Source organism: Caballeronia pedi, from assembly GCF_001544915.2.
GTDB lineage: Bacteria > Pseudomonadota > Gammaproteobacteria > Burkholderiales > Burkholderiaceae > Caballeronia > Caballeronia pedi.
In genome coordinates this window covers 1-49207 of sequence record NZ_FCOE02000050.1, presented here as the reverse complement: position 1 = coordinate 49207, position 49207 = coordinate 1, and the positions used below count along the sequence as shown (strand labels likewise).

Annotated in this window: 66 protein-coding genes and 1 pseudogene; 46 read left to right on the top strand and 21 right to left on the bottom strand. The window is 60.2% G+C overall.

From position 1 onward, the window contains the following. Positions 1-60: 60 nt before the first annotated feature. The 4 genes from AWB80_RS37985 (at position 61) to AWB80_RS37970 (ending at position 2461) form a co-directional block, all read left to right on the top strand. The gene (locus AWB80_RS37985; RefSeq protein WP_061179772.1) at positions 61-348 is read left to right on the top strand and encodes a hypothetical protein; all 288 of its coding nucleotides are present in this window, start codon (positions 61-63) and stop codon (positions 346-348) included. Positions 349-357: 9 nt separating this feature from the next. Further along, the gene (locus AWB80_RS37980; RefSeq protein ID WP_061179771.1) at positions 358-624 is read left to right on the top strand and encodes a hypothetical protein; all 267 of its coding nucleotides are present in this window, start codon (positions 358-360) and stop codon (positions 622-624) included. A gap of 80 nt (positions 625-704) precedes the next feature. Next, entirely contained in the window at positions 705-1814 is a 1110-nt protein-coding gene (locus AWB80_RS37975; RefSeq protein ID WP_061179770.1) for a hypothetical protein, read from the top strand. Beyond that, positions 1811-2461 (top strand): hypothetical protein, encoded by a 651-nt coding sequence (locus AWB80_RS37970; RefSeq protein ID WP_061179769.1) that lies wholly within the window; start codon positions 1811-1813, stop codon positions 2459-2461. Before AWB80_RS37975 ends, AWB80_RS37970 begins: the two co-directional genes overlap by 4 nt. On the opposite strand, the gene AWB80_RS37965 is transcribed toward AWB80_RS37970, so the two are convergent. Further along, positions 2454-3212, bottom strand: a complete 759-nt coding sequence (locus AWB80_RS37965) for a hypothetical protein (protein WP_143328225.1) — start codon at positions 3210-3212, stop codon at positions 2454-2456. The genes AWB80_RS37970 and AWB80_RS37965 overlap by 8 nt on opposite strands. 161 nt (positions 3213-3373) lie before the next feature. On the opposite strand from AWB80_RS37965, the gene AWB80_RS37960 reads away from it, so the two are divergent. The 9 genes from AWB80_RS37960 to AWB80_RS37925 all read left to right on the top strand — a co-directional run bounded on the left by AWB80_RS37960 (position 3374) and on the right by AWB80_RS37925 (position 12478). Continuing rightward, positions 3374-4207 carry a hypothetical protein gene (locus tag AWB80_RS37960; RefSeq protein ID WP_061179767.1) on the top strand — a complete coding sequence of 278 codons (834 nt, stop codon included), beginning with the start codon at positions 3374-3376 and terminating at the stop codon, positions 4205-4207. Positions 4208-4218: 11 nt separating this feature from the next. Next, positions 4219-4455, top strand: coding sequence for a hypothetical protein (locus AWB80_RS37955; RefSeq protein ID WP_061179766.1), 237 nt, complete (start codon positions 4219-4221; stop codon positions 4453-4455). Positions 4456-4464: 9 nt separating this feature from the next. Further along, on the top strand, positions 4465-6180 hold the full coding sequence (locus tag AWB80_RS37950; RefSeq protein ID WP_087131923.1) for a hypothetical protein: 1716 nt from the start codon (positions 4465-4467) through the stop codon (positions 6178-6180). Between the two features lie 13 nt (positions 6181-6193). Further along, complete coding sequence (locus AWB80_RS37945; protein WP_061179764.1) at positions 6194-6619, top strand: hypothetical protein; 426 nt, start codon at positions 6194-6196, stop codon at positions 6617-6619. A gap of 79 nt (positions 6620-6698) precedes the next feature. Continuing rightward, positions 6699-7109, top strand: a complete 411-nt coding sequence (locus AWB80_RS37940; protein ID WP_061179763.1) for a hypothetical protein — start codon at positions 6699-6701, stop codon at positions 7107-7109. After that, on the top strand, positions 7048-7290 hold the full coding sequence (locus tag AWB80_RS43680; RefSeq protein ID WP_143328224.1) for a hypothetical protein: 243 nt from the start codon (positions 7048-7050) through the stop codon (positions 7288-7290). The genes AWB80_RS37940 and AWB80_RS43680 overlap by 62 nt, the downstream gene beginning before the upstream one ends. An 81-nt stretch (positions 7291-7371) precedes the next feature. After that, positions 7372-10152, top strand: a complete 2781-nt coding sequence (locus AWB80_RS37935; RefSeq protein ID WP_061179762.1) for a glucosaminidase domain-containing protein — start codon at positions 7372-7374, stop codon at positions 10150-10152. Further along, positions 10149-11633, top strand: a complete 1485-nt coding sequence (locus AWB80_RS37930) for a hypothetical protein (RefSeq protein ID WP_061179761.1) — start codon at positions 10149-10151, stop codon at positions 11631-11633. The genes AWB80_RS37935 and AWB80_RS37930 overlap by 4 nt, the downstream gene beginning before the upstream one ends. A gap of 62 nt (positions 11634-11695) precedes the next feature. Beyond that, positions 11696-12478, top strand: a complete 783-nt coding sequence (locus tag AWB80_RS37925) for a hypothetical protein (protein WP_061179760.1) — start codon at positions 11696-11698, stop codon at positions 12476-12478. On the opposite strand, the gene AWB80_RS37920 is transcribed toward AWB80_RS37925, so the two are convergent. After that, positions 12475-12795: a hypothetical protein gene (locus AWB80_RS37920; RefSeq protein WP_061179759.1), complete on the bottom strand. Its 321-nt coding sequence runs from the start codon at positions 12793-12795 to the stop codon at positions 12475-12477. The two genes, AWB80_RS37925 and AWB80_RS37920, sit on opposite strands and share 4 nt — an antisense overlap. Positions 12796-12867: 72 nt before the next feature. On the opposite strand from AWB80_RS37920, the gene AWB80_RS37915 reads away from it, so the two are divergent. Genes AWB80_RS37915 through AWB80_RS37860 form a run of 12 tightly spaced genes read left to right on the top strand, consistent with a single transcriptional unit; the run spans position 12868 to position 22094 of the window. Continuing rightward, positions 12868-14019, top strand: coding sequence for a hypothetical protein (locus AWB80_RS37915; RefSeq protein WP_143328222.1), 1152 nt, complete (start codon positions 12868-12870; stop codon positions 14017-14019). Continuing rightward, on the top strand, positions 14016-14627 hold the full coding sequence (locus AWB80_RS37910) for a DUF2634 domain-containing protein (RefSeq protein ID WP_061179757.1): 612 nt from the start codon (positions 14016-14018) through the stop codon (positions 14625-14627). The genes AWB80_RS37915 and AWB80_RS37910 overlap by 4 nt, the downstream gene beginning before the upstream one ends. Positions 14628-14641: 14 nt before the next feature. Further along, the gene (locus AWB80_RS37905) at positions 14642-15757 is read left to right on the top strand and encodes a baseplate J/gp47 family protein (protein WP_061179756.1); all 1116 of its coding nucleotides are present in this window, start codon (positions 14642-14644) and stop codon (positions 15755-15757) included. Positions 15758-15759: 2 nt separating this feature from the next. Then, positions 15760-16866, top strand: coding sequence for a hypothetical protein (locus AWB80_RS37900; RefSeq protein ID WP_061179755.1), 1107 nt, complete (start codon positions 15760-15762; stop codon positions 16864-16866). Positions 16867-16912: 46 nt separating this feature from the next. Further along, complete coding sequence (locus tag AWB80_RS37895; RefSeq protein ID WP_061179754.1) at positions 16913-17359, top strand: hypothetical protein; 447 nt, start codon at positions 16913-16915, stop codon at positions 17357-17359. 11 nt (positions 17360-17370) lie between these two features. Then, positions 17371-19038, top strand: a complete 1668-nt coding sequence (locus tag AWB80_RS37890; RefSeq protein ID WP_061179753.1) for a pyocin knob domain-containing protein — start codon at positions 17371-17373, stop codon at positions 19036-19038. Between the two features lie 3 nt (positions 19039-19041). Further along, positions 19042-19593 (top strand): DUF4376 domain-containing protein, encoded by a 552-nt coding sequence (locus tag AWB80_RS37885; protein ID WP_061179752.1) that lies wholly within the window; start codon positions 19042-19044, stop codon positions 19591-19593. Further along, positions 19590-20081: a hypothetical protein gene (locus tag AWB80_RS37880; RefSeq protein WP_143328221.1), complete on the top strand. Its 492-nt coding sequence runs from the start codon at positions 19590-19592 to the stop codon at positions 20079-20081. Before AWB80_RS37885 ends, AWB80_RS37880 begins: the two co-directional genes overlap by 4 nt. Positions 20082-20129: 48 nt before the next feature. Beyond that, positions 20130-20561 carry a hypothetical protein gene (locus AWB80_RS37875; protein ID WP_061179750.1) on the top strand — a complete coding sequence of 144 codons (432 nt, stop codon included), beginning with the start codon at positions 20130-20132 and terminating at the stop codon, positions 20559-20561. Beyond that, a complete protein-coding gene (locus AWB80_RS37870) occupies positions 20558-21217 on the top strand; it encodes a glycoside hydrolase family 19 protein (protein ID WP_061179749.1) in 660 nt (219 codons plus the stop codon). Before AWB80_RS37875 ends, AWB80_RS37870 begins: the two co-directional genes overlap by 4 nt. Position 21218: 1 nt before the next feature. Continuing rightward, positions 21219-21473, top strand: coding sequence for a hypothetical protein (locus AWB80_RS37865; protein WP_061179748.1), 255 nt, complete (start codon positions 21219-21221; stop codon positions 21471-21473). A 9-nt stretch (positions 21474-21482) separates the two neighbouring features. Beyond that, complete coding sequence (locus tag AWB80_RS37860) at positions 21483-22094, top strand: hypothetical protein (protein ID WP_143328220.1); 612 nt, start codon at positions 21483-21485, stop codon at positions 22092-22094. Positions 22095-22134: 40 nt separating this feature from the next. Here AWB80_RS37860 and AWB80_RS43675 read toward each other — a convergent pair whose 3' ends face one another. From AWB80_RS43675 to AWB80_RS37830, 8 genes and pseudogenes are all read right to left on the bottom strand, one after another. Beyond that, positions 22135-22317, bottom strand: coding sequence for a hypothetical protein (locus AWB80_RS43675; RefSeq protein WP_143328219.1), 183 nt, complete (start codon positions 22315-22317; stop codon positions 22135-22137). Positions 22318-22394: 77 nt separating this feature from the next. After that, positions 22395-22934 carry a site-specific integrase gene (locus tag AWB80_RS45150; protein ID WP_244206960.1) on the bottom strand — a complete coding sequence of 180 codons (540 nt, stop codon included), beginning with the start codon at positions 22932-22934 and terminating at the stop codon, positions 22395-22397. 435 nt (positions 22935-23369) lie between these two features. After that, positions 23370-23585 (bottom strand): annotated as a pseudogene (locus AWB80_RS45675) (Arm DNA-binding domain-containing protein); the annotation flags it as partial. Positions 23586-23679: 94 nt separating this feature from the next. Next, positions 23680-24126 (bottom strand): nucleoside triphosphate pyrophosphohydrolase family protein, encoded by a 447-nt coding sequence (locus AWB80_RS37850; RefSeq protein ID WP_143328218.1) that lies wholly within the window; start codon positions 24124-24126, stop codon positions 23680-23682. A gap of 20 nt (positions 24127-24146) precedes the next feature. Further along, on the bottom strand, positions 24147-25244 hold the full coding sequence (locus AWB80_RS37845) for an ATP-dependent DNA helicase (protein WP_061179744.1): 1098 nt from the start codon (positions 25242-25244) through the stop codon (positions 24147-24149). Between the two features lie 58 nt (positions 25245-25302). Then, on the bottom strand, positions 25303-26394 hold the full coding sequence (locus AWB80_RS37840; protein ID WP_061179743.1) for a hypothetical protein: 1092 nt from the start codon (positions 26392-26394) through the stop codon (positions 25303-25305). Positions 26395-26457: 63 nt separating this feature from the next. Next, positions 26458-27747 (bottom strand): AAA family ATPase, encoded by a 1290-nt coding sequence (locus AWB80_RS37835; protein ID WP_061179742.1) that lies wholly within the window; start codon positions 27745-27747, stop codon positions 26458-26460. A 39-nt stretch (positions 27748-27786) separates the two neighbouring features. After that, positions 27787-28620, bottom strand: a complete 834-nt coding sequence (locus AWB80_RS37830; protein ID WP_061179741.1) for a PD-(D/E)XK nuclease-like domain-containing protein — start codon at positions 28618-28620, stop codon at positions 27787-27789. Positions 28621-28798: 178 nt separating this feature from the next. On the opposite strand from AWB80_RS37830, the gene AWB80_RS37825 reads away from it, so the two are divergent. From AWB80_RS37825 to AWB80_RS37785, 9 genes are all read left to right on the top strand, one after another. Next, complete coding sequence (locus AWB80_RS37825) at positions 28799-29068, top strand: hypothetical protein (RefSeq protein ID WP_061179740.1); 270 nt, start codon at positions 28799-28801, stop codon at positions 29066-29068. Positions 29069-29142: 74 nt separating this feature from the next. After that, entirely contained in the window at positions 29143-30837 is a 1695-nt protein-coding gene (locus AWB80_RS37820) for a DEAD/DEAH box helicase (protein WP_087131920.1), read from the top strand. A gap of 26 nt (positions 30838-30863) precedes the next feature. Further along, positions 30864-31334 carry a single-stranded DNA-binding protein gene (gene ssb, locus AWB80_RS37815; RefSeq protein WP_061179738.1) on the top strand — a complete coding sequence of 157 codons (471 nt, stop codon included), beginning with the start codon at positions 30864-30866 and terminating at the stop codon, positions 31332-31334. A gap of 48 nt (positions 31335-31382) precedes the next feature. Continuing rightward, on the top strand, positions 31383-31886 hold the full coding sequence (locus tag AWB80_RS37810) for a dATP/dGTP diphosphohydrolase domain-containing protein (RefSeq protein ID WP_061179737.1): 504 nt from the start codon (positions 31383-31385) through the stop codon (positions 31884-31886). A 2-nt stretch (positions 31887-31888) separates the two neighbouring features. Then, positions 31889-32326, top strand: coding sequence for a hypothetical protein (locus tag AWB80_RS37805; RefSeq protein WP_061179736.1), 438 nt, complete (start codon positions 31889-31891; stop codon positions 32324-32326). 269 nt (positions 32327-32595) lie between these two features. Continuing rightward, a complete protein-coding gene (locus tag AWB80_RS37800; protein ID WP_061179735.1) occupies positions 32596-35439 on the top strand; it encodes a toprim domain-containing protein in 2844 nt (947 codons plus the stop codon). Between the two features lie 2 nt (positions 35440-35441). Next, the gene (locus AWB80_RS37795) at positions 35442-36866 is read left to right on the top strand and encodes a DNA cytosine methyltransferase (protein WP_425266931.1); all 1425 of its coding nucleotides are present in this window, start codon (positions 35442-35444) and stop codon (positions 36864-36866) included. 23 nt (positions 36867-36889) lie between these two features. Then, complete coding sequence (locus tag AWB80_RS37790; protein WP_143328217.1) at positions 36890-37198, top strand: hypothetical protein; 309 nt, start codon at positions 36890-36892, stop codon at positions 37196-37198. Then, positions 37195-37563 carry a hypothetical protein gene (locus tag AWB80_RS37785; RefSeq protein ID WP_061179733.1) on the top strand — a complete coding sequence of 123 codons (369 nt, stop codon included), beginning with the start codon at positions 37195-37197 and terminating at the stop codon, positions 37561-37563. Before AWB80_RS37790 ends, AWB80_RS37785 begins: the two co-directional genes overlap by 4 nt. On the opposite strand, the gene AWB80_RS37780 is transcribed toward AWB80_RS37785, so the two are convergent. From AWB80_RS37780 to AWB80_RS43665, 11 genes are all read right to left on the bottom strand, one after another. Next, on the bottom strand, positions 37560-37766 hold the full coding sequence (locus AWB80_RS37780; protein ID WP_061179732.1) for a hypothetical protein: 207 nt from the start codon (positions 37764-37766) through the stop codon (positions 37560-37562). The two genes, AWB80_RS37785 and AWB80_RS37780, sit on opposite strands and share 4 nt — an antisense overlap. Position 37767: 1 nt before the next feature. Beyond that, positions 37768-39087 (bottom strand): helix-turn-helix domain-containing protein, encoded by a 1320-nt coding sequence (locus AWB80_RS37775; protein WP_143328216.1) that lies wholly within the window; start codon positions 39085-39087, stop codon positions 37768-37770. Positions 39088-39130: 43 nt separating this feature from the next. Beyond that, positions 39131-39361: a MerR family transcriptional regulator gene (locus AWB80_RS44705; RefSeq protein WP_061179730.1), complete on the bottom strand. Its 231-nt coding sequence runs from the start codon at positions 39359-39361 to the stop codon at positions 39131-39133. Continuing rightward, entirely contained in the window at positions 39319-39720 is a 402-nt protein-coding gene (locus AWB80_RS37765) for a hypothetical protein (protein ID WP_061179729.1), read from the bottom strand. Before AWB80_RS37765 ends, AWB80_RS44705 begins: the two co-directional genes overlap by 43 nt. Further along, a complete protein-coding gene (locus AWB80_RS37760; protein WP_061179728.1) occupies positions 39713-40273 on the bottom strand; it encodes a phiTE_072 family protein in 561 nt (186 codons plus the stop codon). Before AWB80_RS37760 ends, AWB80_RS37765 begins: the two co-directional genes overlap by 8 nt. Further along, the gene (locus AWB80_RS45365) at positions 40270-40404 is read right to left on the bottom strand and encodes a hypothetical protein (RefSeq protein WP_279628688.1); all 135 of its coding nucleotides are present in this window, start codon (positions 40402-40404) and stop codon (positions 40270-40272) included. The genes AWB80_RS37760 and AWB80_RS45365 overlap by 4 nt, the downstream gene beginning before the upstream one ends. A gap of 64 nt (positions 40405-40468) precedes the next feature. Then, a complete protein-coding gene (locus tag AWB80_RS45360) occupies positions 40469-40603 on the bottom strand; it encodes a hypothetical protein (RefSeq protein ID WP_279628687.1) in 135 nt (44 codons plus the stop codon). A 124-nt stretch (positions 40604-40727) separates the two neighbouring features. Further along, the gene (locus tag AWB80_RS37755; RefSeq protein WP_061179727.1) at positions 40728-41078 is read right to left on the bottom strand and encodes a hypothetical protein; all 351 of its coding nucleotides are present in this window, start codon (positions 41076-41078) and stop codon (positions 40728-40730) included. Then, positions 41075-41290 carry a hypothetical protein gene (locus AWB80_RS37750; protein WP_061179726.1) on the bottom strand — a complete coding sequence of 72 codons (216 nt, stop codon included), beginning with the start codon at positions 41288-41290 and terminating at the stop codon, positions 41075-41077. The genes AWB80_RS37755 and AWB80_RS37750 overlap by 4 nt, the downstream gene beginning before the upstream one ends. Then, positions 41287-41541, bottom strand: coding sequence for a hypothetical protein (locus AWB80_RS37745; protein ID WP_061179725.1), 255 nt, complete (start codon positions 41539-41541; stop codon positions 41287-41289). The genes AWB80_RS37750 and AWB80_RS37745 overlap by 4 nt, the downstream gene beginning before the upstream one ends. Next, complete coding sequence (locus AWB80_RS43665; RefSeq protein ID WP_143328215.1) at positions 41538-41942, bottom strand: hypothetical protein; 405 nt, start codon at positions 41940-41942, stop codon at positions 41538-41540. Before AWB80_RS43665 ends, AWB80_RS37745 begins: the two co-directional genes overlap by 4 nt. A gap of 258 nt (positions 41943-42200) precedes the next feature. On the opposite strand from AWB80_RS43665, the gene AWB80_RS37735 reads away from it, so the two are divergent. The 12 genes from AWB80_RS37735 (at position 42201) to AWB80_RS37680 (ending at position 49061) form a co-directional block, all read left to right on the top strand. Continuing rightward, positions 42201-42710 carry a hypothetical protein gene (locus AWB80_RS37735; protein WP_061179723.1) on the top strand — a complete coding sequence of 170 codons (510 nt, stop codon included), beginning with the start codon at positions 42201-42203 and terminating at the stop codon, positions 42708-42710. Beyond that, positions 42710-42901 (top strand): hypothetical protein, encoded by a 192-nt coding sequence (locus AWB80_RS37730; RefSeq protein WP_061179722.1) that lies wholly within the window; start codon positions 42710-42712, stop codon positions 42899-42901. The genes AWB80_RS37735 and AWB80_RS37730 overlap by 1 nt, the downstream gene beginning before the upstream one ends. A gap of 592 nt (positions 42902-43493) precedes the next feature. Next, the gene (locus AWB80_RS37725) at positions 43494-44018 is read left to right on the top strand and encodes a hypothetical protein (protein WP_061179721.1); all 525 of its coding nucleotides are present in this window, start codon (positions 43494-43496) and stop codon (positions 44016-44018) included. Further along, positions 44018-44296: a hypothetical protein gene (locus AWB80_RS37720; RefSeq protein ID WP_061179720.1), complete on the top strand. Its 279-nt coding sequence runs from the start codon at positions 44018-44020 to the stop codon at positions 44294-44296. The genes AWB80_RS37725 and AWB80_RS37720 overlap by 1 nt, the downstream gene beginning before the upstream one ends. 28 nt (positions 44297-44324) lie before the next feature. Then, on the top strand, positions 44325-44702 hold the full coding sequence (locus AWB80_RS37715; RefSeq protein ID WP_061179719.1) for a hypothetical protein: 378 nt from the start codon (positions 44325-44327) through the stop codon (positions 44700-44702). Positions 44703-44819: 117 nt separating this feature from the next. Further along, a complete protein-coding gene (locus AWB80_RS37710; RefSeq protein WP_143328214.1) occupies positions 44820-45017 on the top strand; it encodes a hypothetical protein in 198 nt (65 codons plus the stop codon). After that, a complete protein-coding gene (locus AWB80_RS37705; RefSeq protein WP_061179717.1) occupies positions 45014-46261 on the top strand; it encodes a DNA-methyltransferase in 1248 nt (415 codons plus the stop codon). The genes AWB80_RS37710 and AWB80_RS37705 overlap by 4 nt, the downstream gene beginning before the upstream one ends. Next, on the top strand, positions 46258-47130 hold the full coding sequence (locus AWB80_RS37700) for a hypothetical protein (RefSeq protein ID WP_061179716.1): 873 nt from the start codon (positions 46258-46260) through the stop codon (positions 47128-47130). Before AWB80_RS37705 ends, AWB80_RS37700 begins: the two co-directional genes overlap by 4 nt. 80 nt (positions 47131-47210) lie before the next feature. After that, positions 47211-47681 carry a hypothetical protein gene (locus tag AWB80_RS44700; protein WP_061179715.1) on the top strand — a complete coding sequence of 157 codons (471 nt, stop codon included), beginning with the start codon at positions 47211-47213 and terminating at the stop codon, positions 47679-47681. Positions 47682-47894: 213 nt separating this feature from the next. Continuing rightward, positions 47895-48263 carry a hypothetical protein gene (locus AWB80_RS37690; protein ID WP_061179714.1) on the top strand — a complete coding sequence of 123 codons (369 nt, stop codon included), beginning with the start codon at positions 47895-47897 and terminating at the stop codon, positions 48261-48263. Beyond that, positions 48260-48577: a hypothetical protein gene (locus tag AWB80_RS37685; protein ID WP_061179713.1), complete on the top strand. Its 318-nt coding sequence runs from the start codon at positions 48260-48262 to the stop codon at positions 48575-48577. The genes AWB80_RS37690 and AWB80_RS37685 overlap by 4 nt, the downstream gene beginning before the upstream one ends. Before the next feature lie 124 nt (positions 48578-48701). Continuing rightward, on the top strand, positions 48702-49061 hold the full coding sequence (locus AWB80_RS37680; RefSeq protein ID WP_061179712.1) for a hypothetical protein: 360 nt from the start codon (positions 48702-48704) through the stop codon (positions 49059-49061). Positions 49062-49207 lie beyond the last annotated feature (146 nt).

Genomic DNA, 49207 nt, shown 5'->3' with positions numbered 1-49207 from the left:
GTCGGTAGGAATAATGCCGCGCGCCTCCGGGCGCGCGGTTTCAACCTTCTAGGAGATGGCATGGCAAAAGTTATCTGCTCGCTTCCGAATGCATCGGAACTGATCAGCGGCGTGAAATTCGTGACGCACAAGCTCGGCATGATCTCGGAGGAGATCGAGGACGACGTTGCGGCGATGTTCACGAGCATCAAGGGCTACGTCTTGCACGGCAAGAACGCAGCGAAAGAGATCGCGGCGCTCAAAGAGCCCGTGACGCAATCGGCCGAAGCGGACGCGAGCGCGACTGACGCCGCGACGCCGGCGGCTCAATCGACCGGCGAAGCCGAAGCGGCGCCGGTTCAACAGTAAGGGTGAATCATGGCTTTGACTGAAAGCGTGCTGAAGGAACGTCTGAACCGGATGAGTCCGGCAGCGCATGACGCGCGTCTTGGTGATGTGATCGAGGATCTGATCACGAACTACAACAAGATGCAGGCGTCGTTTGCGGATCTGAAAACCAAGTACGCGAATCTGCTTGCGCACCTGGATACGGCGAACGTCGCGGGCATCGGAAACACCAATGCTTCGACCTACGGATCCGCCGTCGTGTCGGGCGTTTCCATCAAGACGCTCAGTCAGCGCTAAAGCAGTAAGGCGGCATCTCCGCCGCGAGGCCGCCGCCGGATCACTCCGCCGGCGGCTTTTCCTTTGGGCATGGAACCCGCATGACGACAATCTTTACCGGCCAGGCGGCAAGCATCGCGCTGGCGGTCCAGGCAAACGGCGCACCTGTGGCGCTCGATCCCGCGTCGACCGTGTCGGCGCAATTCTCTACGCTCGACGGCTCCAGCTCGATCGGTGCGCCAATCCCTGTGCTGTCGACGGACGTCGGCGCGAACTGGGACGTGGGCATCGTCGTTGTGCAGGTGTCGGCAGATCTCGCCGGCCAGCTTCCCGTTGGCGCCGCAATGCTGACGCTGACGAGTAGCGCGCCGAGCCTCATAAAGCGATTCAAGATCGGCGTCGAGTCTGCCGGCACGATTACGAAGTCGGCGTTGTTCGTGCGCGATTTCATCATCGACGAGTTGCGGGCAGATAACCTGATGCAGGCGGCTGCTACATTCTTCACAAACGGCACGCTCTCGGATGACTATCTGTGGGGCAAGCTCCGCGCGGCTGAGGCCAGTGTCGCGCGAGATCTGCGCGTGCCGCTTGTACCAACGCAGTTTTTCCCGTATGACCCAACGTCCGACCAGATCGCCGCGCTGCCCGCTGGCATGCCGTACGCGGTGGACGCACCGTACGATTACGGTCCGCAGTTCTTCGAGGGTGACAGTTGGGGCTATGTCGCAATGCGCCAGAAGCCGGTGCGCGAAATTCAGTCGATGCGCTTCGCGTATCCGGATCCTGCCAGCATGGTATTCACAGTGCCGCAGGAGTGGATCAGGCTGGATCAGAAATATGGCGTCGTGCGCCTGGTGCCGACGACATACTCGGTTCAGGTTCCGCTGTCGTCCTTCATCATGCAGGCGATCGCCGGCGGCCGTACGATTCCGTTCATGCTCGAAGTGACGTATATCGCTGGTCTCGAAAACGTGGCGCGCGACTATCCGGATCTGATCGACGTCGTCAAAAAGCTTGCGGTGCTGAAGGCGATCGAAGACACGTTCCCGGCACAGTCTGGCTCGATCAGCGCGGACGGGCTGTCGGAAAGCGTGAGCGTGAGCATCGAGGACTATCACGCGACGATCGACACGATTCTGTACGGTGCGAAGGGAACGAATGGCGGGCTGATGACGGCGATCCACGGCATTCGATCGGCGGTGCTCGGATGAGGCTCAATCCTGCAAGGTTCAATGCACATCTGAATCACATCGGGCAGCAGTTCAAATGGCGCAAGGCGTTCCGGTGCCCGTGTATCAATCGCCATTCGGGCGCGGCCGCGCCGAATTGCCCGCAATGCTTCGGCAAGGGATGGATTTGGGCGGCAGCGCTCGACGCGGTCGCCGGCATGGCGGGGCAGCAAGTGCGCCAGCAGTGGGCGCAGTTCGGTATGTGGCAAGACGGCGACGCCGTTGTCACGATCGGATCCGACTCGCCGATGTATGAGATGGGCCAATTCGACCGAGTGACGATGCTCAATAGCACCGATTATTTCTCGCTCAGCTTCACGCGTGGCGCGCCGAACGAGCGAATCCTCGATCCGGTCGAGAAAGTCACGCGAGTCTTCTGGCTCGATGCGGACAAGCAGATCGTCGAGGGCGGCATCCCGAAGGTGCCCGCGAACGGCGTTCCGGTCTGGTCGATCGGGGCGCCGCCGGCGGGCACGTCGTACAGCATCACGGGCACGCGCTTCAGCGAGTACTTCTGCTACGGGCCGTTCCCAAGCGATCGAGGCGAGCATTCCGGCGCTCGATTGCCCAAGCGCGTCGTGCTGCGCCGCTTCGATCTGTTTGGGCGCGATCTGGCGCCGACTACTTGAACGAACGTCTGACGGCTTCGACGAGTGCTTTTTCTGCCTTCGGGCGCATCTCGTCGGCCGTCTTCTTAGCCAGGTAGAGTCCCGGCCGCGCCGGGATAATCCATCCGCTACTTCCTTCCATCATCACGCGGAAGGTCATGAAGGAGGAGCTACGCTTCGCGCCGCTACCGGTATCAAACCGGTACATGTTGTTCCATCGGCGGCGCTGCTGCTCGCTCAATCCTTCGAGCTTGCTCGTGTCGAGTTTCGTCCCCCACTTATAGATGTGCTTTTCGGTCATCATCGCCGCGCGCGTCGCGATGACGGATGCGAATGGCGTCTGCTTTTTCAGTGGGCGCGTACCCCACTTCGGGTGAATCGACGTGAGTTCACCCGTCGGACGCATCGTCTTGCCGACAATCTTGCTCGGCTTCAACTGCGATGCTGCGTCATAAACGTTCTGAGGCATCGACGAAGTGAGCGCGTCGTATCCGGTCGTGTTCGTTCTAAATGGAATGATCATGAACCGACGCCCGTCCTTCGTGCGCCGCACCTTCGGCGACGTGTTGAGCATCTGCTTTAGATCATACGGTGCGCGTCCGGTCTCGATGTCAGCCGCGTTCCGATAGTCCGTCCACACGACTGCTCCGAAGTCGCCCATTGGCGTGACCTTGATGGATTCCTCGTAGGCGAGCTTCTCGCCACTCCATAGCTTTGCTCGGCGAACGGACGTCATCCAATTCGCTTGGGTCTGTGTCGCGATCGCGCGCACGGTCTGCGCGATGAGCGGGAACATCTGCGCATTGATGACTGGAACTGCGTTCATCACGTCAGACAGATCAACAGATATCTTAAATTCAGCCATACGAAGTACCTCCTTGATGCAAGTCTAGTGTCACGCCTCGTCGATAGTCGTGACAGCACACTTTCACCATGATCAGCATGGTGATTCCACTTCCAGTCGGCAACGCGCTCAAGGTTTTCCTTGCGCCGCCCGCTGGCGCGCGCACGTGGCGAATCCTTCGCAAAGCAACTGACGACTTCACGGATCAAAGCGATCCGGCTGCCTTCGTCGCGTACGAGGGTAACGACAAGTACCTAGTTGATTTCGCGTATCTGCAAAACGATGTCCCGGTGTTCTATCGCGCCTTCTATTGGGACGGCGTTGAGTGGTCGCCCAGCGCGACCGCGAGCGCGACACCGCGCGCAACGTATCAGGACCGAAGTTCGGATGCCTTGACGATTTTGCGGGATCGCCTCGAGGCCGGTCTCGCCGTTGAGGTGCAGAGAGGAACTATCGGATCTCCGAATTCGGCGATTCCCGTCCTAACGGCTCCCCCTCAGTACGAAAGCACAACCTGGCCGATGGTGAGCATCCATTTGTCGAGCGATGCGCCGATGGAGCGGTCGTTGGGCGAACTGCTCGAGATCGACTCATTCGATGTCGATGCGGACACCTGGACTGAGTCGGAAGGGTGGCTTGCCAACGTGCAAATCACCGTCATCGGCTGGTCGCAAAACCCGGACGAGCGAATCGCAATGCGCCAAGCACTGCGCCGAATCGTCCTCGCCAATTTCCCTGTTTTCGATGCGGCCGGACTCGTACAGATCGAGTTCCAGCAGCAGGACGTTGACGCAGTCAGCGGCGAGTACCCCACGCCGGTGTACCAGACGGCCGGCACCTTTACTTGCGTGGCGCCGGTGATTGTGAGCGATGAAGTCGCTCCAGTTCGTGATGTGCAAGTGACCGTTTTATCCCCCAATTGAGAGGAAAAAGCATGGAACAAGACGTTACGGCAGATGCCGGTGGGACTTCCGCCGTTGACGCCGTGTCCGCCAGTCCGGTGGTAGCAGATGTGACGCTCGATGAGTTCTGCGTCCGGTTGTCGCGCAGCGATCGCCGAGTCGAGCTGATCGCAGCTTTCCATTTCACGGAAACCAGTGCCGGACGTTTTAAGGATGCCGAATCGAACTATCAGTCCCGGTTCACGGCTTTCGTAACCAAACCGGTCTGAGGATAAATCATGCCCGTATTTTTTAACGGACGCCTTTGGACTTCGCCCGCGACGATGTCGGCCGTGGACGACTCCGCGATGGCGAACAAAAACCTGTCGGTCGGCAATGTGGTCGCGCTGATCGGCACGTCGGTCGGCGGTCAACCGAACAAGGCGTTGTCGTTCGGCAGCCCGAGCGAGGCTGAATCCGCACTGATCGACGGCGAGCTTCTGACTGCCGTCAAAAAGGCATTCTCTCCGAGCACGGAAGTCGGCGGTCCGGCGACTGTGATTGCTGTTCGCGTCAATCCGGCTGTTCAGTCGGCACTCGTGCTGAATGATGCATCGAGTGCGGCATCGGTCAACCTCGTGTCGACGGACTACGGTGCCTGGAATAACCAGATCAAGGTCAAAATTCAGGCTGGTTCGACGCAGGGTCTGCAGCCGACGGTCCAGTACGGCAACGACTACTTCACACAGGACAACCTGTACCGCAATGCGTTTTCGGTGCAGTACAGCGGCGTTGCTGCTTCGGCTGTAATGTCGATCACGGGCACGGCGGTCACGCTTCAGGCGCCGTCTGGCACGCAGGTCGCATCGATCGATCTGACGCAGATGAAGACGGTCCAGCAACTCGTGGATTCGATCAACATCGTTTCGGGCTTCACTGCATCGGTGCTCGACGGGAATGGTGCAAAGCCGTCTCTCAACGGACTGGACTATGCGACTGTCGTCGATGTCAAGACGGCCGCTTACACCGCGACCGCAAACCTGCAAGCGCTGATCGACTGGTTCAACGGTTCGGGCGAGGGCTTCGTTACCGCGACGCGAGCGACGAACGCCGGCAAGGTGCCCGCAGCGATTCCGTTCACGTATCTGACGGGCGGATCGGACGGTGTGACCACGAATTCGCAGTGGTCGGATGCTTTCACGACTCTGCAGAACGTGGACATGCAGTGGTTCACGCCGGTGTCGTCGGATCCGTCGATCGCAGCGATGGCAGATGCTCACGCTCAGTTCATGAGCACGACCGGCCGCAAGGAGCGACGCTCGATCTGCGGCACGGCGCTCGGCACGAGTGACGCGAATGCAATCGTGGCGGCGAAGGCGCTCAACTCCGACCGCACGTCGCTCGTCCACATCGGGTTCTATGACTACGACGCGAACGGCAACCTGACGCTGTATCCGCCGTATCTGCTCGCCGCGATGATCGCGGGCGCGTTCTCAGGTGTGAATCCCGGCACGCCGCTTACGAACAAGTCGCTGTCTGTGCGTGGGCTCGAGCGTGATTTGCGCAATCCGACGGATACCGATCCCTTGATCCAGGGTGGTGTCCTGTGCGTTGAGAACACGTCGAAGGGCTACAAGGTGGTCAAGTCGATCTCCACGTGGCTCACGAACGCCAACTACAACCGCGTCGAGCAATCGGTTGGCTTCGCGCTGGATTACACCGTGCGCAACGTGCGCGATGCACTCGACGAGCTGCGCGGTCAGAAGGGCACGCCTCAAAACCTGGCGCGTGCCGTCTCGATCGCTGACTCGACGCTGCGTGCACTCGCTAAACCGGAACCGACCGGCCCGGGCGTCCTCGTGGGCGACTCGACCAATCCGGCATACAAGGGAATCACGGCTGTTCTCGATGGCGATGTCATCGGCGTCAGCTTCCAGTGTTCGCCTGTGCTGCCGATCAACTTTATCCCGGTGACGGTGTACGCAGTGCCGTACAGCGGCTCGGCGTCGGCATAAGGAGGCCTGACGGATGGCAACGACCAACGTAAAAGCGCGTTCCGGTAACCGGATCGTCATCACGTATGACGGAAATCAGATCGGCGCGATGCGCAGTGTCCGGATGAACGACGACTATGCGCCGGAGCCTGTCACGGGCATCGGCGATATCCATGTGATCGAGTACGTGCCGACTGTCGCGCGTCATACGCTCACCTGCCAGCAAGTCGTTTTGAAGAAGGGCTCGATGCGCTCGGTGGGCATCGCAGTCGAGAACGGAGACGCAGTGCTGCAGGGCCTGGTGTTCGACGTCGAAGTGTTCGACAAGGACGACGGCACGCTGCTCAAGAAGTACATGGGCGTGAGCTACGCGTCCGGCGACGTCGAGTTGTCGGCGAATGCGCTGGTGATCTCGAGCGGCACGTTCAACGCGCTCGACACGTCTGGCACGTCGATCTAATCGAATCGTGACGGTGTAATGGAGGGGCCGCCAGGTTGGTGGCCCCTTTCTTATTGAACAATATTTCTGGAGCAAGAGAATGAGTCAGGCACCTGGCTTGCCGCAGTTTGACGAACACGTGGAGGGCGTCGGCACCTTCACATTCGCCCGCCGGAACATGCGCCGTGAGTTGGCGATCGCAACTGAGTTCTCGCGACTGACTGAGGGTGTCGCCACGCCTTCGCCGTTCCTCGAAACGGTGGCGGGCATGATCTCGACGTTGAAGGTGCTGACGTTGCTCGCGCCGGCCGGATGGGATCTTGACGAGCTCGATCCGCTCGACGATGAGAGCTATGCGAAGTTGATGAAGGTGCACGCTGCGCTCCGCGCGAAGGAGGGCTCCTTTCGACGAAAAAATGGAGTCGCGAGCGAAGCGCAACGGTCGGGAGATGGCAACGACGCTGCACTTTTGGTTTCGTCGCAAGTACAACCTGGCACCGACGGACGATAGGTTCCTCGACGCGACGGTCGAGCAGATCGAAACGGAATACTGGGCGCACCACTACGTGGAAAATCCCGCGAAAGAAGAATCCGAAGACGATGATTTTGACCTTGATGCCGAATTGGCTGACGCTGATGCGAAGGCGGATACGGGTGTTGAGGATCCGAATGACTGGGAAACGATTGAATAAATGAGCGGCGTACAGATACCAATTTCAGCGTCTTTCGACGGCGGCCAGCTTGATAAAGCGCTGTCGGACCTGACCCAGCGGATGAATAAGGTCGGGTCGGCGGTGGCTGACGCCAATCGACTCAAGTTCAATCCGATCGACAAGGCGACGCTTGCCGATATCGATCGGGTGAGGGCGCAAGTCGAAAGCCTGAAAAAGATCTCAGGTGACTTGCGCAAGCGCCTGAAGGATACCGGACAGGAGTCGACGGACTTCTTCGAGATTGACTGGTCGAAAATCTATGCCGATCCGAACTCGCGCTCACGGCAAATGCGCAAGGCGTATGAGTACGTGACGCAAGGAACGGGCGCGTCGTTCTCGGCGATGCCGGAACCCGCTCCGACGGGCAGGATCGGCCGCGACGATTCTGAAAGCAAGCGCGAGTGGGATCGGATTCAGCGCGAGCGCGATGCCGCGAATGACGATAGCGGTGGCGGCGCTTCGTCGTGGAAGCGAAAGGTTGTGTCAAGCGGGCTGCGTGCGGCGGGTCCGGTCGGTGGTGTGGCCGACGATGCGATTGGCGCGGGGTTGAGCGGCGGTGCAATGGCTGGGCTTGCCGGGTTGGCGGGCGGACTTGTCGCGCTCGGCGTCGGCAAGCTGATGGGCTCGATCAAGGAAAAGATCGGCGCGGCCGAACAGGACGACGTCGGATACGACACGCTCAAGCGCCAACTGGGCGACGTAGGCGTCGGATTCGAGGTGTTGAAGCAGTCGATTCATGCGGTCGCGAATGGGCTCGGGCTGACTTTTCAGGAAGGGCAGAAGCTCGGCACCGAGTTCGCCCGACTCGCGGGTCTGACGGCCGACAACTATAGGGGGCTCGCCGGTGAGGTCAGCAATTCCGCCGGCTTCGCGCGCAGCTTCGGTCTCGATCCTTCGCAGTCGAATGCGTTTTTCGCGCAGATGCGCCAGTTCCAGGCGACGCAAAATGCGACCGACAGCACGAAATTGGCGCTTGTCATCGGCGACGCGATCGCGAAGTCAGGTGCGTTCTCGAAGTCCGATGAGATGCTTCAGGCGATCTCGTCCTATACATCTCAGCAAACACGACTCGGGCTCGCGACCGCGAACGTCGACGGTTACGCCGGCATGCTGACGAGCCTTGTCGCATCGAAAACGCCGGGACTCGATCCGATCGGATCGGCTGGCATGCTTTCGCGGGTCAATTCGTCGATCGCGAACGGCGGTGCCGCTGGCGAGGCCGGGCAGCACTTCATGTACATGACGGTCGGCAAGTCGCTCGGGCTGGATCCGATCCAGACGCGCATGCTCCTGCAGCAGGGCGCGTTCGGCACTGCGGCCGGCACCTTCGGGCGCGGGACGCTCGCGGGCAATTGGATGCGGAGCAATGGCGCCTCGTTGTCATCTGCGGCGACGGGTTCGCGCGCTACGAATCTCGAGATGATCCTCGGGGCGATCAATCGCATTTACAGTGGCTCGCCAGAGCGACGCGAACTCGGACTGAATGCGGGTGCGAATTTGCTCGGCATCAACGAAAGCGCGTTCGCGGCACTGTCGCAAATGAAGCCGACGGACGTCGGATCTTTGTCGAGACGTCTGCAGCGTATGGGTGTGGATCTCGGCAAGCTCGATGCGAGCAACATCTCGACGATGGCGCAAATCGACGCGGACGGCAGTCTGAGCGACGACGAAAAGAATAAGCGCATCCGCGACGCGGCGCCGAAAAGCCAGATGGAAACGATCGGCTCGGACATCCGCAAGGATACGAACCTGATGAGCAACAAGCTTCAGGAACTCGCCGACAAGGGCGTTCCGCTCCTGAACGACATGCGCGCGGGCATTCTATATCTCGCCGGTGCGAAGGACGGAACCGGCCCGATGGCGATCGCTCAGGCGGTGGCGAAGGCGCAGAACGTCGAGAACGTCGGCGCTATCAATTCGTCGGCGCAGTCACGCATCGATCCTTTGCGCAAGGCGGCGAAGGAATTGAACACGCATAAGTTCGATCTTCAGCGCGCGATCAACGATCCTCGCTCGAGCGCGGAGGAAGTTGAGAACGCGAAAAAGACGCTTGCGACGCTCGAAAAGAACAACGCTGACGCGAGTTCGAAGATTGCCGCCATCGAGCAAGAGCGAAACGAGTTGCTGCAAAAGGAAAAAGACCGGTACGAGAAAGAGTTGAATGACTTGAAAGGGCGGGTGGCGACGGTCGGGAGTGGCGACACGAACACATCTGCGGGTGCGGGCGGCGGCGCTCCGTCGGCCGATAAAACAGCCTTCTCGCAGAAGTACGACGCTTTCGCTGACGAAGTGGCGAAGGGAACCGGCGTATCCAAGCGGCTGATTCTCGCGCAGCTCGCGCTCGAGACTGGGTGGGGAAAGAAGGAAATCGCTGGCGCGAACAACCCGTTCAACGTGCAGGCGTTCGGATGGAACGGTGACACCGTCACGTCGATGGACAAGCATGCCGACGGTTCAGAGTACGTGGCGCGTTTCCGCAAATATGGTTCTATGCACGAGGCGGCCGAAGCGCAGATCGCGATGATGAAGCGCAAGTACAAGGGCGTCCTCAATGCTGGCGACGACGCGTCGAAGTTCACGAGCGGACTTTCGGGTTATGCCGAGAGCCCGACATACGCTCGCGACCTGGCGTCGATCGCAAACGGCCTTGGCAAGCAGATGTCGCCCGACGAGCTTGCGGCAGAAGGAAAGGCGAAAAAGCAGGCTGCGGAGTCGAAGGACAAAAAGATCGCCGTCGAGGTCACGCATCGCCATGAAACGCAGGCGGGCGCGCCAATCAGCACGATTAAATCGGTCAACACTTCGGTCAGTAAGCCGATTCCGCTGGGGATGTCAGCATGACGGTTCTGGAATATACGCCTGTCGTAAAGGTGACGCTTTACAAAACCACTGGACGTCGGACGCTCGACGGATCGACGCCAGTCTCTCAGAACGTCCTGCCCGCGAATTTCGCTGTCGATCTAACGCCGTATCTCGGCGAACTCGGCAACTTCCGTGTGTCGAAGTCGGTGCGCGAGCCGGCTGGCGGATTTTCGATCACGCTGGCCGATGACTATTTCGTGCATAACGGCGCGATGGAGTCGATCTATGGTCTCGTCGAGCCGATGGACGTCATCGAGATCCGCATGCGCCATAACGACATCACGTCTCACACTGAGAATCCGACACTGCCGCCGATCTATATGCGCGGATTCGTGTCAGAGGTGCAGCGTAATGAATCGATCTCTGCCGATGGGAAGCCTCAGCGATCGATCACGCTCAGCGGACAGGACTACGGCAAGTTGTGGCAGATGCTGCAAATCAAATACCTGCCGCAATACACCGTCGGCGAGAACTATCTCTCGGGCTTCAAGTTGTTCGAGCGCTTTGGCGTCGGCTTCGATACAACGCTGAAGGCGGCCGATTTCGTTGCGCAGGTAATGGATCTGATCGTCACGCCGTTTCTTCAGTCCCTGCTGCCGGACAACTCGCCGAATCCGGCGACGATCAAGACGGATGCGATCAGCGTGGCAAATGGCGTCGTGGGCGTGGGCGGTGTGCAGAACCAGGAGGGAACGATTTACAGCTTGCTGGCGTCCTTCGGTGACGTCGGTGCGTGGAACGAGCTCTATCTCGAGGACCGAGAGGACGGCGTCTACTGCGTGTACCGTCCGAATCCGTCGATGGATCTGCAGGGCAACATGATTCAGCCCGATGCGGTGGCGCTCACGCCGGTCCTTGTCAACGAGGCGGACATTATCAGCCTCTCTGTGTCGCGATCGGATGCGGGCGTCGGCAATTACTTCTGGACGCGCGCGCCGCGTTTCGAGTTGGTCTCGGACATCTTTCGAGAGCAATTTGCGATGACCGATGCGGATCGCGACACAGTGATTCTCGACCAGTATCCGAATTCCGCGACTCAGTTCTATGGCATGCGGATCATGGAGACGTCTACGCAGCAGGGTGGGAGCGACGTATCGACGATAAATAGCGGTCTGCCCGCTGACCAGCAAGCGACTCGTGACACGAGCATGGTGAGCTGGATCACGAACCGCAGGGCGATCGTTGTCGCACAGAACAAGGACAACGTGCTCTATGAAAGCGGCACGGCGCGGATCCGCGCGAACGAGAACATCCGCGCGGGCTGCTACGTGAAGATCATTCGCGGCTCGCTCGAGGCGATGTACTACGTATCGAAAGTCGATCTGGATTGCATCCCGTATCAGGGGCTTTTCATGACGCTGACGCTCGAACGCGGCACAGGATTCATCGAACGGGTCAAGGTGAGTTCGGGCGCGTCGACGAGCCCGTACCTGGCAGAGTTGAGCGGAATTTATCAATGACGGGATTGCGTTGGGGCCGCGTCGCTGCGGTCCACCCTGAAGACTATTCAGTCGATCTGGTGATGACTGACAACGGCGAGCAACTGCCGGGCGTGCAGGTGCTGACGCCGAGCGCGAGCACGAATTGTGGTCACGCGGCTCTGCCGCATCCGTCGACGCCTCCGAGCGGAAACAAGTGGGATCTCACGGCCAAAACGGATCGCGACGTGCTCGCGGCGGTCGCGTCGTTCGGACCGTATGCGGTGGTGATCGGCTTTCGCTTTCCGCAGATCTGCGAGATGCTTTTCGCGGATCTCGACCGCGTGGTGACGCGCACGCCGAGCGATTTTTATACGACGACTGACGGGCAGGGGAATTTCGAGGCATACCATCCGAGCGGCACGTATCTCCGAATCGGCACATCGCCGGATCATGAGGATCTGACCGGCAAGGACTTCGACAAGAGCTGGGCGATCAAGAAAAATACGGATGCGGCCGTGCATGTGCATCTGACGGTCGCCAGTGGCGGATCACCAGTCGCGACGATCGATATCGACCCGTCAGGGAATATTGACGTCAAAAACAACGGTAATCTTGCGGTTACCACGACCGGAACGGCAAATGTCAAGGCGGCAAGTGTGACGATCGATACGCCGACGACGCATGTAACCGGTGCGATGACTGTCGACGGCGCGCTGACGTTCAAGGGCGGCATGACGGGCTCGGGCGGATCCGGCACGACGATGACGCTCACGGGCGCGATGACGGTGACCGGCGGTGACGTCACGGTCGACGGCATCGGCGTGAAGTCGCACCATCACACCGCGCAGGGTTCGAACGCTGATACGACGGCGGCGAAAGCCTAGTAGCCGTACGGGTTATTCCACTTCTCGATCTCCGCTTGGCACCGCTCGTGGCCTTTGACCATCACGAGCGGCGGGAAGCGGCCGAATGCATCTCGGAAAGTGGTAACGGTGCTGGAGACATGCTTGATGCGGATCCGATTTTCGACCGGGACGCCTGCAATCATCTTCGCCCATGCTTCTTCCGGCGTTCGCATGCCCGGGAATTCCTCGCCGAGCGAAAGGCAGATCCCATTGCGCTGCGCGACCCACCATTGTGAGTCGGCGGCATAAGCGCTCGAAGCAAGCGCGAGGATGGCGGCTAAAACGGCTCTTTTCATTGTCTGATTCCCCCGATTTGTCCTCGAATCATACCCGACGGGGATTCCGTGTCGTGACACTACGATCGGGGAATGGCCCTTTTTGACGCTACTCCTTCCTCGCAAAAACCGGACGCGTGCCCGATCAGCTTCGCGCTTTTCGACTTCAATGCAAGTTCGAAGCCGAAGGTGATCACGCTTTGGGTGCGGCCGGAGGATTTGACGCGGACAGATCCGTCTCGGGTGACGGTTCAGCAGACGTTCGGCGGCGCATTCGCCGATAACTTCGGCAAGGGCGTCGCGAAAATCAATATCTCGGGCAATACCGGATGGGCCGCTGACACGACGGGCGCCGATGGTGTGCAGCGCTTCATCGATCTGAAGACATTGATTTTCGATGGATGGCACCAGGCGAAGGCCAATGCATATAAGTCGGGCAAAGATCCCAGCAAAGTGCAACTGGCGTTCGTCGACACGTTGAACCAGTTCACGTCGAGTGTGATCCCCGGCGAAGTCACGCTTCGGCGTTCGCGCTCGCGGCCGCTTCTGCTGCAATACCAGATCCCGATGACCGTGACGAGCGATCTGCTCGGCGCGTACGTTACTCCGTCCTCGTCGAGCGGCGCGTCGAGCACGGCGGCGGGGCTTTCGAGCATCTTGCAATCCATCGCCGATATCGGCTCGTTCGCGAACGGCATCTCGAGCTGGATCAACAGCACGATCCTCGCGCCGATCAAGGGCTTCCTGAAGACGACTCAGGCGATCTTTAGCACGGTGACGACTGCGATCAAAAGTGTCACGGGTATCGCGACATCGCTCATGAACGTCGCAAAGACCGTCGCGCAAGCGGGTGCGAACCTGGTGCGAACGGCGATCGCGATCATCAGCATGCCGGCGACGATCAAGGCGATGTTTATGGGCATCGCGAGCGCGTTCACGAACATCTTCTGCGTTCTCAAGAACGCGGTGAATACGACTCCGATGTACCAGGATTATTCGGCGATCTATGGCTCGTCGAACTGTTCGTCGACGAGCGGCGGGCGCCCGCTGAGCGCGTACGCGAGCACGAACACCTTTGCGGCGGTCGCGCCGTTGCCGGTGAGTACTGGCGTGAACGTGAACGCGAGCGCGCAGACGTCGCTGAATGCTCTGGCGAAGACGGATCCGGTTCTATCGCCGATGTCTAGCTCGACGCTCGCATCGCATCTGAACACGATCAATAGCGGATTGACGGTGAGCGCATGAGTACGGAATTCGATAAGCCGCTATCAGGCTTTGCCTTCGTCGAGACGCATCACGGTGACACGCTTCAGCGCATCGCGGCGCGCGCGCTGGGCGACGCGGCGCTGTGGTGGCAACTCATCTCGCCGAATGGTCTCGTTCCGCCGTACATCACCGACGACGTGTCGCAGGCTGGGAGCGGCGTCTTGCTTACCGGTCAGCCGATCCTCGTGCCCGCGCCGTCAGCGGCCGCGCAGACGACGGATTCGAAGGAGGTGTTCGGCACTGACGTCGCGCTTCGCAACGGATTGCTGCAGGCATCTGAGTCGGGTGACTTCGCATTCGTGACGGGCGTCGACAACCTGAAGCAGGCGGTAAAGAACCGTCTGGAGACCGAGCAAGGCGATCTCATCTATCACATGAGTTACGGCTCGATCCTGCGCAGCCTCATCGGAACCGGTGCGACGCCAGCGGCTGAACTGCTCGCGGCGTCGAGCACAAAAGCGACGCTGCTGCAGGATCCGCGCATCGACAGCGTTACAAGCGCGAAGGCGACGATCAGCGGCGACACGGCTTCTGTCGACGTCGAGGTTCAGCCGGTCATGGGGCAATCAGTAACGGTTTCGGTTTAAGGCTAAGGACGGACATGGCGTTTCAGATCAAAGACTTCACCAGTATCGTCGCCTCGATGATCAACTGGATGAAGGGCACGCAAACAACGATCACCGACTTCAACGAGGGTGCCATCGCGCGCACACTCGTCGAAGCGCCGGCCGCCGAGCTGGACGAGTTGTATCAGGAGATGTTCATCGGGCTGAAGGAAGCGATCCCGGTCGCCACGTACAACACGTTCTCTTTCGCGGCGCTGCCGGCGCGGCCGACTACTGGATTGATCCGCACGGCGATCGCGGCCGCGGCCACGAATCAGGTAATTCCGGCAGGGACGGTCTATTCGTATGCCGGTGGGACCGTCACCTATACGTCTGAGAACGACACGACGATCACGGTGGGCAACACGTATGCGGATGTGCTGGTCTCCGCGAATGTGTCGGGAACGGCCGGAAACATTGCCGCCGGCACTCAGTTCACTGCCGCGCCGGACATTTCCGGATTCGTGTCCGCCACGAATCTTTCGCCATTCATCAACGGATCCGATGTGGAGTCGGACGACGAGCGGAAGGTTCGTTTCCAGGCGTTCATCGATGCGCTTTCGCGCGGGCCGGTTGAGGCGATCAAGTACGGGCTCAAGACGACGCAGATCACGGACTCGAGTGGAAACGTGATCGAGCGCGTGGTATCCGCGCAGGTCGTTGAGCCCTACGAGACCGACAACAATCAGCCTGTCGGTCTGGTGGTCTGCTACATCCATAACGGGGTGGGGCAGACATCGAACGCGCTTGTCACGCAGGCGCAGAAGGTGGTCTATGGCTACACCGATTCCAGTGGAAACAAGATTGCCGGGTGGAAGGCGGCGGGCGTCCATGTCGACGTCTACGCGGCGACAGAGCAGGCGGTGCCGGTGGCGGCTGTGCTTACCGCTGACATCGGATACGACAAGGCTACGCTTGTTGCGCAGGCTGTGCAGACCATCTACACCTACATCCAGGGGCTTGATACGGGCGTGCCGTGCTTGTTCGCCGACATCATCACGCTGGTCAAGAACATCGAAGGCGTCGCGAATTTCGTCGTGAGCACTCCGACCGCTGACGTAACGCCGGCATCGAATGTGAAACTGATGCCCGGCACCGTGGCGGTGAGCTAACGATGAAGCTGACTCAGAAACTGCTCGGACTGCTCCATCGGGTATTCGATCGACAGCCCTATCCATTCCTGGCGCTGCGCCTACAGTACGGTGGTGGCTTGGTGTGGCAGATCGCCGACGGCGCGCTGACGACGACTGTTACGGGTGGCATCGGTCAAAGCTTGTCGATCGATCTGTCTCAGTACACCGTTAGGAGCCTCGTCAATTACTTGGCATCCCAGCCAGGGTACTCGGTCGCTTATGCCGACGGCACGTCGTTCTCGGGTCTCTCGGCTCGTGTGCTGATTGATGCGTCGAACGATATCTCGCTTTCGAATGGCGATCACATCTACGGCTATACGAATGTGCTGTGGTCGTATGTCGACGCCAATGCGAACGAGCTCGAGCAAGCTGGGCAGCAGATCGATCAGATGCTCCTGCAGATGAGCACGACGACGGCGAGCGATATGTGGATCGACGAGATCGGCGATTACTACGGGGTGCGCCGCCAGGCTGGAGAGCTGGATGACAGCTACGGGCCGCGCATCGTCGCAGAAGTGCTGAGGCCGAAGTGCAACAACGTCGCGATCGAGATGGCGATCTCTGCATATACGGGGCAGAGCACGACGGTTACCGATGCGACCGAATATGGTGCGGCGTTTCCGCTCTATGACAGCCATATCACTCGGAACAGCGCATACACCTATAACGCCGTCTCGCGTCCGCTCTATGGTCGATTCGATGTCGTATTCGGCTATGACCTGTTGGGCGGCGCCGATCCGACGTCGTTCAAAACGACGGTACAAGGAATCGTCAATCGCATCCGCGCGGCGGGTACACAGATGCGGTCACTCACGCTGCAAAGCGGAGCGATGTCGGATACGTTCTCCGCGCCGACGGATCTGCCTCTCAACTTGTCGCTGACGCCAATCCTTAGTGACACGCTTACCGCGCCGACGGAAGCATCGTTCGGAGTCAATGTCGCGATCGCCTCGATGAGCGACACGCTGACGGCGCCGACGGATTCTGAGTCACTGACGATCGCGTACAACTATCAATACTCGGGGCTTCGATCGTACAACGGAACCATCCAACGGATGGGCATCCAGTCGGTCACCGAGTCTCTTTGACGTTGGTCGTGACACGACACTCTAGTCATCAGACTGGAGTGTCCAATTGCGCCTCATCGACAATTTTGAACGTGCGCCTCACGGTTTGTTTGTGCTCCGAATCTTTCGGGACGACAAGCTGATTGAGACGTTCGAAGAAAAGAACCTGATCGTCACCAATTCCCAGCAAATTCACGCGAAGTTGCTTGGCGGTGCCATTACCGGCATGAGCGTTACTCAGATCGGTTTCGGCACGAGCCTGACTGCGCCGGCGGCCGGAAATACGTCGCTGACAAGCGCGTACATGAAGACGCTCGACAGCGTTTCATACCCGGCCGCGAATCAGGTGTCTTTCAACTTCTCCCTCGGATCCGCCGAAGACAACGGCGTGAATATTGGCGAGTTCGGCCTGTTCACTGCGTCCGGATTGCTCTATGCGCGCAAGACGCGCACCTCCGCCATCCCGAAAGCTTCGGACCTGTCTTTCACGGGTTCGTGGATCATCAACTTCTAATCCACTGAGCGATGGCAAATCAACCGGAAGCAGTACAGTACGACGCAGGGGTCTATCAGCTCGAGGCTGTTGACCCTGTCGACGGTGGCGTAGGTGCAGTCTCGAATAAGCCGCTCCTCAACCTGGCGAATCGAACGGCTTATCTGAAGCAGCACGTCGACGCGTTGGAGTCGAGTGCCGCTGGTTTGGCACCTATCAATTCGCCGACATTCACCGGCACGCCGGCGGCGCCGACGCCTGCGCTCGGCGACAACACGACGAAAATCGCTACGACGGCGTTCGTGCAGGGCACGGTCAACGGCATCACGACGAAAAGCGTTGCGGGTGGCGCAAACGTCACGCTTACGGCCGTCGAGGCGGGGCGCGGCATCCTGAAGCTCACGGGCGCAATCACCGCAAATATCGCCGTGATCGTTCCGGCGAGTTCGGCTCTCTATACCGTCTGGAATTCGACGACGGGAGCTTACACGCTCACAGTCAAAACCGCGTCCGGCACCGGTGTCGCAGTCACGCAGGGGCAGTCGGTCGAACTGTTCTGCGATGGCACCAACGTGTTGACGCAGACGACGGACTTTCCGAGCATTGCGCTCACGGGATCGCCGACCGCGCCGACGCCAACGACGAGCGACAACAGCACGCTGATTGCAACAACCGCATTCGCGCATGCGCTCGCCAAGTCGTATGGGCTCGATGGCGTCTCGGCCGGCACTGGCTCGATTACGTCTCTTGATTCGATCACGCTCAACGGGCTGTACTACAACACCGCGAACATTTCCGCTGACGCGCATAAGCCACCCATTGGAGGCAATACCGGCTATCTGCTAGTCGTTAATCATTCGACGGCAGGATCACCTTACTGCGTTCAGTATTGGGTTTCATCGACTGGTTCCGATCAGAGCTTGTGCGTACGTCGGAATGTGAATGGTACATGGGACTCGTGGCGCGTCGTTGCATTCACGGACAGTCCTACGTTCACTGGCACGCCGACGGCGCCGACGGCGGCTCAGTTCGACTCGAGTACGCTCATTGCGACGACGGCGTTTGTGCAGCGGTCGCTCGGTAATTTCTCGGCGCTCGGCACACTGGCAGCAGCGGCGACGCTGACTGCTTCTGACGTTGGGAAGATGATCGCGTTGTCGGGCGCGACAAATTACACCGTTACGTTGCCGGCTGTGTCGGGCAATCTTCCTGCTGGCGCGGCAATCACGTTCGTCAATATGGGGACGGGCAACGTTACGATTGCCGCGTCTGGAGGCACCATCGCGCGCAATTCGTCGCAATCTGGACTTTCAAGTTTCGTGCTTGGTCCGGGTGACAGCGCCGTTCTTACGACTGGCGTTAGCGGCTGGTATGTATCGGGTGGTTCGTGCCAAGCACAAACGTCTGTCTTGTTCGGGGCGTCCCTCTCGAATTCCGGTTATCAAAAGCTGCCGAGCGGCCTGATTGTCCAGTGGGGTGTCTTTAGCGTCGCGGCGAACGTGCAGAGCGCGACCGTCACTTACCCAATTGCTTTCTCTACCGGCGCGTTTTCCATCGTAGCAACGCGCTCGCTTGCTGGTAATCCGGCGGCCTCAGATCTTTGTTCAACGGCGGGTGTTTCGGCAAGTCAATTCCAGCTATATAAGGCGAGCTCGGTAGCTTCGGTTTGCTCTTATGTCTGGATTGCGATCGGAGTGTAAATAATGGGCCAAAAGCAAGCGGCATTTAACGAATCGGGCGCAATCTTCGCCTTCTATGACACGATGGACAGCCCTGCGCCGGAAGGCGTGGCGGTCATCGATCTCACAGACGCGGAGTGGCAGTTTTGCAGTGACAATCAAGGCTCCAAAATCGTCAGCAATGGCGTGCTTGCTGATGCGCCGCCGGTCGATCCGACTTTGATGCTCGCGACCGCGAAAGCGTCTGTGAAAGCGCAGATCCGCGACCATCGCGATGATCTCCTGCTGCTCACGCCGTTCAACGGGAAGTCGTTTCAGACCGATATCGCGAGCAAGATTCAGATCATGAACGTGGTTGACGCGGGCTCGCTTCCAGCCTACGCGACGTACTGGCGCACGGCGGACAACTCGTACATGACCATGACATTCGATCTGTTCGTGCAATTGAAAACCGCGATCATGGTGCGCGAGGGCGCGGCGTTCGGCGCATCTGCGCAGCATCAGGACGCGGTCGATGCGAAGACGAGCGCAGACGCGGTCAATGCATACGACTGGTCGACCGGGTGGCCGGCATGAAGGCGGCGTTCTTCAAGGGCACGCATCCCGGCTGGAAGGGGATCATGGGGCGTCTCACAAAGCTGTGGATGGTCGGGCCTTACTCGCATTGCGAGCTTGTCGTAGGCGAGCCTGATGCGGACGGCCTGTCGACGTGCTGGTCCTCGACGTTCCTCGATAAGGGTGTTCGTCAGGCCAAGATTGCGCTCGATTCTGCCGATTGGGACATTCTCGATCTGCCGCTCAGTGCGGCTCAGGAAGCGTCGGCCGTCGCCTGGTTCGAATCGAACAAAGGGGCTCCGTACGATGTGCTGGCTCTGTTCGGCTTCTTCTGGCGTCCGATCAAGGGTTTTTCGCGCTACTACTTCTGCGACGAGGCTTTGCTCACGTCGCTCGGGTTCGGAGAGGCATGGCGGCAGGATCCGAACTCGGCGTATCAGTTGCTTCTCGGTGCCGCTTCGATGCTTCGAGAGCGTGTCGACTCGGATGGGTCTCTACCCGTTGCATGATGTGTTCTATGAGCCGCCTCCGGGCGGCTTTTTCATGACTGTCGTGACATGAAAATCAGTCCAAAGCGTTTCGTGATGTCGAGGGGCTGCGTGGTGTGGCGCCGCATGCGAACGGGGAAGCTGATGGACTGGACACAAGTCATCGTCGCCATTGTGAGTTTGGTGATAACCGGCGCAGCCGTCGTGCTGTGGTTTCTGTACCAGAGCGTTCGTGACGAAGCGCGCGAGGCGAAGAAAGCTGCGGCCGACGTGGCGGCGGAGGCTGACAAGAAGCACGACTCGCTTAAAAGCGAGTTCGGTGACTACAAGCTCTATGCGGAGCAGCGCTTCGTTACGCAGGGTGCTCTTTCTCAAGCCATCGACGGTTTGAATCGCGCGATTGAGTCGCTGACGACGAACATCCGCGACATGAACACGATGTTCTCCGGGAAACTCGACAGTCTGCATCGTCGACTCGACGATAAGGTGGACAAGTCGTGAACCTGACCGCCGACATCATCTGGAGAAGCTGCGGCACATCGGTGCCGGTTGCGGCCGCGTGGCTTACTCCGCTGCAACTCGCCTGCGACAAATTCGAGATCAATTCTCCGCTGCGCATCGCTGCGTTCCTGCCGACTCTTGGTATTGAGAGTGAGGGTCTTACGGCGCTCATCGAGAACCTGAACTACGGCGCGCAAGGTCTCGCGAACACGTGGGAGCGTTACTCGTCGACCGGCAAGCGCGGCGGACCGCCGAACGCACTCGCACAGCGTCTCAATCGCAATCCGCAGGCGATCGCCAATAACGTCTATGCGAATCGCATGGGGAATGGCGACGAGTCGAGCGGAGACGGCTGGAATTATCGCGGGCGCGGGCCGATCCAGCATACCGGCAAGGATAACTATGTGGCGTGCGGGCTCGCGATCGATCTGGATCTGATCAGCCATCCGGAACTGCTCGAGCAGCCGGCGAACGGCGCGATGGCGGCTGGATGGTTCTGGTCGGAGAACAAGCTCAATGCGCTGGCGGACGCGCGCAACTTCCTCGGCGTGAGTCGCGCGGTGAATATCGGCAATGCGAAAAGCGCGGCGATGCCGAACGGCTGGGATCGTCGCCAGGCGCTCTACGCGGCAGCCTGTAAAGCACTGGGGGTGTGAGGTGTTTGATTCGATCAAGAAGCTCGTGCATGACTGCCTGACGGAAAACAACGGCACAAGCTATTGCCCGTTCCGTGTGGGCGGATGTGCGCTGACGCTTGGTGGTATCCCGACGTTTCTCGGGTGCGCCATCTATACGACGGTGGTGAATGGGCATTTCCAGTTCACCGAATTCGGCGTCGGCTTCGGCGCCATGATGACCGGGATGGGCGTTCTCGCCGGCGGTGTCGCGCTGAAGGCCAGGACCGATACCTAAGGAGGCGCGATGAGCGTTATCGAGGACGTTGAAAAGGTGGCCGGCGGCGGATCTATCCTGCCGTGGGCAATTCTCGCAGTGGTGCTCGCTATCGGTGGTGCCGGCGCACTCGGCTACTACAAGGGCGATGCAGCGCGCGGCGCGCGCGACGAGCTCGCTTACGCGCAGGCGCAGAAGAAGGCGGACGACGCCTGGCAGTCGAAGCTTGATGCCGCGACAGACATCGGCAGCAAGCTGTCTGCAACGCTGGCGCACGCGCAGCAACAAGTTCAAACCGTGACCGTTACGCAGATTCAGCGCGTTCCGGTCGTAACCAAGTCTTATGCGGAGCAATTCGGTGAAACTCTCCAGGCTATTCCTCCTGCTGTCTACACTGTCGGCTTTGTCGGCGTGTGGAACAACGCCCTCGACCCTTCCGTCGAACATGCAGTGCCCGTCCCCGCCGGCGTCGCTGCTGGTTCGGCCGGAGACCCCAACGTTGCTCGGGCCGGCATTGACTCCGCCGACGTCCTCTCCAACGCAATCGTCAACGGCGGAAAGTATGCTGCTTGCCGGAACGAACTGAACGCGCTGATCGACTGGCACGAACAGAATCCGACGGAACAGAAAAGCCCGCAGTGAGTGCGGGCTGTGTCGAGACAGAGGGGCGCTTCGGCGCCCTTTATGCATTCAGGGCCGGGCGAAATACCTGTTGGCCGCGCGGCTGCGATCGGGCGATCGCGAGGCGCTGTTCGTTACGCTCGCGCAGCTCGAGGAGTTCATCGGAGGTGCCGATCACATACATGGCGCGGACGGCGTCGAACATGTGTGACATGCGGGGTGTGGCGGAGGGTATCGTTTTCATGTGGTCATCCTCGTGGCTAAGTTATTCGTTCGTGCGAATATTGTTGGTCAAGAAAAGCCCGGCTTCCCGGGCAGTCCTCATGCTGCTGCTTGCGCAGCAACTTCGCGGCGGAAGTTCGCGGAGATCACGTTGCCGACAGTCTCGACCGCGCGCGCGTGATCTGATGCAAAGCCGTGCAAATAGCGCTCCGTCGTGGCGAGTTGGCGGTGTCCGAGCATCGTCGCGACCTGCTTTTGGCTCAAGCCAGCCATATGCGCGAGAGATCCTGCGGTGTGGCGCAGATCGTGCGGCCGCAGATCGGCGGGAAGCTTTGCGCGCGCCTTGATGCGCTTGAACATGGCGTGCGGGTGCTTCAGGTGCTCGCCGGCCGCGCGGCCCGGGATGAGCCAGTCGCTGCCGCTTTCGTCGTCGAGGATCCGCTCAATGATCTCCATCGCGGCGGTCGGAAGCGCGATGCGTCGCTGTCCAACTTTGCTGTCCGGCAGGAGGAGAAGACGACGATCGCGATCGATCCATTCGCGGCGCGCGCTCATGACTTCGTTGAGGCGGCATCCAGTGATCAGCAATAGGCGCACGAGGTCCGCCATCGCTTGCGGGATATCGTCCTCGTCGACCATGTCCGTCAGCGCGGAGTGCAGCGCGCCGATCTGGTCAGGCGCGAGGATCGTTTCGCGCTCGCGAATCTTGAATTTCTTCACGTGGCGGCAAGGGTTGCCGGACGTCCGCCATGCCCACAATTCAGCGAGATTGAAAGCCTTGCTGAGCAGTGCGATGCACGCGTTCGCTGTAGCCGGCTTGTCGACGAGCGAGCCGTGCATCGCGAGGATATCGGCGCGCGTGATCGAGTCGACGCGCTTCTTGTCGCCGAAGAACGGCATGACGTGCAGGCGCCAGATTGTTTCGTCGTTTGTAACGCTGCCCGATTTTTTGAACGGTTTCGCATGCTCGCGCATGTAGCGATCGCGCAGATCGAGCATCGTGGGTGCGACCTTTTGCGCGTGCTTTTCAGCGGCGGGATCCTTGCCTTCGGCAACGGCCGCGAACACCTTGCGCGCGAGATCGCGAGCCTTGTCGGCGGTGACGTCGCTGCAGCGTGCGACGGTGGTTTTGCGCTGGGTGCCGTTCGCGGCGCGGTAGCGCGTAACGTAGGTCTTTCGGCCGCTGGGCTGGATTCGGATTCCAAACCCGGGGAGATCTGTGTCCCAAAGCCAGGCGTCTTTCTCTGCTGGCTTGGCGTCGTCGACGATTTTTTTCGTGAGTTTCGGCATAGCTGGTCTCGCACACGGTTGTTATTTGATGAACCGTATATTAATCAAATTTGATTAAGTTGTGTGTGCGAGACCAGCTTTTTTGTGAGGTGCCTTACGCGTGTTCGTAGGCTTGCTCGAGGATCGCCGCTAGATTGGGCGGCGTCCAGCCTTCTGGCTTCAACACCTTTCCATCATCGCGACGTCGGACGGCGCCCGTTTCCGGATCGACTTTCGCCATGTTCGATCTGAACACTTCCTTCCATCCTTCTGCGAGCGGCAGTGCGGCTGAGATCCCGGCACCGGTGGCCGTCACGATGACGTCGAGCAGGCCATCGAAAAGCTCGACGCGGTTGGTTTGGGAGGAGAGCGTCGCCAAATCAGCGAGCAAATTGATCGCGGTTCGAATTTCTGCTGCGCGGCTCGGATTTGCCGCGACAAGCGTTTCGCCGACTTCCTCTAGCATCAAGCGGAGGTAGAGCTCCGTCTGTTCCTTGTTGGGTCGATCGACGGATTGCCCGCAAGCGAGCATGAAAACCTTTTGGTCTGAAACAAACTTCATTATTTTTGGTCCCCGGCGGACTAGATTACGACAGTGACGCGGTCCGCTGCGCGCGTCAAAGCGGTGTAGAGGTGGTTGCGGCGAGTATCGGGAAACGCGCTGCTCTCGTCGAACAGCATGACGGTCGCCCACTGTGAGCCCTGAGCCTTGTGCACGGTCAGCGCGTAGCCATAGTCGAATTCTTCCATTTCTCGGCGGATGCGCCAATTGAGTGATTCCTCAGTTCCCTTGAAGAATTCAACCGGCACATCGACTTCCACAGGGAGTTTCACGCTCGGATCATCGTTTGATGCGACATGCATATTAACGACAGATTTCGCGTCCATCTTGACGTTTTTAACCGTCCAGATACCGCCGTTGAGGAGCTGCTTGTCCTTTTTATTTCTCAGGCAGACCAGACGATCGTTGATTTGGGGGAAGATCCCTTCGAAGCCCTTCAACTGTCGGATGCGCGCATTATAGTTGCGCCGCGTGCGGTTGCGACCGACAAGCACCTGGTCGGCGTTGAGGACGTCTGCCTGCGCCAATTGATCGCGGCGGATCACCTTGCTATCACCGTATTGGCCGGCTGTGAGCCCGCGCCCTTCGCGCACGTCGAGCGACATCCTGATGATCGGATTGTCGGCTGCCTGACGATGGATCTCCGTGAGCATCACATCGGGCGAGCGGGTGTTGAAAAATCCTTGCCCCTTGATGGGCGGGAGTTGCATAGGATCACCCAGCACGAGGATTTTCGTGCCGAAGCTGATCAGGTCGCGCCCAAGTTCCTCATCAACCATCGAGCATTCGTCGATGATCACGAGCGAGGCCGTGCGTACGTCGCTATCCTCGTTCAGGACGAACGTAGGATTGGCGTCATCGTCCTCGGGCGGTTTGTAAATCATGCTGTGAATCGTGCTCGCGCCGGTACATCCCTTCGATCGCAGCACAAGTGATGCCTTCCCAGTGAATGCACCGAAAAGCACCACGCCGGGGATCGATGCGGCGATCTCCTTGGCGAGTGTCGTTTTGCCGGTTCCGGCATAGCCGAACAGGGTGAAAATCTGCTTTGCCGTCGGATCCTTGACCCATTTCGATACGGCTTTGAGTGCGGCTTGTTGCTGTTCTGACCAAGACATTTTTTGTTCTCGAATAGGCGCCGGTTGCCCGGCGCCTTGGTCTCACTCGCGCGCGTGCTTAGAACACGTCGCCCGGTTGCTCCTGCTTCGCCTCTGCGGGAGGTGCGCTTTCGGTCGCCTGCTGCGCGGGCTGTTCGGTGGCCGCAGGCGTTTCCCCGGCCTTCGTTTCCTGCGCAGGCGGATCGGCCGGCAACTCGGCTTGCTTCGGCTGCGGTGCGGCGCGCGAGCGCGTCGCACGGGTCTGTGTGGCGGCCGGCTGGGAAGTCGCGTCGGCGAGTTTCGGGCGCTGGTTCTGTGCCATCGCGGTGATGGCCGCGCCGTCGGCGTTGCTCTTGTCCTCGGTCTCGCCGAAGAATTCGGAAGGCTTCGTACCTTCGCGCAGCGCGTTGAAGACGCCAGTGAGTTCGACCAGTTGGTCGAGCATCACATCGTCCAGCTTATTCCCGAGATAACGCTCAAGGTGATCCGTCGTCACGCCGAATTGGGCAAATGCCTGCGTCATTTTGCGCACGCGCACCGAAAGCGGCTCGCTGTTGTCGCCCGCGAGGGTCTTCTTGCATTCTTCTTGCGCGGCTTCGACGAGCCACTTCGGCATCAGCGCGAGGATCCGGCCGCGCGCTTGCTTGCTGGCGACGTTCGCAATCTTGTTGTCGACGTCCTTCTGATCGCGCAGGCGTCGCGGGCCGTCTTTCGTGTCGAGCACGTGAAGCACTGTGATTTGGCGGATCGAGCGGTTGTTCTTCTCCTTGTCCCACGCATACACCTCGATCTCCGACTTGCCGAAGGTATCGGGCGTCGCCTCGACGCGCGACAGCTCGCGGTGGCCGAATTCGAAGTTGCCGTAGACGCGCGCGATCTCCTCGGCGAGGCGGATCGACGGGCCGGTGACTTTGCTGCCGCCTTGCGGGACCGAGTAGAACGCGACATTCGCGAGGGCGGCCAACTTGCAGGCGTCCATCAGTTCGGCGTATGCCGCGTTGAGATCGCGGGGGAACATCTTCGCCAGTTGCATCTGGCCGCGCGCTTCAGCAATCGCGCGCTCCGACTCGATTGCAACGGCGCCGACGTTCGCGCCTGCGACGCCTTGCATCATGCGCTGGAAAGGGTTGTTCTGTTCGGCGCTTGCGCGCTGGATTTCAGTGGTGGTCATTTGGTCACCTGGTGGTAGAGTCGTTAATTATATTTGATCAAATTTGATTAATCCAGCAGCCTGTTAGGCTTCCGAATCGATCGCGAATTCGTCATCCGTTACTTTGCTAACGAACATTTGCAGTCCGCTATCAAGCGCGCGCTCGCGGAACGCCTCGAATGCATCGGAGTCCAGCAGTTCGATGCCGTCCACGCAGATCACGCCGATATCGCCCGCGCGCAGTTTGGCGACTTCGACCGCGATATCGACTTGCTGAGCGGTGTTGAGGCGGTCCAGCGGGACGCTGTTACGGTAGATCTCGCCGTCTTTCACTTCGACGCCAGGAATGGGCAGATTGGCGAGCAGATCCGACTTGTACTGCTCGATGTCGGCGAGTGCTTGCGTGTGCGCGGCGGACTCCTCGCGAAGCTCCTCGAGCTCCGTCGTCAGGTTTTCGATGGTGTCGAGCGTCTGCGCGCGGCGCGCGTGGAGATCGCGGTTCTCGCGGATCATCTGGAGTTGCACCGAAACGGGCTGCATTTCGTCGTTAGAGCGCTGCGTCGAGCGTTCACGCTGAGTCGCAGCCGCGCGCTCGGTCGCGGCAAGCTTCTCGCGCACGGCGTCGATGTCGGCTTGAGCCTTTGCTTTGATCTCGTCGATTTCCTTCTGCGCATCGGCGCGGATGCCTTCGAGTTTCGTCGAGATGCGCGCCATTTCGGCGTTGCGCGCGTCGTTGAGTTCGTTCAGCTTCGCCGTCAGTACGGTCTCGTCGCCATCGATCCCGGCGGGCGCGGGCGGAATCGCCTGGCGCAGTTGGCCGATCGTCGCCTCTTTCTCTTTGACGGCGCGGTTCGAGCCGGTGCGCAAGTCATACACCTGTTTTGCCACTTTCTCGATCACGTGCAAAGCGTGCAGGCCCGGCTGAGCGTCGATCTTCACGCCGGCAACTGCCTCCAGCTTGCCGGCGTCGAGCGGGATCGGCATCGCCTCGAGCAGGACACGCACTCGGTCCTTTTTCGGTGCGCGCAGGAAGTCGACAGGGTTGATCGACAGCATGTCGGTCAGTGATTTGAGCGCTTCTTGCGGGCGCGGCACCTTCTTGCCTTCGCGCACGACGTCGGTGGTGCTGGCGTTGGCGTCGACGCGGCGGCGGATGTTCGTGCCGTCATCGAGGACGAAGACGATCTCGCCTTTGTCTGCACCGTTGCGGAGCAGGGTGGCGTCGTGTCCGCCTTTGAACGCCGATTTGATGGCTTCCAAAACAGACGTCTTGCCGGTCCCGTTGCGGCCGCTGATGGTGGTAAACCCCAAAGGCGAGAATTCCAGATTCTCGACGCCTAGAATGTTGGAGATTTTGATGCGTTCGATTTGCATGTTTTGGTCTCTGAGCGGTGGTGTGGTTTAGAAGCTACTTCAGCGTTTCATCCAAGTCGGAAAATCAAGGGGTTCAGCCGTCCACCCGTAATCCGGCCATTCATTGGCTCGCTTGCAGTTGACGATTCGCATAAAATCGCGCCGCGCGGAGTCGTGCGCCCGCAAGATGTCTTCCGTTTTGGCGTAGTAGAGTCCGATCGCGTACGGGGGCTCCTTCTCGATCGCGAGCCATACCCAGTATTTGGGCGTCTCGTTGTAGAGTTGGCGAAGCACGTCGAAGTACCATGCGACGGCGATGTCGTACCGGAAGTTGGCTGCATCCTTACCGAAAGATCTGGGATGCGCATTTCGGGTTGTCTTGACGTCGATGGCAAGCGCTCCGCCGTCTTGTAGATAGTCGAAGCGGCACTTAATGAGTTCGCCGGTCTCGGCGTCGTCGACAAAAAATGACTGCTCTGGTTTTCCGCCACTCAGCAGGCCGGGGGCTGTAGGGTGGCGATAGACGGCGTCGCGAATGTCGAGGCACGTCTGATAATCGTCTGGAGTGAGGATTTGCTTACCAGGATTCTCTTGGACAAAGTCAGCAAACATTTGCTTGCCGTCCTTAGTCCGCATGTTGAAGGCTGGAGACTTGACGAAACTCGACTCAAACAAGTCGGGCTCGAGAATGGCCGAGTGGGCGGCCGAGCCCAAAAGAAAATCCGACTTTTGTTCAGGGGGTAACCGATCTGGATTGAGATAGGTGTTCCAGTAATGGAGCGGAGACTTCTCCGCGATCACGTCGAGGTGGGACTTTGAGACCCCGGGGCCGGCGTGATAGTCATCGTTGCTGAGGTCTACGAGACCCTGCAGCCGTTCGAGAGTGACGGACAAAAAGCTCTCCTTTGATCAAAAATAGTTAACTGCCGCACGGATTGTGTATCATATTTGAGCAAACATCAAGCTAGAAATAGGCTCCGGCCGACGTCGTTCAGACCCTTGTCGCACAAGGGGAAACGGCGAAGAAACTGGCTTGGACGTTGCTCAATTCCGATACAATAGGTGCGATTAAATGACCAAGAAGGGAAGAAGGATGAACCTCAAGCCGTTCGGCGATGTTTTCAGAGAGCGCCTCGATCGGATCGAGACTGAAGCGAGGAAGGTTGGCCTTAACTTCACATCCATATGTGAGCAGGCTGGGATCTCGCGCGCGACGCCTGATCGTTGGCGAAGGAAGCTTCCAAAGACTGTTGAGCTTGTCGAGACAATGGAAAAAATCATTGCCAACAAGCGCGCCGAATTAGACGCGGCGAGAGGGATTAAGAGGCAAGACGATGAGTGACGTCGTGACAGGAGACTTTAGGCATCTCCACTGCAAGGGCGCAGACTTTAATACGCTGCTGCGCCTTCACTTAGATGCCAAGTATCCAGCTTCGCGATTATCAACAGGCTGCTGTCGATGAAGTACGGAGCGAATTCCGTGCGAAGAACTATCCAACGCTGTTTGTGTTGCCTACGGGTGGCGGCAAGACATATACGTTCAGCTACATAGCAGAGAACGCAGCAGCGAAGGGGAACCCTGTAGTTATCATCGTGCACCGGAAGGAACTGCTTTTGCAGGCTTCCGCGTCGCTTCGCAATCTTGGTATCGAGCATGGACTGATCAGTCCGTTCTTCACTCCTGAACCCAACAAGCGGATTCAGGTGGCGAGCATTGATACCCTCCTCATTCGCCTCAAGAAGGGGCCGATGCGCTTCGGCCTAATCATCTTCGATGAGGCGCACCACGTTATCGCTGACAACAAGTGGGGCCGCGTGTTCGAAGCGCTCGGCCGTCCGCCTATGCTCGGCGTTACTGCTACGCCCGTGCGTACCGATGGCAAGGGATTGGGCGAGCATGCTGGCGGCGTCTTCAAGACGATGGTGCTCGGTCCATCGACGCCGGAGTTGATCGAGCGCGGCATGCTGATCAATCCCGTCGTCTATTCGTCGATCGAAACGCCAGATCTGAGTGGCATTGGCAAAAACAAAGACGGCGACTACAACCGCACTGAACTCGCGGCGCGCGTCGACAAACCCAAGATCACCGGAAACGCAGTCGCGCACTACAGCAAGATCTGCCCGGGCGCGCGCGCGATTGTCTTCTGTTCGAGCATTGAGCACGCGCGCCATGTTGCCGCCGAGTTCAATGCGGCCGGATACCGATTCGAGTTGCTGGTCGGTGCGCCGGAGATGAGCGACGCCGAGCGCACGGCAGTGAACAAGAAACTGCGGCGCGGCGAGATCGATGGGGCTTGCACGGTTGATCTGGTATCCGAAGGATACGATTTGCCTGACCTGGTGTGCTGCATCATGCTGCGCCCGACTGCCTCAGAGGCTCTGTTCCTGCAGCAGGTGGGGCGCGTGATGCGTCCGTCTGAGGGTAAGACGACGTGCTATCTGCTCGATCACGTGGGCAACGTCGGCGCGACGCTCGATGGTCAATGGAAGCGCAAGCACGGTATGCCCAACGAGGAGCGCGATTGGACGCTCGACGGGCGCAAGAAGCGCAAGGGTAAGCAGAAAGACGACGACGAGCCGACGATCGCCATCAAGCAGTGTCCGCAGTGCTACCACGTGCACGAACCGGCACCGTCGTGCCCGACGTGCGGTTTCATCTATCCGCAACCTGGCGGCCGCTCGCTCGAGCAAGTCGAGGGCGAGTTGCAGCGGATCACGCCGGAGATGGAGGCGCAGATCAAATCGCGTCAGCGCGCCGATCAGGGCCGCGCTCAGAGCGTCGAGGAAATGGTCGAGAAACTGGGCTACTCGCGCTCGCGCGCGCAGAACATCGTGCGGGCGCGCGAGGAAAAGGCGGCGTTCCGCGAGGCGCTGCGCGCTGATATCGACGAGTGGCGCAAGCGCACTGGGCAAACCGTGCTCGGGGTGTTCGGCAAGCCGTTCGCGGCGATCAATGGCATGAAGCCCAAGGAATTGCGCGAGTGGCGCGCAAAGCTCGACGAGATGAACCCGCCGGCGGCGGAAGTGTCGGCGAGCGAGGACGAAGCATTCAAACAGTTCATGCGGCGCGCGGTTAAGACGAGCGTCGAAGAACAACCGGCGCTCATCTGAGCGTCATTCAACTCTAGGAAAAAACAATGGCATCGGTGAACAAGGTCATTCTCGTGGGCAATCTCGGCGCGGATCCGGAATCGCGCACATTCCAATCGGGCGACATGGTGACGAACGTGCGTCTCGCGACGACGGACAAGTGGAAAGACAAGTCGAGCGGCGAATGGAAGGAACTCACGGAATGGCACCGCGTGGCGTTCCACGGCCGACTGGCGGAGATCGCAGGCGAGTATCTGAAGAAAGGCTCGTCGATCTATGTCGAGGGGCAGATTCGAACGCGCAAGTGGACCGATAAGGATGGCAAGGAGTGCTATGCGACTGAGATCCGCGCGGACCAGATGCAGATGCTCGGCGGCAAGGGTGAGGGCGGCGGTCGTGACACAAATAATTCGGCAAGCCGGCCAGCGAACAGCAATGCCGGCGCGGGGAACCGTCCGGCGGCTGCGAGCAGCGCGCCTGCGGGCGGATCGAAAGCAACGGATGACGTGCCGTTCTGACGCGTGAACAGTCTCTCGTTCCGCGCCGATCGGCAGGACTGAGAGACCATGACCGCCAAGCACAGCAATCCGAAGGACGCCATCGCGACCTTCAAGCTTCCTCTGCACCTGGTATCGCCGATCGTCAAGGCGTACCAGGCCATCTCCCACTATCTCGGCAACGTCAAATACGGCGCATGGAATTGGCGCGCGGCCGGCGCACGCGCGTCGGTGTACAAGTCGGCGCTCGATCGCCATATGGACGCCTGGTGGGAAGGCGAGGAATTGGATCCGACCGACGGCACGCCGCATCTGGCGAACGCGCTTGCGTGCCTGAACATCATCATCGACGCGCGGCATGCCGGCAAGCTGATCGATGACCGTCCGCCCAGTAACGCGGCCGCGCTCGCAGAAGTCAGAGCGCAGTTCGAGGCGCTGATGCCCAAGATCTACGCGCGCTACGAGGACAAAAATCCGCGTCACTACACGATCGCTGATAGCGACGGGCTTCGCGAGCACGCGGCGCTTGAGGACGACGCTCGGCGCATCGCCGAATCTAACGCGCGAGCGTAAGCATGCGCGAAAACAATGTGCTGCGGGCCGTCTGGCTCGCTGTCGCGTCGCTGCGCACGACGCTCTTTCGGATCAACACGGGGCGCGCGTACGTATCGGGCGGCGGTGAGCCGTATCGGCTTGCCGATGGGTCTGTCGTCGTGCCGAACGCGCGGCCGATCGCGCTGGGTTTTGCGGATCCGACGGGCACGCCAGTAGAGGGAACGTCCGACTTGGTGGGCTGGACGGAAATCGTGATTACTCCGCAGATGGTCGGACGCACGGTGGCAGTCTTCACGGCGATCGAGACGAAAGAAAGCGGCGGCGGCAAGAAGCGCAAGGGCCAAATTCGGTTCGTCGATCGCGTGCAAAAGGCCGGCGGCATCGCGGGCTTCGCCCCGTCTGACGCAGCCGCAAAGGCGATAGTCGAAGGCTATAAGTCATTCGATAGGATCATTTAATTAAATGGCTTTTTTGGTCAAAAATGATTCACTTCGGATGAAACATCCTCTTACAATTGCCTCCGAGTTTTTACAACTGTGTGTCATCTAACGGTGGCGACAGGAAATAGTTGCCTGTTTTCAATCAAAATTGATTAGCTGATAGTCAAATTTGATTAAAGATTGTAACAGCACGGGATAGGAATCGCGATCCGACAAGCGTCTCCTGCCAGCGCTTCCCGTGCTCCTCATTTCGCGTTTGGCAGGGTGTCCGAGGCAGGAGCTTCAGGGTGAACAAAAATAGCACGCCGTCCGTTGTGAACGAATCCCAGGTGATCGAGGAGTTCTGCGATGCCATGTTCGATCACGACATCAAGGTCAATCCGAGCGACATCGTCGCTGACGGCAAGTTGCATCGAATCCACGTGGACGGCGACGGCCCGAAAGAGCTGAACGGCTGGTATGTCCTGCACATCGACGATAAGCCGGCGGGTCAGTTCGGCTGCAATCGTCGGCACGGCTACGACGTCAAGTTTCCGTGGACGTCGAAGACGAAGCGCGCGCCGATGACGGCGGACGAGCGTCGGGCATATCGCGAAAAGATGGAAGCCGATCGCCAGCGTCGCGCGGCGGAACTCGCTGCCAAGCATAAGGCGGCGGCGGAACTCGCGAATCGCATTTGGGATGCGGCGCGTCCGCTCGATGGCAACGATCATCCGTACCTCGCGCGCAAGGGCATCGAGTCCTACGGCTTGCGCGTTGGCACGTGGCAGAAATTCGATGGTGCGACGGGCGAGATGCAGATCGTCTCGAAGAATGCGCTTCTGGTGCCGATTCGCGATGCGGCCAAGAACATCCTTTCGCTGCAGGCTATTTTCCCGGATTCGGACAATCTCATCGGGCGCGACAAAGACTATCTGTCGGGCGCCGACAAGCACAGCCGGTTCTACTCGTTCGGCAAGCCCGTCGAAGTCGACGGCAAGATGGTCATCCTGATTTGCGAGGGCTATGCGACTGGCGCGAGCCTGCATCAAGCGACTGGGCACGGCGTGATCGTCGCATTCGACGCACCGAATCTGCTTCCGGTCGCGCAAGTGATCCGCGATCGCTTCCCGGCCGCGACGATCATCATGTGCGCCGACAACGATCAATGGACGCTCACGCCGGTGAACAATCCGGGCGTGACGCGCGCGAACGAAGCGCGGGACGCGATCGGCGCGCTCGTGGCGATCCCGCCGTTCGATGAATCGCTCGGCATCGAGAACGAGCAGGGCAAGAAGCGCGGCCCGACGGACTTTAATGATCTGGCGATGTCGAGCGGTGACGAGGCCGTGAAGGCGGTAATCGATCGCGTGTTGCATGCTGATCCCGTCGTCGAGGAGCCGTCTGCGCCCGTCGAAGTCCCGCCGTGGGAAGACGCTGCGGCAGACGCGTCGCAAGACGACACGCCGGCGTTCGAGCCGAAGTCGACGCCTCCGGACAACGATGACGACGACGGCGACGATCTGCCGGAAAACAACGGCTATTTCACGCTGCTCGGCTACAACCGCGATCGCTATTACGTGTTCCAGCATGAGAAAAAGCAGATCCAGGTTCTGACGAAGTCGGATTTTTCTGAGGCTGGCTTGCTCGAGCTGGCGCCGCTCCAGTGGTGGGAGATGCATTTCTCGGGCGGCGACAGTGGCGGCATCAAGAAACGCGCGGCGGCCAACTTCATCATCCGCACGTGCTCGGCGCGCGGCATTTACGACATCAATCGCGTGCGCGGTCGCGGCGCGTGGATCGATGAGGGTCGCACCGTGTTCCATCATGGTGGCTATCTGTCGGTCGACGGTGTCCCGATGGATCTCACCAAGATCAAGTCGCGCTTCGTGTATGAGCTCGACATCTCGCTGCCCGCGCCCGACGACGAGGCATTGAGCGACGCGGACGGCGCGCGCATTTTCGGTATCGCGAAGCGCTTCCGATGGACGATGCCGGGCTCGGCGGCGCTGCTCGCGGGCTTCGTCATGCTCGCACCGCTGTGTGGCGCACTGCGCTGGCGTCCGCACGTGTGGCTGACCGGCGGCGCAGGCTGCGGTAAGTCGACGGTGCTCAATGAGTTCGTGCATCCGCTGATGAACGGCATGGATCTGTTCGCGCAAGGCAACTCGAGCGAGGCAGGCATCCGCCAGACGCTGAAGGCTGACGCGCGCCCGGTGCTGTTCGACGAATCGGAGTCGAACGAGGAAAACGACGTGCGCCGGATCCAGAACGTGCTGTCTCTGATCCGCCAGGCGTCGACCGAATCTGAGGCGCGCACGTTGAAGGGCACGGCCGGCGGCGAATCGATGTCGTTCCACATCCGCTCGATGTTCTGCCTTGCGTCGATTCAGGTCGCGATCAAGCATCAAGCGGACGTCGAGCGCCTGACCGTGTTGGCGCTGCGCCCGAAGCGCGAGGACAACGACGCGGCCGGAAGTTGGCAGGCTCTGAAAGAAGATCTGTACGCGATCAAGCGCGATCCGATGATGGCTGCTCGTTTGATGCGCCGCGCGTTGAACCTTCTGCCGGTGATTCAGGAAAACATCGACGTCTTCACGCGAGCTGCCGCGCGCAAGTTCGGATCGCAGCGCGACGGCGATCAGTACGGCACGCTGCTGGCCGGCGCGTGGGCACTCCTCACGAGTGAGCCCGCGAGCGAGGCTGACGCGGAGGAAATGATCGATGGCTTCGACTGGTCCGAGCATCGCGAGAACAACGAGTCGGACGAGGCCGAACGCGCGCTGTCGACGCTGATGGAAGCGCCGATTCAGCATCAAGGCACGCGCTATTCCGTGTTCGAACTGATCCACGCTGCGGCCGAGCAGGCCGATGCGATCAACGTGCCGGCGAAAGAAGCCAATGCGCTACTCGGACGTCACGGCATGCGTGTGCGCGAGAACGTGCTCCTGCTTTCCAACACGTCGGAGGAGCTGCGCCGACTGTTCGCAAATTCGCCGTTCGCTGCCGGCTTCCGTGGCGTGCTGCTGCGCCTGCAGGGTGCCGGCCGCAACGAACATAAACCCGCGAAGTTCAGCGGCGTGCAGTCGAAGTGCATCACGCTTCCGCTCGGTCCGCTGCTCGCAGACAACAACACTGAGGACAAGTTCTAAGCATGAACGGAATGATCGGGGACATTCCGCGACTCGCCGGTGAGGATTCCTCACCGCTGGAGTTCGGTTCTGTGTGCAGTGGCATCGAGGCTGCGTCTTCTGCGTGGGAAGAAGATCTCGGCTGGCGTCCTGCATGGTTCGCAGAGATCGAAGCGTTTCCGTCGACGGTGCTCGCGCATCGCTGGCCGAGCGTACCGAATCTCGGCGATATGACGACGATCGCGGCGCAGGTTATTGCCGGATCAGTCAAGGCACCTGACGTCTTGGTCGGCGGCACGCCGTGCCAAGCATTCAGCATTGCTGGTTTGCGCGGCGGTTTGAGCGACGCGCGCGGTCAACTCACTCTCTCATACGTCCAACTCGTCAATGCAATCGATACAGCAAGATCTATTCGAGGAAAGCTCCCTTGCGTCGCCTTGTGGGAAAACGTCCCCGGAGTTCTCTCCAGCAAAGACAACGCGTTCGGTTGCTTTTTGGGAGCGCTGGCCGGAGAAGATTGCCCGCTCGAACCGCCAGGGAAAGGATGGTCGAACGCTGGTTACGTGCTTGGACCCCAGCGAGCAGTCGCGTGGCGGGTCTTGGATGCCCAATATTTCGGAGTGGCCCAACGACGCCGTCGTGTGTTCGTTGTCGCAAGTGCTCGAGATGGATTCGATCCCCGAGAAGTACTTTTTGAGTCCGAAGGCGTGCGCCGGGATTCTGCGCCGAGCAGAAGCGCGGGGGCGCAAGCTGCCGCCGGTTCTCTACGAAGCACTGACGGCGGTAGCGACGTCGACCACGCCTTAGCCGGGCATCTTCAGCCGGTCGTATGCATGGCGCACGGACAGGGCGGCGCTGAGATCGCGGAGGACCGCGCGCCAACGCTGACGTGCAATCACGAGGCACCGATCGCCTGTTACCCGAAACCTGCCGATTTGATCGCGTTCGACTGTCGGCAGGATCCGATTTCGAGTCCGGACGTTTTCGGTGCGTTGGGTGCGAATCATTCGCAGTCTCAGGCGGTTGCGTATGCCTTTGCAGAGAATTCGCGAGGCGAGATTCGTTTCGAGGGCGGCGACGGCCAACGAACCGGTGCCATTTCTACGGGCGGCGGTAAGCCGGGGCAGGGGATTCCGACGGTGTTGTCGGTCGCATTGCGAGGACGAGAAGGCGGTGCAACTGCTGAATTGGGCGATGACATAGCCGGCTGCCTGCGCGCTTCGAGCGGCGGCGGTGACAAGCCGCATGTGCTCGTGAAGATGCGCGTTCGACGCCTCATGCCAGTCGAGTGCGAGCGGCTTCAAGGTTTCGACGACGGGCACACACTTGTGCCCGTTCGCGGCAAAGATGCCGCAGATGGTCCGCGCTATAAGGTGCTGGGAAATTCAATGGCGGTCCCTTGCATGAAATGGCTGGGACGCCGCATTAATCGTGAGGTGAATAAGTGAAGGGTCCATGCGCGAAGTCTCAAGTGAAATGCACTCTCATCGCGCGCGATGGTGAGCGCTTTGTCGGTGAAAATCTGTGCGCAGTGCCACAAGTCGTTTGCCCGCGCGAGCCGGGCGAAGGCTACGACAAGTGCATCACGATCTGTGGACAAAGCGGGCATGCTGAAACGATGGCGCTCGCGGCCGCTGGCGACAAAGCGCGCGGCGCGCGGGCTTATGTCGAGGGGCATGGGTATGCGTGCCGAGACTGTCAGATCCAATTGTTCTCGTCTGGCGTCGAGGCGTTGACGATCGGTGCTCCGCCGGTCGAGATCGCGGAGGCGTTCGCGTGAAGCCGGAACCGATCCGAGTGCCGCCGGGTTTCCTGCAGGACTTCGATCTGTACTGCGCGCGCTCGGGCGTCACTGAGTGGGAAAAGGGCAAGCTGCGCGACCAGGTGCGCGCAGACTTCGCGGCATGGGGGCCGGTGATTCAGCGGACGGCGGCGATCTATCGATTCATCGACGATCGCTGGCGCTCGACGCTGCGCTATCGAGACTTCCCGCCGGTGCGCTACGCGGAGGGGCTGCTTGCCAGCATGGGATGGTTTCCCGCGGATCCGGATCTGTTCATGAAGTGCGGGCCGATGATCATCTTCGGCTTGTGCATGGATGTCGCGGCCGCGCGTGAGGCGGCCGCGCATCAGGAAGCGGCTTAGGGCTGCTTGCCGGCGAGGATCGCTTCGACGACTCGCCGGCGCGTTTCGTACTGTACCTGCATCACCAGATCCAGCACTTCAGAGTAACGGCACCACAACTGACCTTCAGCCGGTACCGGGTCGGCGTGTCCGTTGGTGCGCTGCATGTCGAGGCCTGGCGCCTCCGGATGCCAGGTCGCGATATCGTAGGTCGGCGCGGCCATCTCAATCTCCTACCTTTTCTTGCGCATTGCGCTGATAGAAGCGGCCGCCGATCATCACGTGCTCGTGTGACGTGTCGACGTATTCCATCTGCGTGCGCTTCGACTTCGTGTCGACGTGCGCGAGCAGGAATCCATTGCCCCAACGCTCGCCCGCGCAATAGGACGCGGCACGGATATGCCCGGCGCCGAGCTGGTGCCATTCGAACGGACCGAACATCGGCGAGTAGTCGTGCCAGACGATGTGCGAATGGTGGTGCCCGTTGAATCCCGGGATGCCCATACGGCGGCCTTCGGGGAAGTGGTGCGCCATCAGGCAGTCGTACATGACGTGATAGTTCTTCGCGAGTTCCTTCTTGATGTCGCGCTCCGTGAACGCAGTCAGATCCATGCGCGCGATGTAATTCACTTCGTAGGCGTCGAGGCCGAGCAGCTTCGGCACCGTGAAGCCGTGCAGATCCGACAGCACGACTTTGAGCGCGGGCGTCGCTTCGCCAAGGTGGCGGATCAGTCGCGCCTCGTGGTTGCCTTCGATGTAGATGACTTCGGCGTTCGGCGCGGCCGTGCGCGTTTCTTCCAGGAAGGCATGCAGCCACTTGATGCGGCCGACGACGTTCCATTCGCGCGGGTCGACGCCATACTTGCCAAACTCGGGGAGATCGAGCGCGTCGCCGTTGATGACGATCTTTTCCGGCTGCACGCGGCGCGCGGTGTCGATGAAGCATCGGTGCCAGAACGGATCGCACTCGATATCGTGGATGTCGGACGCGACGAGCACGGTTTGAAAGCGCGCGCCGTGCGGGCGCAAGTACTTGTCCTCGTATCCGCGCTTCTGCTCGTTCATGCCGCGCTGCACATCCTTGCTGGCGTGCTTCGCGATCGCGCGCTCGATGCCGTGCGCGTGGCGCGACAGGATGATGTCGGCCTGGCGCTTGAATTCGAGGAACGTGCCGAAGTGGCGATTCCACGTCGATTCGGAGATGTCGGAGTGCACGCGGAAGTAGTTGCGCGTGAGCGATCGAGTTTCGTCGATCAGCGCGACGCGCACGAGCTCGTTAATGCAGTCCTGCGCAGTCCAGTCGGGCCGGTACTTTCGCTGATCTTCGGAAAGCGGGACGATGCGGCGCGGATTGCGCGGATCCCGAAATGCGCCGGCCGGCACGGGTTCGAGTTCGGGCTCGACTCCTAACGCCTCACGCAGGCGGCGCATGCGCTTGACCGTGCTGGATTGGTCGATCCCTAGCTCTTTTGCTGTTTGATACGCGTTGAAATTGTGCTTGCGAGCGATTCGCTCGAATTGATCTGCCGGGACTTTGGTCGCCATCACATACGCCTGTAGGTTGTACAGACGTATGGTCAAGTCACGACTATTTGGCCTTGCGGCGCGGGGGCTTAGGTTTTTCGATTTCGATGCGCTGCGCGGGGTGCCCGCGATGCTCCGGAAATACCGGGGGCGGCAGGATCGTGAAGTCGTCGGGAAGCATCCAATCGCCATTGAATCGCGTGGCGCCCGGGATGCGCTCCTGCTTCAGAAGCGCCTGAATCCGGCGCTTGCTCACGCCGTGGCGCTTCGCGGCTTCTTCGGTGCTGATCGGCATAGCAGTTGCAAATAGGGGTTGAGATATCCGTGTCGGCGGATCGACTCGCGCACGCGATAAACGGCATTGTGTCGCTGACGCGTGCGGCGGCTGTATTGCGCGCCGGTGAGGCGCGGTTCCGGCACGTCGGGTTTATTGCCGAGCGCGAGCATCTGTGACTTACGGCCGTGTTCGTCAATGGGCGGTCGATACCAGTCCGCAATGTACACCAGTCGGGCCTTCTTGGCGGAGCGAACGGCGTCTTTGACGGCGCCGATCGTCATCTCGAGCTCGTCTGCAATCTGCTCGCGTGTCATCGGGTGCCGTGCGGCGCTGAGCAGTTCGAGGATGCGCGGGCGGGCGAGGGCGGGTCTAGCCATAGCGGATCTCCGTTCGCAGTTGTTCGACGAAGTGAATCCAGATTGCGTCGTAGAAGCCGACGAGCTGCACGTTCTCGCGCTCGACGAGCATGCCTTCGATGGTGTCGAAGTCGATGCATCGAAAATACTCACCCTCCGTCAGCAGATACGTGAATATCTCCTTCGAGGAGTGGTTCGTCGGGACATCGTTCCATGCGGAGCGCGCGTCGTCGTGGTCGAGCACGCCAGCGCGGCGCTGCTTGATGATGTGCCGGCGCACGCTGTCGAGCGACGCATCGAAGTCGAATTCCACGACGTCGCCCGGCGCAAGCTTGTCGAGCAGATAGTTCCGGCCGATCTTCACGAGGAAGTCTTTTATCGGCATGCCCATGTGATTCCAGCGGTGCGCGAAGTTGCCGAAGTCGGAGTTGATCAGGATCTCGCCGCGATGGAGCACGCGCTCATCTTCGGCTGTGTCCGACCATCCGCGAATGGCGATCGTCGCCCATGCGCAGTCGGGGCCGGAGACGTAATAAGTCTCCATCGGCGGGAGTTTGCTGACGGTGGTGGTCACTTCGGTTCCTTCTTGATCGTGATTGCAAAGCCAAGCGCGAGGAGACGTGCTGCGCGGTGGTCCCGCCATTCGGGGCGCTCGTAGCGCTCGATGTGCGGGCATCCATTGATGCAATATTTCACGGTGTACATGAGGTGGTCTCCTCGGTCTACGTTATACGCACGAACGCATAATGTTGTGCGAGCGAAAATGCTTTTACCAGGCGGTGACATTCCTGCTCGGCGGGGCTGCGTCGATCTTGCGCTTCAGGTGAAGCGTGTCCATCGTGAATGCGCCAAGCGTGGCGCCCACGAACATCGAGATCCCAGCAACGACGAGCAGAAGACTCATGGCACCTTTCCTGTTCTTGTTCAAATTTGATCAACTACGGGTGGATTGTACGCGCGAACGCACAAGGCCGCGCGGCATTCCCAGTTGAATGTTTTAATCAAATTTGATTAAGTGATAGGGCTCGCTATCTCGGTACCGTCTCGTCCTTGGACGGGCTGTTGTAGCCGAGTTCGGTCGTCCGATGGCGTGTGTGCGTGGCGCTCAGATACCATTCATTCCAGAAACTGCGGTCTCCACCGAAGGTGTGATACCGGATGCGATTCGGGATCTCCAGACCCAAAACCGCCAAGTCGCCCGTCGCGCGATTAATCACGCGAATTTCACAGTCCGCGTCATAGCGAGATCCGTACGTCTCAGACTTGATGGAGTGGTTCGCCAAGAAATTCAGCCAGCTTTCCGTGTTCGGGAAGCACTGAAACAGCCTCACGTACGCTCGCCCGTTTTCCTTGATTGTCGGTTTCTTGAATGCGGTCACGTGGCGCTCTCCGGATGCAGGACGGCCCACAGCTTTTGCGAGAGATCGCGGCGCACGCGCGTTTCTGCGACGTAGTGAGAATGCTCGGCGATGTTGCCGGCGACATCTGCCACGCCGCGCATCATGCGAATCGCGTTGATCAGTTGCTCGGCGTCGTCGGCGCGCATGTTCTCGTCGAGCACGACGGTTAGGGAATGGATACGGTCGGTCATGCTGCTCCTTTAAGTGCGATGAGTGCGTGGCGCGCGTCGCGCGTGGCTGCTACGCGCTGCAGCGCTTCGATCAGAATCGGGTATGCGTTCCAGCGGCGCGCGAGCTCGGCGGCGTCGAGCGCATCGGATTGAATAGCGGCGCCTGCATCGCACACTATCACGTGGTGCGGGCCGACGAGGGCAAACGGGCGTCCGGCGAGAGACGTCCATTCGGCGCGCGGCATCGATCGGAGGATGCCTTTGGTTTTCATTGTGATGCGATCGATGTCGAATACTGCTTCGAAGCGGATTCCTCGTCGATCAGCATATCGATCTTCGCCAGTTCGGCGAATACGCGTTGCTCGGTAGCATAGCGCAGCGCGCGAAGGGCAAGGAGGCGCGAGCTGTAGAGTGGGATTGCGCGCTGGGTGGCGCTGCCGATCTGCTCGCGTCGCGACGCGTAGCCGCGCCCGTGCGAAACGGTGCTGGTCCACGCCGGCATAACTTCTAGCGTATGGGCGTTGTAGAAATAGCCGGAAAGCTCTTGCACGTCGGGAGAATTTCCGATGTGCAAATCCGGTGCGACAGGTTCTGTCGTTCGGACCGCACGGGCTCGTGCCAACGCGGCGCGTAGTTCGGCCATTTCGGCCTGTTCCTTTTTGCTCATTGCCATTTCTGGCTACTCCTTCTTGCTGGAAAGATGAAACATGCCACGTACGATCCGACTCCGAGCAGGCAGACGGCGACGGCGAGGATGTCGAGGGTCATGGCGTGGCGTGGTTGTTACTCATAAATGATCAAGTGGCGAATTGGATTCTACGTGTACGCGAACAATGTGGGCAACTCATTTTTGATCAAATTGTTCTTGACGTCGTTTGATTAATGCGTACAATTCAATCCCATCGACAACACAACAACGCGGGAGCCCAACATGATCCACTCGAAATACTTCACCGTCGGCAGCCAGCTCGAAATGAACATCTACGGTCGCCCGATGATCGACGGTCGCCAAGGCTTCGCGCGTGTCGTCATCGAGATCACGAGCAACGAGAACAGCATCGCGGAATATGTCGTGCGATCGGTTGTGGCTCGCACCGATTACGGTTTCGAGCGCGAGATCATCGGCAGCGTCGGCGGTTTTCGTGTGGACTTCGCGCACGACGATGCAGCGTTTCGTCCGGTCAAGACGGTGGACAACGAAACCCTGAAGCACGAGTTCAAGCCGTGCAAGCGCAACAAGAAGGCGGCATACAAGATCACGGTATGGCGCATGGACGACAAGAGCGACGCAGTCGAGGCGCTGGGCATCCCGGCCGATGAGCGCCACAAAGATATGGCGATCTACAACAACGGCGGCGAGTTCATCGGCGCGTACCACCTCAGCCACTCGACGCACTTCGAAAACCTCGCGCAGAACATCTACTACGGGGCGAAGCACTAATGACGAACAAAGCCGAAGAGGCTGCGGCAACGAAGCGCGGCGGTGCCCGCGCCGGTGCCGGCCGCAAGACGGTCGACGGCGTGTCTGGCGTCGTGCCGTTCAACATCTCCCTCACTCCCGCTGAACGCGACAAGCTGAAGGCGCTGGGCGGAAGCGCTTGGGTTCGCGAGCAGCTACGCAGACATCCCTAACTCTCACATCACCAAGCGGCCGCGACTCCCCTCGCGGCCGTTTTCAATTGTGCCAACTGAAATCGAGACGTCTTTTGTCCGGTATCGTTGGTATCTTGGTATCTCGTCATACGAATCAACAACTTAGCCGATACCATCCGGATACCATTGGTATCTAATTGCCGCATTCGCGTTGCCCCCTCGGTTACCGGTTACCACCGCATGAAAACGCGGTTACGGGCATCGGTTCCCGCGCAAACCCGCATGCAATAAGGCTTCGTCGATTCGGGTTACCAAGATACCAAGTTTTCCGAAAACATATATATATACACACACATCCCACACACAACACACACACCACAATACAACCCATGATAGATATATTTATATATATTGGTATCTTGGTATCTATATCTATCTATCGTGTTGATTTATAAGGAAAAAGTTAGGTTACCAAAACCGATACCAAACGGGTTAAAACGGTATCTGTTGGTATCAGTTTCAAGATTACCGGATTTATTTTGAATGGGTTCAAAATATTTGTTGACGGGCACTTGTAATACGAAAAACTCGTGATACCATTTAATCAAATTCGATTAATGAGGTGGGTGCGATGCCCGATTACTACGAGTTGCCCGAACTGCCGGGAAAGAAGTTCTTTCGCTGCGACCGGTACAACGCGAATCTGTCGACGGAGACGTGCGCGGATAACTGGCGCGCGGGCAATCACGAGGGGATTGAATCGCGCCTGCGCTGCAAGGTCTGCCCGCTGGGTGCACTGCATGCCGGTGAAACGGCCGCGAGCATGAGCCCGCTGAAAGGCATGCTGATCTGCGGCCGCTGCCATACGGGCGCCGCGCGTCTGATTGCAAAGCACCTGTGTGTGAGCTGCTACAACCGCCAGCGCGAGTACGTGATCGGCCGCAACGCGAAAGGCACGAGGCCGACGAAGTTGGCACCGCTCGATGCGCGCCGGATCCGCTACATGTCGGGTAACTCGCCGAAGATCCTCGCGCTCAATCTGTCGGTCGACACAGAGGAATTGATTATCACGGCATTGCGCGACAGTAAGGACAAAGTCCGCTTCGGCTTTCTTGGCGATATTCGCGGCATTCCCGCGCAACTGAGGCTCTGGTAATGAGCGAGAGCAAAGAACAACCGGCGTGGCATCTGACGGATCACTGCTGCCGCGCATGTTTCGGACGTGTGCTGTATCGCGAGACGTTCGACTATCGACACATCTACCGTTGCGCCCAATGCGGTATCGAGCGCGAAGGTAAGCGAGCAAGCGCGATCTGCTGCTGCGGAATCACGCTGAAGGGCGGCAAGGATGCCGGCGTGCGCTGCACGGTGAACGGCGAACGCTCCCCCGAATTCCCGTCTGAGATCGTCGCCGAGCAGGCATCGCCGATCTAAGTCATTCAACCAAAGGAGAAGTGAAGGTATGGCAACTCAAACCCTCGTCAGCGAAGCTGGCAAACCGTTCATTCAGGCGGAGGAGCTTACGGACCTGATCAGCAAGGCAATCGAAGGCGCTAGCGCTGAATACGCGGTTGGCTTCGCGGCGATCCTGGGCTCGATCGAGCAACTGAAGGCGCAATACGCGGCGCGCGTCGCGCTGATCGTGCAGCGCCAGAATCCGCAGGAAATGATCGCGGTTCAGGAAAGCATCGGCCGATTCCACGCAGCGCGCGCGGCGATCGATGCGGCGGTGAAGGAACAGGTTGAGGCCGCGAGCGCTGCGCCCGCGAAGAAGGCGGCGGCAAAGGTGACGCCGATCGCTCGCAAAACGCCGGCTGCCCGCACCAAAGCCCGCAAGTAACCCGCCAACAGATTAATAGTTTTCCGTTTGAAACCGCTCGCGCCTTTGCTGGCGCGGGTTAGCGAAGAATGAGACCAAGCTCGGGCGCTACCCGGGCGCATACGAGAGCAAAAACAAATGTCCGCATCCATGTACCCCATTGGCCAAGCCCCCCGCACCGACAAGAAAATTTTCGACTGCTCGATCTGCGACGATCTGCCCGCGCTCGAAATCGAGGCTGATACCGAAGACGAAGCGAAGCAGATCTATCTTGCCGCTGTCGTGCGCGCGCTGACGCTCGACAAGATCACGGCGATCGAGGTCGATCTGGTATGAGCGAGCGCCCATACGCGCTGCATCTTGGCGACTGTCTCGACGTGCTCGCGACGCTCGCCGATGCATCGGTCGATTCGATCGTCACGGATCCGCCGTATCACCTGACCAGTAACGCGCGTGGCTCGCACAAGCCGGGCGAGGCGACGACTCCGCACCTGCGCGCACGGATTGGTGATCGCGGGTTCATGGGCAAGGAATGGGACGGCGGCGATATCGCGCAGCGCGTCGAGATGTGGGCGCAGTGTCTGCGCGTGCTGAAGCCTGGCGGGCACCTGGTGGCGTTTTCTGGATCGCGGACCTATCACCGCATGGCATGCGCGATCGAGGACGCTGGTTTCGAGATCCGCGATCAGATCATGTGGCTGTACGGTTCTGGCTTTCCGAAGTCGCGAAACATCGGTGACGGGCGCGGTACCGCGCTGAAGCCGGCGCACGAGCCGATCTGCTTTGCGCGCAAGCCGCTCGTCGGAACCGTCGAGGCGAACGTCCTGCAGCATGGCACGGGCGCGCTGAATATCGATGCGTGCCGTGTTGAGCCGACGGGCGAAAGCCAGGCGCGTGACGGCGAAGCATCGCAGGCGCGACGCTATACAGAGCAGGGCGGGACGAATTTTGCAGCACTGCCGGGCGTGCGCGGCGGTGATCCGTCGGGCCGCTGGCCGGCGAACGTCATTCACGACGGTAGCGACGAGGTGCTGGAGGCTTTTCCGGATGCGCCGGGACAGATAGCACGCAGCAGCAGCAGTGCCCGCAAGACGCAGAACGTCTACGGCGCGATGGTGCGCGGTAGCGGCGGCATCGAGCCGCGCGCCGAACTCGACAAGTCTGCTGCGCGATTCTTCTATTGTGCCAAAGCGTCGCGCGCGGACCGCAATGAGGGTCTGCCGAGCTCCGACGTGCCGGCCGTCACGCAAGGCGCGACGATGCGCGACTGCGAGACGGCGGACTGGAGCGCGCGCAACGGCAACACGCATCCGACGGTCAAGCCTACGGATTTGATGGCGTATCTCTGCCGTCTGGTGACGCCTGCAGGCGGGATTGTGCTGGATCCGTTCATGGGCAGTGGCTCGACGGGAAAGGCGGCGATGCGCGAGGGTTTCCGCTTCGTCGGCATTGATATGACGCCGGAGTATGTCGACATCGCGCGGGCGCGCATCGAGGCATCGTGGCAAGCGGCTGAGGCCGTGCGCAAGGTCTGCGCGCCGGTGCCGCAGTTGGATCTTTTCGAGGAGCAAGCGGCATGACGACGTGGAAGCATGATGACCTGGCGGAAGACTTGGCGACGCACCTGCGCGGTGGTTCGGATCGAATGGTGTGGACCGATATGCAACTCGGTCCGGCCGGATCTCCGCGCCCGGACGTCTATACGGTGCCGTGCTCTTTCAAGCGCTTTCAGCCGATCGCGTACGAATGCAAGATCAGCGTCGCCGACTTCCGGCGCGATGTGACGGCCGGCAAGTGGACGAGCTATCTCAAGTTCGCGGCGGGCGTGATCTTCGCCGTGCCTGCTGGGCTCGTGAAGAAAGAGGACGTTCCCGCCGGCTGCGGACTGATGACGCGCGGCGAGACCGGATGGCGCACGGTGAAAGGCCCGACGTTGGGCGCGGTGGAGAACCTGCCGCGCGACGCGTGGATCAAGTTGCTGCTCGATGGCGTCAGCCGGCTGCACAACGACGCGGCCGATCGTATGCGTCCGCAGATCCGCAACGAGTGGACGGCGTCGTATGAGATCCGCGAGAAGCTGGGCGCGGTCGTGAGTGACGCCATCGCCAGTCGCATGATGGCGACGAACGATTTCGAAGTCGCGACGCGACGCGTGAAAGAGGCGACGAAGCAGGCGAACGAGGAATACCAAAAGGTTATCGACAGCGCACGCGCTCGTGCGCAGCGAGACAGCCAGCAGATCGACGGCGCACGCGCCGAACTCGCGCGGGCGCTCGGTCTGGCCGACGACGCGAAGACGTGGGACATCGTGCATGCAGCACGCGAGGCTGCAGTGCGTCTGAGCGCAGATGATGAGATCGCGCGTCTTCGCAGGCAGTTCGAGAGCATCGAGCGCGCTGTGCGCCAGGCCACAGAACCGCTGCCCGCAGTGTGCGGCGCGGAGGGCTGATCAGCCCGTCGTGACACGAATCTAGCGCCGGGTCGAGCGCTTCGCTCGGCGCGTAGGACTACTTAACGGAGAGGAAGGCCATGAACAAAGCTACGGAAAGCGGCGCGATGGTAGAGATGCCGCGCTACAAGTGCCACAAGCAGGTGTGGGCGCTGAAGATCATGAAGGTCGAATACGATCGGCCGCCACTTGAGGGTGAGCCGCGAGGCAATGCCACTCTCACGCCGGAGGAAAAGGGTTACGGGCCGATCTTTGTAGGCGAGAAGTGGGCAATGAAGAATCGTCCGCAGGTTGGTGGGTACTACGTCGTCTATGGTGACGGCTATAGCTCGTACTCGCCAGCGGACGCGTTCGAGAAAGGCTATTCGCTGATCACTCATCCCAGTTGTGATCCGCTGCCGCCGGTGCCTAGTTCGCGCGCCCGCGAGATGGCGCTCGACAAGGTCGCGTTGGATGGCTTCAACGACTACCCAGAGTTTTTGCACGCCGTCGACGATGTCGCCCGCTACATCGAGACCGGCGCGCTGCCGGCGAAAGGCGGTGCAGCGTGAATGCGTCGATGCTCTGCATCATCGGCGCGATCATTGTCTCTGCGTCTGGCCATGATGGCTGGGGTTGGCTGATTTTCGCGGCGATCCTGCTCTCCTGACTAACAGACAGTAAGTCGGTTCATTTCATCCCGCGTCGCCTTATGTGGCGCGGGTTTCAACGAAGCACGCTGAGCGCCGGGCGCAGATCGGGCGCAAAACACGGGGATTGTAAAAATGGCAAAGGCACTCGAGCAGTTCTGCAACGACATCGAAAACATTCGCCGCTCGCCGATGGCGGGTGATATCCAGACGATCGCATTGAGCGCGGAATTCCTCGACGAGGTAGCGCGCGACGTGCGCAACCTGCAGGCGCAGCACGGTGTGCAGGCGGAGAACGTCCGCACGATGTTTTCGGATATCGAGGCGCTGATCAAAGAGCGCGACGCGCTGGCGGCGCAGATCGGCGAACTGCGCGCGGCGCGCTCGGTCGACAAGGTCGTGCTCGCGGCTGTCGGTGGCACCGTCAAGATATCGGAGACTGGCAACATCACGATCGAAGGTGGTGCCGTCGAGATCATGGGCGACGTGAAGGTGCCGGCATGATGCGCGACGAGGATCTGCGCGCGCTGCGCCAGGAGGCTGCATCGAACGGCGCCGTGCTAGACGGCGCGGCCGTCCTCAACCTGATCGCCTCGTATGAGGCGGTTGTGCGCGCGGAGGGCTTCTGGTCGGTCCGCGCGCCACAGATGAACGAGGAATTGCTCGTGCTGCGCCAGGTCGAGTCGCACTCGCGCGCGCTCGCGACGGCGCTTGCCAGCGGTCTCGTTGAGGACTCGCCGCGCGCGCTTGCGCTCGGCAACCTGCATAGCGAGTTGGATGCGCTGCGCGAGGCGCACGCGAAGGCGGTGGCGGAATGAAGTGGAACCGCGTGCGCATCGTCTGGTGCGGTCTGGCGTGCTGGCGCTTCGGCGTCTGGCGCGCGCCGCGCGGGCAGGCTGTGATCGAGTGCGGGCCGGTTGAGATCGTCTTGCGGAGGGCATCATGATCCGTTGGCTGCGTGAGCGTATCGCCTGGCTCGTCGCCGGGCAAGATCTGGCGGAGCTCGAGCGTTGGCGGACGTCGTGCGCGGAGGCGCAGCGCTGGCTCTCTGAATTCCCGGATGCATTCACGGCGCTCGGTCACGTGCGCGGCGAGGCTGCTGGGCTCGGCGGCAATATCTCGTGGATCCGCGACGTGATGCGCAAGCGTCGCGATGCGAAACCGCTTGTCATCGCGCTGGAGAATGCGACACCTGAAGCGGTCAAGCGCTTCAAGACGGATTGGGACGTCGCCATGCAGTCCGCGCGCGGCGATCGCGTCGCATACAAGTTTCTCTCTCCGGGCTGCGAAAGCCGGTCGTGACAGAAAACTGTCCGCATGGAGGGTGCGGACATGAAAAAGTGTATTGACTTCGTTATCTCGGCGGTCCAAGCGGCCGCCGTCGTCGCGTTCGTGCTCGCCATCATTTATCGCACTGCGCAGGTGCTCCGATGAGCGACGACGCTGTC

Bases quoted from the DNA above. Each gene is read 5' to 3' on its own strand.
- AWB80_RS37910 (WP_061179757.1), top strand. From the start codon at position 14,016: ATGAGTACGGAATTCGATAAGCCGCTATCAGGCTTTGCCTTCGTCGAG.
- AWB80_RS37745 (WP_061179725.1), bottom strand. From the start codon at position 41,541: ATGAAAACCAAAGGCATCCTCCGATCGATGCCGCGCGCCGAATGGACG.
- AWB80_RS37690 (WP_061179714.1), top strand. From the start codon at position 47,895: ATGGCAAAGGCACTCGAGCAGTTCTGCAACGACATCGAAAACATTCGC.
- AWB80_RS37880 (WP_143328221.1), top strand. From the start codon at position 19,590: ATGAAGGCGGCGTTCTTCAAGGGCACGCATCCCGGCTGGAAGGGGATC.
- AWB80_RS37805 (WP_061179736.1), top strand. From the start codon at position 31,889: ATGCGCGAAAACAATGTGCTGCGGGCCGTCTGGCTCGCTGTCGCGTCG.
- AWB80_RS44700 (WP_061179715.1), top strand. From the start codon at position 47,211: ATGAACAAAGCTACGGAAAGCGGCGCGATGGTAGAGATGCCGCGCTAC.
- AWB80_RS45150 (WP_244206960.1), bottom strand. From the start codon at position 22,934: ATGGTCGACGAGGACGATATCCCGCAAGCGATGGCGGACCTCGTGCGC.
- AWB80_RS37700 (WP_061179716.1), top strand. From the start codon at position 46,258: ATGACGACGTGGAAGCATGATGACCTGGCGGAAGACTTGGCGACGCAC.
- AWB80_RS37905 (WP_061179756.1), top strand. From the start codon at position 14,642: ATGGCGTTTCAGATCAAAGACTTCACCAGTATCGTCGCCTCGATGATC.
- AWB80_RS37975 (WP_061179770.1), top strand. From the start codon at position 705: ATGACGACAATCTTTACCGGCCAGGCGGCAAGCATCGCGCTGGCGGTC.
- AWB80_RS37985 (WP_061179772.1), top strand. From the start codon at position 61: ATGGCAAAAGTTATCTGCTCGCTTCCGAATGCATCGGAACTGATCAGC.
- AWB80_RS37680 (WP_061179712.1), top strand. From the start codon at position 48,702: ATGATCCGTTGGCTGCGTGAGCGTATCGCCTGGCTCGTCGCCGGGCAA.
- AWB80_RS37935 (WP_061179762.1), top strand. From the start codon at position 7,372: ATGAATAAGGTCGGGTCGGCGGTGGCTGACGCCAATCGACTCAAGTTC.
- AWB80_RS37900 (WP_061179755.1), top strand. From the start codon at position 15,760: ATGAAGCTGACTCAGAAACTGCTCGGACTGCTCCATCGGGTATTCGAT.
- AWB80_RS37955 (WP_061179766.1), top strand. From the start codon at position 4,219: ATGGAACAAGACGTTACGGCAGATGCCGGTGGGACTTCCGCCGTTGAC.
- AWB80_RS37780 (WP_061179732.1), bottom strand. From the start codon at position 37,766: ATGGCCGCGCCGACCTACGATATCGCGACCTGGCATCCGGAGGCGCCA.
- AWB80_RS37810 (WP_061179737.1), top strand. From the start codon at position 31,383: ATGACCGCCAAGCACAGCAATCCGAAGGACGCCATCGCGACCTTCAAG.
- AWB80_RS37960 (WP_061179767.1), top strand. From the start codon at position 3,374: ATGATCAGCATGGTGATTCCACTTCCAGTCGGCAACGCGCTCAAGGTT.
- AWB80_RS37685 (WP_061179713.1), top strand. From the start codon at position 48,260: ATGATGCGCGACGAGGATCTGCGCGCGCTGCGCCAGGAGGCTGCATCG.
- AWB80_RS37970 (WP_061179769.1), top strand. From the start codon at position 1,811: ATGAGGCTCAATCCTGCAAGGTTCAATGCACATCTGAATCACATCGGG.
- AWB80_RS37840 (WP_061179743.1), bottom strand. From the start codon at position 26,394: ATGACCACCACTGAAATCCAGCGCGCAAGCGCCGAACAGAACAACCCT.
- AWB80_RS37750 (WP_061179726.1), bottom strand. From the start codon at position 41,290: ATGACCGACCGTATCCATTCCCTAACCGTCGTGCTCGACGAGAACATG.
- AWB80_RS37735 (WP_061179723.1), top strand. From the start codon at position 42,201: ATGATCCACTCGAAATACTTCACCGTCGGCAGCCAGCTCGAAATGAAC.
- AWB80_RS37945 (WP_061179764.1), top strand. From the start codon at position 6,194: ATGGCAACGACCAACGTAAAAGCGCGTTCCGGTAACCGGATCGTCATC.
- AWB80_RS37720 (WP_061179720.1), top strand. From the start codon at position 44,018: ATGAGCGAGAGCAAAGAACAACCGGCGTGGCATCTGACGGATCACTGC.
- AWB80_RS37940 (WP_061179763.1), top strand. From the start codon at position 6,699: ATGAGTCAGGCACCTGGCTTGCCGCAGTTTGACGAACACGTGGAGGGC.
- AWB80_RS43680 (WP_143328224.1), top strand. From the start codon at position 7,048: ATGGCAACGACGCTGCACTTTTGGTTTCGTCGCAAGTACAACCTGGCA.
- AWB80_RS45360 (WP_279628687.1), bottom strand. From the start codon at position 40,603: ATGAGTCTTCTGCTCGTCGTTGCTGGGATCTCGATGTTCGTGGGCGCC.
- AWB80_RS37920 (WP_061179759.1), bottom strand. From the start codon at position 12,795: ATGAAAAGAGCCGTTTTAGCCGCCATCCTCGCGCTTGCTTCGAGCGCT.
- AWB80_RS37860 (WP_143328220.1), top strand. From the start codon at position 21,483: ATGAGCGTTATCGAGGACGTTGAAAAGGTGGCCGGCGGCGGATCTATC.
- AWB80_RS37980 (WP_061179771.1), top strand. From the start codon at position 358: ATGGCTTTGACTGAAAGCGTGCTGAAGGAACGTCTGAACCGGATGAGT.
- AWB80_RS37925 (WP_061179760.1), top strand. From the start codon at position 11,696: ATGACTGACAACGGCGAGCAACTGCCGGGCGTGCAGGTGCTGACGCCG.
- AWB80_RS43665 (WP_143328215.1), bottom strand. From the start codon at position 41,942: ATGGCAATGAGCAAAAAGGAACAGGCCGAAATGGCCGAACTACGCGCC.
- AWB80_RS37915 (WP_143328222.1), top strand. From the start codon at position 12,868: ATGGCCCTTTTTGACGCTACTCCTTCCTCGCAAAAACCGGACGCGTGC.
- AWB80_RS37705 (WP_061179717.1), top strand. From the start codon at position 45,014: ATGAGCGAGCGCCCATACGCGCTGCATCTTGGCGACTGTCTCGACGTG.
- AWB80_RS37930 (WP_061179761.1), top strand. From the start codon at position 10,149: ATGACGGTTCTGGAATATACGCCTGTCGTAAAGGTGACGCTTTACAAA.
- AWB80_RS37715 (WP_061179719.1), top strand. From the start codon at position 44,325: ATGGCAACTCAAACCCTCGTCAGCGAAGCTGGCAAACCGTTCATTCAG.
- AWB80_RS37825 (WP_061179740.1), top strand. From the start codon at position 28,799: ATGACCAAGAAGGGAAGAAGGATGAACCTCAAGCCGTTCGGCGATGTT.
- AWB80_RS37875 (WP_061179750.1), top strand. From the start codon at position 20,130: ATGAAAATCAGTCCAAAGCGTTTCGTGATGTCGAGGGGCTGCGTGGTG.
- AWB80_RS37820 (WP_087131920.1), top strand. From the start codon at position 29,143: ATGCCAAGTATCCAGCTTCGCGATTATCAACAGGCTGCTGTCGATGAA.
- AWB80_RS37850 (WP_143328218.1), bottom strand. From the start codon at position 24,126: ATGAAGTTTGTTTCAGACCAAAAGGTTTTCATGCTCGCTTGCGGGCAA.
- AWB80_RS44705 (WP_061179730.1), bottom strand. From the start codon at position 39,361: ATGCCGATCAGCACCGAAGAAGCCGCGAAGCGCCACGGCGTGAGCAAG.
- AWB80_RS37885 (WP_061179752.1), top strand. From the start codon at position 19,042: ATGGGCCAAAAGCAAGCGGCATTTAACGAATCGGGCGCAATCTTCGCC.
- AWB80_RS37730 (WP_061179722.1), top strand. From the start codon at position 42,710: ATGACGAACAAAGCCGAAGAGGCTGCGGCAACGAAGCGCGGCGGTGCC.
- AWB80_RS37845 (WP_061179744.1), bottom strand. From the start codon at position 25,244: ATGTCTTGGTCAGAACAGCAACAAGCCGCACTCAAAGCCGTATCGAAA.
- AWB80_RS37765 (WP_061179729.1), bottom strand. From the start codon at position 39,720: ATGGCTAGACCCGCCCTCGCCCGCCCGCGCATCCTCGAACTGCTCAGC.
- AWB80_RS43675 (WP_143328219.1), bottom strand. From the start codon at position 22,317: ATGAAAACGATACCCTCCGCCACACCCCGCATGTCACACATGTTCGAC.
- AWB80_RS37890 (WP_061179753.1), top strand. From the start codon at position 17,371: ATGGCAAATCAACCGGAAGCAGTACAGTACGACGCAGGGGTCTATCAG.
- AWB80_RS37835 (WP_061179742.1), bottom strand. From the start codon at position 27,747: ATGCAAATCGAACGCATCAAAATCTCCAACATTCTAGGCGTCGAGAAT.
- AWB80_RS37950 (WP_087131923.1), top strand. From the start codon at position 4,465: ATGCCCGTATTTTTTAACGGACGCCTTTGGACTTCGCCCGCGACGATG.
- AWB80_RS45365 (WP_279628688.1), bottom strand. From the start codon at position 40,404: ATGTACACCGTGAAATATTGCATCAATGGATGCCCGCACATCGAGCGC.
- AWB80_RS37725 (WP_061179721.1), top strand. From the start codon at position 43,494: ATGCCCGATTACTACGAGTTGCCCGAACTGCCGGGAAAGAAGTTCTTT.
- AWB80_RS37795 (WP_425266931.1), top strand. From the start codon at position 35,442: ATGAACGGAATGATCGGGGACATTCCGCGACTCGCCGGTGAGGATTCC.
- AWB80_RS37710 (WP_143328214.1), top strand. From the start codon at position 44,820: ATGTCCGCATCCATGTACCCCATTGGCCAAGCCCCCCGCACCGACAAG.
- ssb (WP_061179738.1), top strand. From the start codon at position 30,864: ATGGCATCGGTGAACAAGGTCATTCTCGTGGGCAATCTCGGCGCGGAT.
- AWB80_RS37775 (WP_143328216.1), bottom strand. From the start codon at position 39,087: ATGGCGACCAAAGTCCCGGCAGATCAATTCGAGCGAATCGCTCGCAAG.